Source organism: Azospirillum sp. UENF 111221 (assembly GCF_058780625.1).
In genome coordinates this window covers 1-57,671 of record NZ_JBSNCH010000002.1, presented here as the reverse complement: position 1 = coordinate 57,671, position 57,671 = coordinate 1, and the positions used below count along the sequence as shown (strand labels likewise).

Annotated in this window: 33 protein-coding genes and 1 pseudogene (1 of these 34 running past the window's edge); 20 read left to right on the top strand and 14 right to left on the bottom strand. The window is 67.7% G+C overall.

Going from position 1 to position 57,671, the window contains the following annotated elements; translation table 11 throughout:
- The 9 genes and pseudogenes from ACWPN3_RS04740 to ACWPN3_RS04700 form a co-directional block, all read left to right on the top strand.
- Positions 1-133: the 3' end of a phage tail protein gene (locus ACWPN3_RS04740; protein WP_492243516.1), read on the top strand. 257 nt of this gene lie to the left of the window's left edge; only the last 133 of its 390 coding nucleotides appear in the window; its start codon lies beyond the left edge, outside the window; it ends in the stop codon at positions 131-133.
- 60 nt (positions 134-193) lie between these two features.
- A complete protein-coding gene (locus tag ACWPN3_RS04735) occupies positions 194-937 on the top strand; it encodes a phage minor tail protein L (protein WP_492261146.1) in 744 nt (247 codons plus the stop codon).
- 42 nt (positions 938-979) lie between these two features.
- Positions 980-1,687, top strand: coding sequence for a C40 family peptidase (locus tag ACWPN3_RS04730; protein WP_492243518.1), 708 nt, complete (start codon positions 980-982; stop codon positions 1,685-1,687).
- The gene (gene gpJ, locus ACWPN3_RS04725; protein WP_492261145.1) at positions 1,680-6,194 is read left to right on the top strand and encodes a TipJ family phage tail tip protein; all 4,515 of its coding nucleotides are present in this window, start codon (positions 1,680-1,682) and stop codon (positions 6,192-6,194) included. The genes ACWPN3_RS04730 and gpJ overlap by 8 nt, the downstream gene beginning before the upstream one ends.
- A gap of 60 nt (positions 6,195-6,254) precedes the next feature.
- Entirely contained in the window at positions 6,255-6,716 is a 462-nt protein-coding gene (locus ACWPN3_RS04720) for a carboxypeptidase-like regulatory domain-containing protein (protein WP_146207964.1), read from the top strand.
- Complete coding sequence (locus ACWPN3_RS04715) at positions 6,713-6,922, top strand: hypothetical protein (protein ID WP_109095265.1); 210 nt, start codon at positions 6,713-6,715, stop codon at positions 6,920-6,922. The genes ACWPN3_RS04720 and ACWPN3_RS04715 overlap by 4 nt, the downstream gene beginning before the upstream one ends.
- 1 nt (position 6,923) lies before the next feature.
- Positions 6,924-11,207: pseudogene (locus tag ACWPN3_RS04710) on the top strand (LamG-like jellyroll fold domain-containing protein); the annotation flags it as partial.
- A 358-nt stretch (positions 11,208-11,565) separates the two neighbouring features.
- A complete protein-coding gene (locus ACWPN3_RS04705; protein WP_492261144.1) occupies positions 11,566-13,875 on the top strand; it encodes a LamG domain-containing protein in 2,310 nt (769 codons plus the stop codon).
- A 148-nt stretch (positions 13,876-14,023) separates the two neighbouring features.
- Positions 14,024-14,530 carry a lysozyme gene (locus ACWPN3_RS04700; protein WP_492243521.1) on the top strand — a complete coding sequence of 169 codons (507 nt, stop codon included), beginning with the start codon at positions 14,024-14,026 and terminating at the stop codon, positions 14,528-14,530.
- 65 nt (positions 14,531-14,595) lie between these two features.
- On the opposite strand, the gene ACWPN3_RS04695 is transcribed toward ACWPN3_RS04700, so the two are convergent.
- Positions 14,596-15,507: a recombinase family protein gene (locus tag ACWPN3_RS04695; RefSeq protein WP_492243522.1), complete on the bottom strand. Its 912-nt coding sequence runs from the start codon at positions 15,505-15,507 to the stop codon at positions 14,596-14,598.
- Positions 15,508-15,742: 235 nt separating this feature from the next.
- Between ACWPN3_RS04695 and ACWPN3_RS04690 the strand changes: the two genes are divergently transcribed.
- Both ACWPN3_RS04690 and ACWPN3_RS04685 read left to right on the top strand, forming a co-directional pair.
- The gene (locus ACWPN3_RS04690; protein WP_492261143.1) at positions 15,743-16,912 is read left to right on the top strand and encodes a hypothetical protein; all 1,170 of its coding nucleotides are present in this window, start codon (positions 15,743-15,745) and stop codon (positions 16,910-16,912) included.
- A gap of 242 nt (positions 16,913-17,154) precedes the next feature.
- Positions 17,155-18,831: a tetratricopeptide repeat protein gene (locus ACWPN3_RS04685; RefSeq protein WP_492261142.1), complete on the top strand. Its 1,677-nt coding sequence runs from the start codon at positions 17,155-17,157 to the stop codon at positions 18,829-18,831.
- 98 nt (positions 18,832-18,929) lie between these two features.
- Here ACWPN3_RS04685 and ACWPN3_RS04680 read toward each other — a convergent pair whose 3' ends face one another.
- From ACWPN3_RS04680 to ACWPN3_RS04670, 3 genes are all read right to left on the bottom strand, one after another.
- On the bottom strand, positions 18,930-20,402 hold the full coding sequence (locus tag ACWPN3_RS04680) for a tetratricopeptide repeat protein (RefSeq protein ID WP_492243525.1): 1,473 nt from the start codon (positions 20,400-20,402) through the stop codon (positions 18,930-18,932).
- A gap of 146 nt (positions 20,403-20,548) precedes the next feature.
- Complete coding sequence (locus tag ACWPN3_RS04675) at positions 20,549-20,992, bottom strand: hypothetical protein (RefSeq protein ID WP_109095286.1); 444 nt, start codon at positions 20,990-20,992, stop codon at positions 20,549-20,551.
- A gap of 1,036 nt (positions 20,993-22,028) precedes the next feature.
- Entirely contained in the window at positions 22,029-22,706 is a 678-nt protein-coding gene (locus ACWPN3_RS04670) for an AAA family ATPase (RefSeq protein WP_109046996.1), read from the bottom strand.
- 362 nt (positions 22,707-23,068) lie between these two features.
- On the opposite strand from ACWPN3_RS04670, the gene ACWPN3_RS04665 reads away from it, so the two are divergent.
- A complete protein-coding gene (locus ACWPN3_RS04665; RefSeq protein ID WP_492243526.1) occupies positions 23,069-25,012 on the top strand; it encodes a glycosyltransferase family 17 protein in 1,944 nt (647 codons plus the stop codon).
- Positions 25,013-25,034: 22 nt separating this feature from the next.
- Here the strand turns inward: ACWPN3_RS04665 and ACWPN3_RS04660 are convergent, their stop codons facing one another.
- Positions 25,035-26,444, bottom strand: coding sequence for a tetratricopeptide repeat protein (locus ACWPN3_RS04660; RefSeq protein WP_492243527.1), 1,410 nt, complete (start codon positions 26,442-26,444; stop codon positions 25,035-25,037).
- Between the two features lie 471 nt (positions 26,445-26,915).
- Positions 26,916-28,511: a tetratricopeptide repeat protein gene (locus ACWPN3_RS04655; RefSeq protein ID WP_492261141.1), complete on the bottom strand. Its 1,596-nt coding sequence runs from the start codon at positions 28,509-28,511 to the stop codon at positions 26,916-26,918.
- Between the two features lie 227 nt (positions 28,512-28,738).
- Here ACWPN3_RS04655 and ACWPN3_RS04650 point away from each other — a divergent pair, with 227 nt between their 5' ends.
- The 6 genes from ACWPN3_RS04650 to ACWPN3_RS04625 all read left to right on the top strand — a co-directional run bounded on the left by ACWPN3_RS04650 (position 28,739) and on the right by ACWPN3_RS04625 (position 35,070).
- Entirely contained in the window at positions 28,739-29,953 is a 1,215-nt protein-coding gene (locus tag ACWPN3_RS04650) for a glycosyltransferase family 4 protein (RefSeq protein WP_492243529.1), read from the top strand.
- 253 nt (positions 29,954-30,206) lie between these two features.
- The gene (locus ACWPN3_RS04645) at positions 30,207-31,091 is read left to right on the top strand and encodes a class I SAM-dependent methyltransferase (protein WP_492243530.1); all 885 of its coding nucleotides are present in this window, start codon (positions 30,207-30,209) and stop codon (positions 31,089-31,091) included.
- Complete coding sequence (locus tag ACWPN3_RS04640) at positions 31,088-31,867, top strand: class I SAM-dependent methyltransferase (RefSeq protein WP_109095363.1); 780 nt, start codon at positions 31,088-31,090, stop codon at positions 31,865-31,867. Before ACWPN3_RS04645 ends, ACWPN3_RS04640 begins: the two co-directional genes overlap by 4 nt.
- A 110-nt stretch (positions 31,868-31,977) precedes the next feature.
- A complete protein-coding gene (locus ACWPN3_RS04635; RefSeq protein ID WP_492243531.1) occupies positions 31,978-33,009 on the top strand; it encodes a lysylphosphatidylglycerol synthase transmembrane domain-containing protein in 1,032 nt (343 codons plus the stop codon).
- A 112-nt stretch (positions 33,010-33,121) separates the two neighbouring features.
- Entirely contained in the window at positions 33,122-33,874 is a 753-nt protein-coding gene (locus tag ACWPN3_RS04630) for a glycosyltransferase (protein WP_492243532.1), read from the top strand.
- A 173-nt stretch (positions 33,875-34,047) separates the two neighbouring features.
- Positions 34,048-35,070: a glycosyltransferase family 2 protein gene (locus ACWPN3_RS04625; RefSeq protein ID WP_109095365.1), complete on the top strand. Its 1,023-nt coding sequence runs from the start codon at positions 34,048-34,050 to the stop codon at positions 35,068-35,070.
- Positions 35,071-35,136: 66 nt separating this feature from the next.
- Here ACWPN3_RS04625 and ACWPN3_RS04620 read toward each other — a convergent pair whose 3' ends face one another.
- Both ACWPN3_RS04620 and asnB read right to left on the bottom strand, forming a co-directional pair.
- The gene (locus ACWPN3_RS04620) at positions 35,137-37,026 is read right to left on the bottom strand and encodes a hypothetical protein (protein ID WP_492243533.1); all 1,890 of its coding nucleotides are present in this window, start codon (positions 37,024-37,026) and stop codon (positions 35,137-35,139) included.
- Positions 37,027-37,076: 50 nt separating this feature from the next.
- A complete protein-coding gene (gene asnB / locus ACWPN3_RS04615; protein ID WP_492243534.1) occupies positions 37,077-38,993 on the bottom strand; it encodes an asparagine synthase (glutamine-hydrolyzing) in 1,917 nt (638 codons plus the stop codon).
- 447 nt (positions 38,994-39,440) lie between these two features.
- Here asnB and ACWPN3_RS04610 point away from each other — a divergent pair, with 447 nt between their 5' ends.
- Positions 39,441-40,022, top strand: coding sequence for an FkbM family methyltransferase (locus tag ACWPN3_RS04610; RefSeq protein WP_492261140.1), 582 nt, complete (start codon positions 39,441-39,443; stop codon positions 40,020-40,022).
- A gap of 195 nt (positions 40,023-40,217) precedes the next feature.
- On the opposite strand, the gene ACWPN3_RS04605 is transcribed toward ACWPN3_RS04610, so the two are convergent.
- The 6 genes from ACWPN3_RS04605 to ACWPN3_RS04580 all read right to left on the bottom strand — a co-directional run bounded on the left by ACWPN3_RS04605 (position 40,218) and on the right by ACWPN3_RS04580 (position 49,854).
- Entirely contained in the window at positions 40,218-41,336 is a 1,119-nt protein-coding gene (locus ACWPN3_RS04605) for a DegT/DnrJ/EryC1/StrS family aminotransferase (protein ID WP_492243536.1), read from the bottom strand.
- 79 nt (positions 41,337-41,415) lie between these two features.
- On the bottom strand, positions 41,416-42,072 hold the full coding sequence (locus ACWPN3_RS04600) for an acetyltransferase (RefSeq protein ID WP_492243537.1): 657 nt from the start codon (positions 42,070-42,072) through the stop codon (positions 41,416-41,418).
- Positions 42,073-42,183: 111 nt separating this feature from the next.
- Positions 42,184-43,449 (bottom strand): glycosyltransferase family 4 protein, encoded by a 1,266-nt coding sequence (locus ACWPN3_RS04595; protein WP_492243538.1) that lies wholly within the window; start codon positions 43,447-43,449, stop codon positions 42,184-42,186.
- Between the two features lie 26 nt (positions 43,450-43,475).
- Positions 43,476-44,507, bottom strand: a complete 1,032-nt coding sequence (locus tag ACWPN3_RS04590) for a hypothetical protein (protein WP_492243539.1) — start codon at positions 44,505-44,507, stop codon at positions 43,476-43,478.
- Between the two features lie 84 nt (positions 44,508-44,591).
- Positions 44,592-47,585: a tetratricopeptide repeat protein gene (locus ACWPN3_RS04585; protein WP_492261139.1), complete on the bottom strand. Its 2,994-nt coding sequence runs from the start codon at positions 47,583-47,585 to the stop codon at positions 44,592-44,594.
- A 70-nt stretch (positions 47,586-47,655) separates the two neighbouring features.
- Positions 47,656-49,854, bottom strand: a complete 2,199-nt coding sequence (locus ACWPN3_RS04580) for a tetratricopeptide repeat protein (RefSeq protein ID WP_492243541.1) — start codon at positions 49,852-49,854, stop codon at positions 47,656-47,658.
- A 731-nt stretch (positions 49,855-50,585) separates the two neighbouring features.
- Between ACWPN3_RS04580 and ACWPN3_RS04575 the strand changes: the two genes are divergently transcribed.
- On the top strand, positions 50,586-57,578 hold the full coding sequence (locus tag ACWPN3_RS04575) for a beta strand repeat-containing protein (RefSeq protein ID WP_492243542.1): 6,993 nt from the start codon (positions 50,586-50,588) through the stop codon (positions 57,576-57,578).
- The last annotated feature ends 93 nt before the right edge of the window (positions 57,579-57,671 follow it).

The window sequence follows — 57,671 nt, the reverse complement described above, 5'->3', positions numbered from 1 at the left end:
TGAAAGCTTCCTGTGGAAGCCGCCCGGCGAACCCGACCGCCGACGCTGGATCTGCAGCAAATGGAAGCGCACCCGCACCCATTACCTGTTCTCCAGCATCTCCGCGACCTTCGTCGAGGTCTTCGACCTCTGACCCCGCGCGGCCGCTTCGCTCCCTTCGACGGCGGGGGCGGCGCCCATCCAAGGAATCCCCATGAGCCAGACCAACATCCCCAAATGGGATGAACGGCCGGCGCTTGCCGCCGCCGTCCAGTCGCCCGATCCCGGTGCCTATGTGACGCTGTTCACGCTGGACCTGACCATGTATCCCGGCGGCACGATCCATCACTTCACCCCCTCGGGCAGTGGCGGCGAGCCGGTCCTGTTCGGCGGCATCGCCTATGTCCCGGTCGAGATGGAGACCGAAGGGTTCGAATGGACGGCGACCGGGGCGCTGCCGACGCCGCGCCTGCGCATCGCCAACATCAACCGCCAGATCTCGGCGCTGATCTACCAGTTCTCCGACCTGCTCGGCGCCAAGGTCAGGCGGCTGCGCACCTTCGACCGCTATCTCGACGGCCGGGCGGAGGCCGACCCGCTCGCCTTCTTCCCGCCCGACCTCTACCGGGTCGAGCGCAAGAGCGCCCACACCGCCACCCATGTCGAGTTCGAGCTGTCGGCGGCCATCGACCAGGAGGGCGCCATGCTCCCTGGCCGGCAGGTGCTGCGCGACGGCTGCACCCGCCGCTACCGCCATTGGACCGGATCGGGATGGTCGGCCGAAGAGGTCGATTGCCCCTATTCCGGCAGCCTCTGCTTCACCGCGACCGGCGAGCGCACCGATCCCGCCAGGGATGCCTGTGGCAAGCGGCTGGCCGACTGCCGCCTGCGCTACCCCAACACGACCGATCTCCTGCCCTTCGGCGGCTTTCCCGGCGTCTCCCGGGTCCGGGTCTGATCCGGGTGCCGCTCCCCTCACAGCCAGAGGAGCAAGCAGCGCATGTTCACCGCTGACGCCATCCTCGCGATGAAGCGCCATGCCCTGGCCGACTATCCGCGCGAGAGCTGCGGTCTGGTGGTGGCCGGCACCTACCGGCCCCTGTCCAACTGCGCCGCCGACCCGGCGGCCCATTTCCGCATCGACGATGCCGACTACCTCGCCCATGCCGGCGCCATCGACGCCATCGTCCACAGCCATCCGGACGGGCCGCTCCACCCGTCGGCCGCCGACATGCGCGGCCAGATCGACAGCGCGGTCCCCTGGGCGATCCTGGCCACCGACGGGGAACGCTGCTCCGATCCGATCCTGTGGGGCGACGGCGTGCCGGTGCCCGATCTGCTCGGCCGCGAGTTCCGCCACGGCGTGACCGACTGCTACGCCCTGGTGCGCGACTGGTTCCAGCTGGAGCGGGGCATCCGGCTGCCGGATTTCCCGCGCGACGACGAATGGTGGCACGCCGGCAAGAACCTCTATCTCGACCATTTCGCCGATGCCGGCTTCTCGGTGGTCCGTTCCGGCGAGGCGGCGGCCGGCGACGTCGCGCTGATGACCGTCCTGTCGCCGGTGCCCAACCATGCCGGCGTCGTCCTCGACGGCGGCCTGCTGCTGCATCACCTGCCGCGCCGCCTGTCGCGCCGCGAACCCTTCGGTCCCTGGCACCGGCAGATCGTCCACATCCTGCGTCATAAGGATCTCGCTCATGGCTAGGATCCATCTGCACGGCGCGCTCGGCCGCCAATTCGGGCGCCTTGCCGACTATCAGGTCCGCGACGCCGCCGAGGCGATCCGGGCGCTCGCCGCCAACCATCCCGATTTCGAGAAGATCTTCCGCGAAGGCTCCTACCGGCTGGTCCGCGGCCCGCGCTCGCGCGGCGGCATCGACCTGACCCTCGACACCCTGACGCTCGGGCTGGGCAACGCCGACCTGCACATCATCCCGGTTCCGGCCGGCGCCAAGAACGGCGGCGCCGGCAAGGCGATCATGGGCGCGCTGGTGATGGTCGTGGCGGTGGCTGCGTCTATCCCCTCGGGTGGGACCTCTTTGGCGTTGGGCGCTGAGGTCACGATTGGAGGGGTCGGCCTCAGCGTTACCTATGGCTCAGTTGCACTGTTCGGCGCGTCGATGATGCTGTCCGGCATCAGCCAGATGCTGTCGCCGACCCCCAAGGCCAACCTGCCGGACAGCAAGCAGAGTTATTTGTTCTCCGGCCCGGTCAACGTGACCGAACAGGGCGGGTCGGTTCCCCTGGTCTATGGCCGCTGCTGGGTCGGTTCGACCGTCATCTCCTCCGGCATGGATACGGAGCAGGTCGGAACCGTCCAGCCCCAGCCGGCGGCATCCGCCGTCACCGCCGTTTCGGCTGGAGGTCCGGCAGGAGGCATCCAGGGGGCCAAGGGCGGCGGCAAGTCCGGCCGCGGCGGTTCCGGCGCCACCGAGGATCCCAACAGCCTGCAATCCGCCGCGACCGCCCGGGTGATCGATCTGCTGAGCGAAGGCGAGATCGCCGGGCTGGTCAATGAGGGGAGGAGCATCTACTTCGACGGCACGCCGCTGATCGCCTCCGACGGGACGGAGAATTTCAAAGGCGTGACCTGGAAAGAGCGCCGGGGCATTCCCTCGCAGGAGCCGATCAGCGGTTTCACCGCCAGCGAGACCACCGTCGCCGTCGGGAGCGAGGTGAAGAAGGCGGCCCCGGTCGTCCGCACCATCCATGGCGACGAGGTCGACGCCGCCCGCATCGTGCTGCGCTGGAATGCGCTGACCGAGCAGGACACCTCCAACGGCAACCTGCACGGATCGGCGGTGCAGTTGACCATCGAGGGGCGGGCGGCCGACGGCCGTTGGAAGGTTCTGGTCAACGATACGGTGACCGGCAAGACGACCAGCGCCTATGAGCGGTCCTACAAGGTCGGGCTGCGCGAGCTGGGCAGGAGCCCATATGACATCCGCGTCACCCGCGTTACCGACGATCCGCCCCGCACCGCGATCCAGAACAGCTTTTCCTGGTCGCACTATGCCGAGATCGTCGAGTCCAAGTTCGGCTACGACAATTCGGCGCTGGTCGCGCTGACGGTCAAGGCCGAGCAGTTCGGCAACTCGATCCCCGAGCGGGCCTATGACGTCAAGGGCCTGAAGATCCGGGTCCCCTCCAACTACGACCCGGAGACGCGGAGCTATACCGGCCAGTGGGACGGCAGCCTCAAGACCGCCTGGAGCGACAACCCGGCCTGGGTGCTCTACGACCTGCTGACCAACAGGCGCTACGGCCTGGGCCAGTCGATCTCCGCCGAGGCGGTCGACCGCTGGTCGCTCTACACCATCGGCGTCTATTGCGACCAGCCGGTCAAGTCGGGCCGGACCGACACCGGCGGCCGCGATATCATGGAGCCGCGCTTCACCTTCAACGGGGTGATCTCCGGCCGGACCGAGGCCTACCGCGTTCTCCAGTCCATCGCCTCGACCTTCCGCGGCCTGATCTTCTGGTCGGCCGGCGGCGTGCTGGCCCGCGCCGACATGCCGGCCGACCCGATCAAGCTGGTCACCCCTGCCAACGTCATCGGCGGCAGCTTCACCTATTCCGGCACGGCGCTGAAGGCCCGCCACACCGCGGCGCTGATCACCTTCAACGACCCCGACGACGGCTACCGCCCGACGGTCGAGGTCGTCGAGAATGCCGGGATGATCCAGCGCTACGGCTGGCGGCCGATCGAGGCGACGGCCTATGGCTGCACCCGGCGCAGCCAGGCCCGCCGCCTCGGCCTGTGGATGCTCGACAGCGAGCAGCACGAGACCGAGACCGTCACCTACCGCTGCTCCTTCGACCATCTCGACGTCATGCCGGGCGACGTGGTCAAGCTGGCCGACCCGAACTGGGCGCTGGTGCGCACCGGCGGGCGGCTGGTCGCCTACGATCCGGAGCGGCAGGTCGTCACCCTCGACGACACGGTGACGCTGGAAGCCAACCAAAGCCACGTGCTGGCACTCACCCTGCCGGACGGCCGGCTGGTCGACTGTCCGGTCCGCCGCCCGGTGCTTGAGGACCACACCACCGGCCAGCTCGTCATCGACGCGGCTCCGCTCGGCGGCGCGGTGCCGCAGCCGCATGCGGTGTGGATCCTGACCGCCACCAACCTCGCCCCGCGCCTGTTCCGGGTGCGCGCCGTCACCGAGAAATCGCCCGGCGTCTACGAGGTCACCGCCCTTCTGCACGAGCCCGGCAAATATGCCCGGGTCGAGGAGGGCGTGCAGATCGAGCCTGTGGCGACCCAGAGCGCCGCCAACGCCATCCCCTCCCCCGCCAACCTCGCGGCGGTGGAAAGCGCCTACTGGGTCAACGGCCTGCCGCAGGCCCGGCTGACCGTCAGCTGGACGCCCAGCGACGATGCCCGCATCGCCGGCTACCGCGCCGACGTGATGACGCCGGGCGGCCAGTGGCAGGAATGGAAGGTCACCCGCGCCGGCAGCTTCGACATCGAGCCGGCGGCGGAGGGCGTCTACACCCTCCGCATCACGGCATTGGCCTACGACAAGCGCCGTTCGGTGCCGGCGGAAATCCGGGCCACGGTGCACGGCAAGGGCACGCCGCCCGGCCAGCCCGCCGGGCTGGTCGCCAAAGGCGGGCTGCGCCAGATCGCCCTGTCCTGGGTCAATCCGCCCGACACCGACCTCTCCCACATCGAGGTGCTGGAGGGGGCGGCGAACGACCTGTCGGCCGCCGCCGTCATCGGCACGGTCAAGGGCAACGCCTTCGTGCGCGCCGGGTTGGGCGGGCTGGTCACGCGCTACTACTGGGTGCGCGCCGTCGATCTCGGCGGCAATGTCGGCGACGTCAATTCCAAAATCGGCACCGGCGCCACCACCGAGCAGATCTCCCACGACGACCTCGCCGACAAGCTGGTCTCGGAATCGAAGCTCGCTCCCTTCATGGCCGAGCGCATTGCCGGGATCGAGAAGATCGCCGAGACGGTCACGTCGGGTCTGGTGCGCGTCAACGACAGCTACGGCCGCATCCGCAGCGAGATCGGCAAGCGCGAGGCCGACGTCGCGGAGGTGAAGGCGGATGTCAGGCAGGTCCAGGACGACACGCAGTCACTGGCGAGCCGGGTCACCACCGTCGCCGCCCAGTTCGACGGGCAGATCGCCACCGTCAAGGAGGAGCTGACCGCCCTGGTGACGGCGGACGAGGCGACGGCGACGCGCATCGACACGGTGATCGCGGCCTGGGACGGCAATTTGGCCGGTGTGCAGGCGAAGCTGACTGCGACGGCGAACGACAGCCGGACCAATGCCGAGCGGATCGACAGCGTCGTCGCCGGCTATGACAAGAGCCTGGCCGGCTATGACAGCCGCATCACCGCCAACGCGACGGCGACCGACGCGTTGACCACGCGCCTCGATACGATCGGTGCATCGGTCGATGGCGTGAAGGCGGGGCTGACCAGCGAGCAGACCGCCCGTGCCGACGCCGTCGGTGCCCTTGCCAGCCGGATCGACAACGCGTTCGTGGCGATAAAAGATGCTTCAGGGTCTTTTCAGGAAAGCGTCAACCTGGCGGTTACGGAGGCTAAATCCGCTGTCAGCAAGGTAAACATTCTCAGCGGCACGGTCGGCAATCACACCTCGTCCATCGAGCAGGTCTCGAAAGTAACGAACGGCCTGTCGGGGCAGTGGACGGTCAAGATCGACAACAATGGCGCCATCAGCGGGTTCGGTCTTTCCTCGGACCCGGCCGATGAGAGCGGGGTGCGATCCGAGTTCTATGTGCGGGCCGACCGTTTCCTGATCGGCATTACCGGCCCCGGGGGCAGCATCGACCATCCCTTCGTCATCGGTCGGGTGGATGGGGTGCCCCGCATCTCCATGTCCGCCGCCTTCATCCAGGACGCCTCGATCGACAGCGCGAAGATCAGGGATGCAACGATCTCCAGTGCGCACATTCAGGATTCTGACAATCCGGGGCCAGAAGATCGAAGACTTCGCCACATCCAATATGAATGCGGCGCAGGGGGTGTGGGACGCGACCGTCGGTCTTCAGACAATCGGGAAACGTGTGCTGATCACCGCAGTGCGTGGTTGGCAGATCGACATCGTTACTGGCTACGGTGGCGGCGAGAGCAGTTCAGAGATCTGGTCTCCATCTTGGGTTTCCGTTGCCTATGCGTGGATAGAGCATCCAGGACCAGGTTATTACACCTGGAAAACAGCAACATCTGACGCCTATGGGCGAAATCCACGCAATTTCTACTGCGCAATCTCAGCAGTGGAGTTGAGGAAATGACTGTATCATTTAAAAAGACCAAGAGAGAAGCTCCGCCGATCATCCAGAATGGTTCTGGCGCAGCTTCAGAGCAAAATGAAAACGTAAGCTCTTCCTACGTTTTCTATAAGCCGGAAACTGGTGAAATTCGGCAAACCGCCTGCATCGGGCCGCTGGAAGTGCCGCATATGCATCTTCCGGGCTGCGAGCGGTTGCAGGCGAAGGGTTCGGTCTTCGAAGACTACGTCGATCTTTCAGGCTCCGAACCCGCGGTACTCTCGCGTCCCGAAATCGAGAGTCTGGACGCTCTGCCCATTCCGGCGACCGTGACCGTCACCTGCCGCGCCTCCGGTGCGGTCGGCACCTACAGGGTCGAGGATGGCAGCTTCGATTACGACGATCTGCCCGGCACCTACGACGTACGCGTCAGCGCCTGGCCTCATCATGACGCCCATTTCGTTCTGGAGATCACGCCATGAAGGTGATCCCAGTCCGCACCCGCGACGAGATCGCGAAGCTGCGCCAGCAGGCCTACCTCGCCGCATGGCCGGCGGCCCGGCAGCTGGAAGCCCAGCAGGACATGCTGAACGGCGACCCCGCCAAATGGGAGCGCATGCGCGCCGACTTCTCGGCGATCCGCGCGCTCTACCCCTATTCCGACACGACCCCCAGCGAGGAGAACTGACATGGCCGGCTGGTATCGCCAAGGCACCGTCGCCCTGACCCCCGGATCGGCCGCCGTCGCCGGCGCCGGCACCATGTGGATGGGCGTCGTGCGTCCCGGCTCCGCCTTCACCACCGACGGCAGGACGCTCTACGAGATCCGTGAGGTTGCCAACGACCACACGCTGACCCTCGACCGCCCCTGGGAGGGCGAGACGGCGGCCTCCTCCCCCTATGCCGTCATCGCCGCGTCGGCGACCCTGTCCAATGCCGAACTGGCCGGCGAGATCGCGGCGATGGTCGCGAAATGGGCGGTGCGCGAGGACCAGTATGACGACTGGCTCGGCGGCTCCCCGAACGGCGGCCCGAATGCCGACGGCAAATATCCGCTGACCGACAGCAAGGGCATCACCCGTCTGGTCGAAAGCCCGGCCCGCCTGCTCCAGCTCCTCGACGACGGGGTGGTGGAGCATGCGGCACAGATCATCGCCGCCATCGAGGACGATGTGGCGACGGCGCGGCAGGCTGCCGCCGACGCCAAGGCGGCGATAACGGTCGTCGGTGCCGACCGGCAGGCCGTGGCGCAAGCCGCCGCGACCGTCGCCGCGCAGGCCGGCGAAAGCACCGCTGCCGCCGCGACCGCGACCGCCAAGGCGGCCATCGCCGTCCAGCGTGCCGATGAGGCCGCCGGCAGTGCCGCCGCCGCCGCCGGGCTGGAGGCATCCGCCACCGCGGCGCTTGCCGCCGTGGAGACGGCGCGCGACATCGTGCTGGAGGCGCGGGTCGAAGCCGGCACGGCGGCAACTGGCGCCCTGTCCGCCAGAACGGCGGCCGAGGCGGCCCGCGACACCGCGACCGCTGCGCGGGATGCCACCCAGCAGGCGCGTGACGCGGCGGTGGCGGCACGGACGCAGGCACAGGACTGGGCGGTGAAGACCGACGCCCCGGTCTCCGGCAGCCTGAAGTCGGCGCTGTCCTACGCCCTGGACGCGGCTTCCCAGGCAACCGTCGCCACCGGCAAGGCGACGGAGGCCGCCGGCAGCGCCGCCGCCGCCGCCGAGAGTGCCGCCGGTCTCGACAGTGCGGCAACCGCTGCGCAGGCCGCTGCCGCCGCTGCCGCGACCGGCGCCCAGACCGCGAGCGCCAAGGCCGCCGCCGCCGCCATCTCCGCCGACATCGCCCGTTCCGCCGCGCAGCAGGCGGAGGCCGCCGGGACCGCCAGCACCACGGCCAGGACCGCGGCGGAGGCGGCCCGCGACAGCGCAGTCTCCTCCATGACGGCGGCGCAGGTCGCGGCCTCCCAGGCCGGTCAGTCGCAGACCAACGCCGCCAACAGCGCGCAGACGTCGGCGACGGCGGCGGCGGACGCGATCTCGGCCAAGTCCGATGCCACCGCCGCCCGCGATCTGGCTGTCGCCGCCCGCACGGAGGCGCAGGGCGCCCGCGATCTGTCCCAGGCCTTCGCCCAGGGCGCCGTCGGCTATCAGCCCAGCCCGGGCGTCTATTCCGCCTTCCATTGGTCGGAGCAGGCCAAGGGCCATGCCCAGACCGCCGCGACCATCGTCGGCGGCTCCAACTTCGGCATCGTCGGCGACGGCGCCTCGCAGCGCTTCGCCGCCGACAACCCCGGCTCCCTGCTGAACCTCGTGCAGGCCCCGGGCGGCAAGCTCACCTTCAGCCCGGGCAACCACGCGGTCTCCTTCGGCTTCGATGCCGCGACCGCGCCGGTGGCGGCATCCGGCAACATCACCGCCGGCACCGTGCAGGGGGCACTGGAGGAGATCGACCACCGGCTGTCCACCCTGTCGCAGGACAGCATCGCCAACGGCGGCGGCTCGGTTCATGTGACGGAGGACGGAGCGGTCGAGATCGTCCCGGCCACCGGCCGGACGGCGAGCTACAAGGGCGGCGAGCTGCACAGCACCGCAACCGCTTACGGCAAGGCGCAGACGGATGCCGCCATCGCCGCCATGATCGCTGCCGGGCAGGCGGCCGGTGCTGCCAGGCTGACGACGCCCCGCACCATCGCCCTGTCGGGCGGGGCGACCGGCACGGCGACCTCGTTCGACGGCACCCAGAACATCGCCATCCCGGTGACGGCGGTGGCGGCGTCTGCGCTGACCGGCACCATCGACATCGCCCGTCTGCCGGCAGGCGCGCTGGAACGCCTCTATCCGGTCGCCAACGACACCGAGCGTTTCGCCTTGACCACCGCCCAGGTGCAGAAGGGTGACACGGTGCAGGTCGGCGGCACCGGCGGCCTGATGTATCTGGTCGTCGACGACAGCAATCTTGGCAACGCGGCGGGCTACCGGGCCTACACTGCGGCACGCGCTTCGGCGGTGGACTGGTCCGGGGTGGAGAGCAAGCCGGCTCTGCTGACCTCCCTCGCCTCGCTCGACAGCACCGCCGGCGTGCTGGTGCAGACCGGGGCGGGCACCGGCGCCAAGCGCACCATCGGCGTCGCCAACGGCACGGACATTCCGGATCGCGCCGCGGCGGATGGGCGCTATGCGCAGCTTGCCGCCAACAACGTTTTCAGTGGCACGCTTAACATTCAGAACTCGGGTTCGATGGAGGCGCTTCACATCGCCAACACGGCGGGGACGAAGTACACCTTTCTCGGCTGGAACGACACCGGGAGCTACGGTAGGCTCGGGGCTTACGGTTCAAGCGCTTGGCAGAACCTCGTCATTTCCGAAGGCGGCTCGTTGACCGCCATCGGCACGACCGCGCTACCGACCGGCGGGTCGAAGCTGAACGTGGCTGGCGGTATCCAGATCGACGGTATCCCGGTGTTCAAGGCGACGGATGCTTCCACCAACTCCACCGCTTACAGCCTTGTGCAGCGCGGCGCCAACGGGGAAACCTACAGCGGCAACGTCTATTCTAAAGCCGCCTATGAGTGGCCGCTGACCGGACAGTTCTCCGGTAACACTGCCGGATCGCGTGCCCATGTGCTGTCGGCCCGCTCTCGCGGCACGGTCGCTTCCCCGACCGCTGTACAGTCCGGCGACAGCCTGGGCGGCGTCGGCGTCGGCGGGTACGACGGCAGCGGTTGGACTTATGGGTGGAATGGCGGCGGTGAGTTTACCTTGGCCGCTGTCGAGAATTGGACGACCACCGCCAAGGGGGCGAAATGGGTGTTGTCGGCAACTCCGGCAGGGTCAGTCACTCCAACCACCATCGTGGAGATGTCGCCTAACGCCGCCGACTTCAAGGTTAACCCGACCGTCAACGGCACCGCACTGCTGAAATCGACCGATGCCGATGCCAATGCTACCGCCAGCAAGATCGCCATGCGCGATAGTGGGGGCGGTGTGGGTGCGTCTGTTTTCAACATGGTTGGCACGGCACCTGCGGTCAACGCCTACAACTCCGCCGCCGCCGTCGACAATCGTCTTTGGCAGACTGTCGTCAGCGGTAACACGCTCCATCAGCGGGTCAACTCCGATGATTGGTCCAGCTATGCGGACTACTTGACGGTAACACGCAGCGGCGTTTCGGTAACTTCCATCGACTTCAAGGCTCAGCCGACCGTCAACGGCGCTCCGCTCGTCACCAACAGCGCCACCAACACCGTTACCAAGTCGGCTGTCACGCTTCTTCCCGCCACCGGCACCCTCGACGTTCCCGCCAAGTCCATCCTGGGGGTGTACAGACAGTTCGTCGGCCAGACCTTCAACGTCGATTACAACACCGAGGCGCAATACACGCAGGAGAACGCCGCCACTGGCACCGATCAGGTCGGCGGCCAGTTCCAGCTTTACAACACAGCCGGCGCTCAGATCGATAGCGCCACCAAGCTGCTGATTCACGCCGATGGTGCCAACGGCTCGACCGAGATCATCGACGAGCGCGGCATCACGCCGTTCGGCACCCATTGCGGCTGGCTCGACGGGGTATCCTCGTGGAAGATTCCGCAAAGTCACAAGACAATTTTCGGCACTGGTGACTTTACCTACGAGTTTTGGTGGAGAACCTCTGTCGCGTCCTCGGGAATGCTGCTCGACACGCGAACCGCATCGGCGACGAGCAATCTATTTCTCTACTATGATGCTTCGTCGAGCAAGCTCCAGTTCAACTTTGGCACCAACGTCAACAGTGCCACCAGCATCGCGCTTGACACATGGTATCACATCGCCGCGGTTCGCCGCGGTGGCGTGTTGACTCTCTACATCAACGGTTTGGTGGACACCACGCGCCCGGACAGCACCTCTCAGGGCCTCGGTCCGATCCTGCTCGGAGCGCAATACCAGAACGGCCTTGCCAACCCCTATGGCTGGCTGGACCAAGTCCGCGTTTCCAAGATCGCCCGCTACACCGCCAACTTCACGCCCCCGGTCGCTGCCTTCACCACCGACGCCGACACCGTCCATCTGTTCAGCTTCGACGACGGTCATGGCGGGCAGGTGCTGAAGGACCGCGCCAACAGCGGACGCTCTGTCCTCTGCCGTTCGGGGCTCTCCACGGCGCAGGCCAGGTTCGGCACGTCGAGCGCCTACTGCAACCAGAGTGATGGTGGTGGCGGCGTCTTCGTCGGCGAGTACGACAACAAGTTTCATGCCGATCTCGCGTTCGGATCGGACGACTTCACCATAGATTTTCGAGATCTACCCGATCAGTTGGACGAGCAACACCGGCAGTGTTTTCGGATATTCGGTGATGGGCACCGGGTTGTCGTCCTTCGGCATTCGGGCGACGACGACGACCGATCAATACAAGCTGGTCTACAGCACCAACGGCACCACTCAGATCGACAGCCCCGGTTTCACCATCGCCACCGGCGCATGGTCGCATGTCGCCGTTACCCGCAGCGGCCCCAATCTGTACATCTTCGTCAACGGTGTGCTCCAGGGCTCGGCGATCACTGTCGGCGCCGCCAGCCTGTTCCACGGCACCAACCCGTTCTGGCGCTTCGGCGAGTTCTACAATGCCGGTTATCTCAACGGCTATATGGACGAAATCCGTCTGAAGCGCGGTGAGGCGGTGTGGACATCCAACTTCACGCCGCCGACCGTTCCGCACGTTGCTGACGCCCGCACCGTCCTGCTGTTGCACTTCGACGGGGCCAATGGCGACAAGGTCACTTTGGACAGCAGCGGGTCCAGCTACGGCGCCAACGCCTTCGGCGACGCCATCACTCCCGCCCTGGCCTTTGCCAACGTCTCCCTCAGCGCCGCCCAGACCCGTGGCGGCCACAGCACCTCCCTGGCGATGGCGGGAGGATCGGGTAATGCCCTCTCGATTTCCTTTGCCGCCCCGAGCGCCGGCCATCCGCTGTATTTTGGCGCCAACACCAAGTTTTGCATCGAGACCTGGATGTATTTTGCCAGTTTCTCGACCTCGCCGCAAATTCTCAACATCTCGGACGCTGGCGGCACGGTGGGCAATTCCATGCAGCTATGGGCGGTCACGGACGGCACCCTGCGCTTCAACGGATGGGGCAGCGGCGCAATGGTGCTGTCCAACGCCGCGATGGCCACCGGCTGGCACCATATCGCCTTGGTTCGCGATGGTCTCGGCTGGTACGTCTACGTCGATGGAACCAGGTCCAACCTGCTGGCGGGACCGCAACTCAACCCAAGCTATCTGAACGCGGTCTATCGCCTCTGCATCGGCTCCTATTGGGACGGTGCGCAGGCCATCCTCAACGGCGCCATCGACGCCATCCGCGTCACCAACGGCCAGCCGCGCTATACCGCCAACTTCACCCCGGCAACGTTGGTCGCCGACGACATGACCACGCTGATGTGGGAGTTCAACGGCGCGGTCGGCCAGAAGTGGGTCAAGGAGCTGTCCGGCAACAGCGCGATGATCGCCGCAAACGGCAATGCCCGCACGGTGAAGGACGGCGTCTATCTGATGCCTGCCCTGAGTGCCAATGGCGGCCCGAAGAATGGCACTGCCCGCGCCAGGTTCGGCACCGGTGGCGTCGAGTTCGCCTACACCGGTGCTGGCGGGGCGCACCGCTATGACATGCGCGGCGCGCGATGGATGACCTGGATCGGCGGTGTCGACAGTACCTTCACCATCGACGCCTGGGTTTATGTCACCGCGTCTTCGACCAACGTCATCGCGCAGAAATACGACAGCGGCAACGGCAACGGCGTCGAAACGTGGCAGCTGTGGATCAACGCAGGCGGAAACCTTCCGCAGTTCCGTTGGCGCGATGCCGGCGGCAGCACCCGTACTTTGACGGCCAGCACCGCCATTCCGCTGAACACTTGGAAACATGTGGCGCTGACATACACCCTGCTGGCGAACGCTGGAGCCGCGACCGCAGTGTTCTACATCGACGGCGTCAGGGACGCCTCGCTGTCCGACACCATGTGCCGCAACGATGGCGATGGAGGTTTCCTGAGCCTGTTCAACGATTGCAACGGAACGGCCCCCTTCTGCGGCACGCTCGACGAGATCCGCATGAGCAACACCATGCGCTGGACTTCCAACTTCACTCCGCCAACCATCTCCTACGGCCAGCAGTACGTCACCGGCCCGTTCTATGTGGCGACGCTCGACAGCAGCCGCATCGACGTGTCGGACTGGAGCACGATCCATTCGGCGACGATCACGCAGACCACCCCGCCCGGCACCAGCATCAAGTGGTTGGTCAGCTTCGACGGCCGGGCGACGTGGCGGAAGTGGGACGGGGCGGCCTGGGTTGTCGTGCCCCTCAACAGCGGGGCCAGCATCGACACCAACGGCAACGATTATCTGACCCTGCAGAATGCCCTCAAAAACCTGAATGTGGAGAGCTACGGCACCATCGACTTCGCCTTCTCGCTGAAAACGGCCAACGCGAACGTCTCGCCCAGCGTCGATGCGGTGACGTTGGCCCGCGACGAGTACGAACTCGGGGCCGCCAAGATCGACTACACGATCAAGCGCAACGGTGCGGCCGGGGCCGAAATCCACCGGATCACCAACCTGAAGCCCTACCCGGTCAACGTCGTCTACGACTACGTCGCCTGACGCGGGGCCTGACGCGGGTGGTCCCGGGGCCATCCCCGGGACCCTGGCCCCGATCCGGTGAAGCGCTGTCGCCCTGACGGTCCCGGCAGCGCTCCGCCGGATCCGCTCCCACCCTGTCTCCTCACCTATCGCCCGGGAGTCCCGATCCATGCCCGATCCGATCTGCAAGGCCGCCATCGACCTTGTGAAGCATTTCGAAGGCCTGTCCCTCGATGCCTATCTCTGCCCGGCCGGCATTCCGACCATCGGTTACGGCCACACCGCCGGCGTGACGCTCGGGCAGAGCATCACCGCCGAAAGGGCCGAAACGCTGCTGTCCCGCGACCTCGCCGCCGCGGCGGCCGTGGTCGACGGGCTGGTGGCGGTGTTGTTGACCGGCGGGCAGCGCGGTGCGCTCGCCAGCTTCGTCTTCAATCTGGGACGGGGCAATTTCCAGTCCTCGACCCTGCTGAAGCGGCTCAACATGGGGGACCATGAGGGGGCTGCCGGCGAGTTCGGGCGCTGGGTCTACGCCACCGTCAATGGCAGGAAAACGCAGCTTCCAGGGCTGGTGAAGCGCCGGGAGGCCGAGGCCCTGCTGTTTCGTCACACTCTCTTCCTGACCAGGATCGCCGCGGCCGATCCGATGCCGCAGGCCCTCGACGATCCCGCATGATCCCGTGCTTTCCCCCTCGTCGCCGGTCCCGCCGCCAAGCCGGGGCGCAGAAGGCTTGCCGCCCGCTACGCCCCTTCCGATCCTCGCACCAACCCCTGATCCCTGGCGCGATCCAACAGGTGTTTCACCGACGACCGGCTCCAGCGCAGGCCGCCGCGCGGCGTGCGCTGTCCCATGCTTTGCAGCCGCCGCGCGATGCCATCGAGCGTGATGCCGGGCTCGGCCCGCGCCAGTCCCGCCACCATCAGCATTAGGTCGTTGCTGTCGACCCGCTTGGGTGCCGCATCGAGAAGGTTCTGACGAACCAGCCCCCCTGTGGCCAGCCGGCGGATGGCGCGGATCAGGCTGTTTGGTGTCCATGGCTTGCGGTCCCACGGCCGGGTCCGCCCCTGCGCCTTCAATGCCCGCACGACCTGATCCCATGGTGCCGCCGGGCGCAGAGCCTCGACGGTCGGCAGAAACTCCTGGGCGTGCGCGACGACCAGCTCGTCGCGAGCGGCCTCGCGGCCCTGCCGTGCCTTTTCCAGCGCCGCCGGGTCCCGTCGGCGCAGGCCGGGATTGCCGGGCTCCTTCCCCCTGGCCACCGCGGCCCTGAGCCCGGCGATCGAGCGCTCGCGGATCAATGCCCGTTCCAACTCGGCCGCAGCACCGAGAACCTGCAGGGCAAAGCGTCCCTGCGGGCTGGTGGTGTCGATCGGGTCGCCCAGCGATTTGAAGGCCACGCCGCGCTGCCCCAGCCCGTCGATCACCTCCAGCAGATGGAACAGCGACCGTGCCAGCCGGTCGATGCGCGCCACCACCAGCGTGTCGCCTTTCTTCAGGCTGGCGAGCGCCTTGGCCAGCACCGGCCGGTCACGGTCGCCACCCGAGGCATGCTCCTCGAAGATGTGCGTGCAGCCGGCCTGCTGCAGGGCGAGCAGTTGGGAGTCGGTGGACTGGTCTTCGGTGGAGACGCGGGCGTAGGCGACGAGGGCCATCGGGATGTCCTGGGCATTCTGGGCGGAAACGCGCCTCTCGGGCTCTTTGTACAGAATATCAGTCGATTTCATCCATCCGGATGAACATGGAGGCAGGATGCGAGGTGGGAACTGCCCCGGATTGCGGCGCCGGCTTTCCGGTCCCTGGTTCCGGCATCCGCTGCGCGACAAAAGGCCAGGATCACCGGCGGGGTGGGGGCAGTGTGATCGTGAGCACCAACACCCCGGACGTTGAGTGCGCCAAGCGGAAGCCTCTGAAATCGTTTTTTTCAGCATATTATGTATTGGACAGGTTCCAGATTTTTCAATGCCAAAAATTCATAACTGTCTGTTATATAAAGATATGCAGGATTTGCGTCTTTCCGATCCCCTCCTCCTTCTCGGTCCCTTGGAGCGAGCCGCCAAGGCTGTCGGGCGGCTGGCCCAGGCAACCACCGGCAGTCCGATCCTGGCGGCTTGGCTGCATCGGTCGCGGGTCGAGGCCGTTGCCGACATCGCCGACTGTCAGGGCCGCCGCGTCGATCCCAACCGACTGCGCACTCTGCTGGCTCAGGTGCCGACGCGTGCTCTACGCGACTGGGGGGCCACCATGCTGGCCCTGGACCTGATGCGGCAGATGCTCTCCGACCACAGCCCGCTGGCGTTCGTTCCGACCGGCATGGACGGGGCGCTCGCCCGGATGGAGGAGGCCCATGCCAGGGCTGGAGCAGCGGTGCTGGTCGCGTGCGGAATTGGCTTCTTCGCCCATCTGGAAGCCGGCGGCGACCGCAGCGGAGCCTGTCTGGCTGTTTCCCGTTATCTCACCGCCCAAGGGATGACGCCGCTGCCGCTGCCCTGCCTGAACGGGGTCGAGGCGATCCGCCGCGCTGAACCGGACGGGATGTGGCTGGTCGCTTTCCTCGACGGCATCGCCCGGCAAGCGGAACAGGGGGAGGATGGCCTCACCGCTTTGCTGCATCGCTGGCGCGGTTGGCGCCGGCGCGTTGGCGACCGGCGCAGCGACGCTCGTATCCGCCGGGCCGTCGATGCGGTGGCGGCGGAAGGGGTGATAGGCCCGGCCCGGCTGGCTGCCCGGCTGCGTTGCGCCACCAGTGCCGCCACCGACCTGCTGGAGGAATTGCAGCGGCTGGAAATCGCCGTGGAGATCACACGCCGGCGCACCCACCGCGTCTTCGTGGCGGAGGATTCTGGCGGCGATGCTGGGGGAGGTGGCGCCGCGGGCCGCGGCCGTCGCCGCCGGGCCCGTTCCTGGGCTCGCACCTATGGTTTCCGCCGAACTGGACCGGTGGGTGGAACCGGCCGAAGGCGTCGACGATGCGCTTGCGAACCTGGAGCGCATTCTGAAGCGGCAGGACCCATTGCTGGCGCATTATGGCCGGATCGCGGGGGTGTAGGCGAGGAGTAGGGGGGACGGCACGGTATTCAAACCGGCAAAATTCTCACCTCCCCTCTCCCGTTCCCTGTTGCGGGGGAGCCAGATTGCGCCTGACGGCTTGCATGAACCGTTGGCAATCGACCGATGCAGTCAACAGCTGTGGTTAAGGGAGATGGCTGTGTGGATGGTGAATTGTTCTGGTCAGCCTCTCTCCAGCGCATTAAGGAACGCAAAGAGCTGTGCAGCGGCATTGAAGCAGGAACACCGAAGTCATGGCGACGACTGGCGACGTTCTGCGTCTGGCGGCGGATCACCACACCGCCGGGCGTCTGGAAGAGGCGATGGCTCTGTATCGCCTTGTCCTGCGCGCCGATCCTGTGAATGCCGATGGCTGGCGCCTGCTGGGCAAGGCCGCCAGGGCGACCGGCGATTATGGAGCAGGGCTGGGCTGCCTGCAGCGCCTTATCGCCCTATCCCCTGCCGACGCCACGATGTTTGCCGAACTTGCGACTCTGCTGGCGGAGCAGGGTGACGAGGCTGGCGCACTTGCTGCCTATGGGGTTGCTCTGCGCTGCGATCCGCTGATGGAGCAAGCGGCATTCCAGCGCGGGATACTCCTGTTCCGGCGTGGTGCTTTGAAGCAAGCAGAGGCCGCGTTCCGGGGAGTGGGCCTGCTTGTGCCTGCTCTGGCGATGGCGCACGTCAATCGCGGCGCTGTCTTGCATGCCCTGGGATGTCAGGAAATGGCCGAGTTGGCTTTGGCGCGGGGGCGCCGCCTGGCTCCGGAGGCAGTGGAGGCCGTGCTTAACAGTGCTCTGGTGGCGATAGCCCAAGGACGGTTGCCTGATGTGGAACGATACGGCAGGCGGGTTATCGTCCTGGCACCCGACTCTGTGCAGGGCTATGCCCTTCTTGCCAATGCGCGGGTGCATCTGGGCAGGCCACAGGATGGGATTGCCGCCTATAATCGGGCCCTGGATATTGAATCAGACAACTCGGAGCTGAAAGTAAACCGCGGTATCGCCCGGCTTCTGCTGGGAGAGATGGCCGGCGGATGGGATGATCTGGCTGCTCGCTGGGAGACCACGGCGTTGCCAGGAATGGGCGATGATCTGCCACGCTGGTCGGGTTCCGCCATACCGGCTGGACGGTTGCTGGTGGTGGGGCAACCCGGGGTGGGAGATGAGATCCTGTTTGCCAGTCTGATCCCGGACTTGGTCGAAAGCGGCATTGCTTGCCGTTTCGTATGCGATACCCGCCTCGTTTCCTTGCTGCAGCGCTCTCTGAAGGGAACGGAGGTCGTGGGGCGAACTGCCGATCCCTCTGTCGTGACGACATCCGCTCTGGTGGATGACAGTGTGGCACGGGTTCCAGCCAGCGACCTGCCGCGGTATCTGCGGCGCCGACCGGAGGATTTTGCCGGCCAACGCCCCTATCTGGTCGCTGATCCACAGCGGATTGCCGCCTTGCGGGCCCGTCACTGCGATGTCCGGCTGTGTATCGGCCTCTCCTGGCGCTCGGTTGCCAGTGCGGAACGTTCACTCGGTCTGGAGCAACTCGTGGCGGCCCTCGCTCCAGGGGTGGCGGCAGCCGGAGGGCGGCTCATCAGCTTGCAATACGGTGTCGACGACCAGGAGCGGCGCATCGCCGGCCTTTTTCATGAAACAAGCGTTGACCCATCGGGCGATCTCGATGGCTTCGCCTCCCTGGTGGCGGCAATGAATTTGGTCATCACCATCGACAACACCACGGCGCACATGGCCGGTGGGCTTGGTATTCCAGGATGGGTGCTGCTGCCGTTCATGCCGGCGTGGTTCTGGGGGGTGTCTGCGGCCACATCCCCCTGGTACCCGAGTTTGCGGCTCTTCCGCCAGACGACGCCCGGGGATTGGAGGGGCGTGCTGGGCGAGGTGGGCCAGGCGTTACGGTCCGTGGGAGGAGCGCAATGAGGACGGGGCGTCAGGCATGAGCGGGAAATTGCCTGACGCCGTGAGCACAGGGGAACCACCCCGCTCCGTCCCGACGCCCGATGGCCGCGTCCGACCCCTCAGGTCCTGAGCGCCGCCAGTTGACGCAGGGCCTGTTCGGCAGCGGCGAACACGCTGTCCCAGTCGCCCGGGGTGGTCTGGCGGAACAGGCGCATCGACGGGTACCAGGGGGTGGTGTCGGCCCACTCGCCCTTGCCGTCGCCATAGACCCAGTAGGGCATGAACTGCAGCAGGTTCCACACCGGGCGGCCCAGCGAGCCGGCCAGATGCGCCACCGAACTGTCGGTCATGATCACCAGATCGAGCCGTTCCAGCACCGCCGCGGTATCGGCGAAATCGTTGAAATGCTGCCCCAGCGGCGTGATCAGGGTAGAGGTGCCGAGCGTCTCCAGCTCCGCCTCCGGCGGGCCCTTCTGGATGCTGTAGAGCCGCACATTCGGCACGTTGAGGAAGCGCAGGAAACGGCTGAGCGTGGTGGCGCGGCGCGCGTTGTCCTTGAAGGTGACGCGGCCGGACCAGATGATGCCGACCTTGATCGTGCCGTCCGGGCCGGGAACCAGCCGGGCGGCCTTCTCTCGCGCTTCGGCCGGAACGGTCAGGCGGGTGGGCGGCGGCACCGTGTCGATGGTCGTGCCCAGCCGGTGCGGCAGGCTCATCAGCGGGCAATGGACGTCATAGGGCGGATAGGGAGTGCCGGCGCGCACGAAGCCGTCGATGCCCTCCAGCCCGGACAGCAGGCGGTGCAGCTCCGGATGGCATTCCAGCAGGACCCGGCCGCCGCGCGCCTTGACCATCGGCGCATAGCGCGCGGTCAGCAGCACGTCGCCGAACCCCTGTTCGGTGGTCAGCAGGATGGTCTTGCCGTCGAGCGGCCCGCCGTCCCACATCGTGCCGTCGGCGATGCGGTTCTGGTAGCTGGGCAGCGACAGGCGGGAATCGTAATCGCGGAAGCCTTCGGCATAGCGGCCGACCTGCAGCAGCGTCAGGGCGCGGTCCCACAGCAGCCCCGGGTCGTTGGGCCGGGCGCGCAGGGCGACGTCCAGGATCTCCAGCGCGCGGTTGAACCGGCAGCCGTGCCGCAGCGCCACCACCAAGTTGGACAGCAGGTTGGCGTTGCCGCCAGACAGCACCACCGCATGCTCCTGCGCGGCGATGGCATCGGCATATTGCTCCACGTCGCCCAGCACGTTGCCGAGATTGGTCCAGGCGCCGATATGGCGCTGGTCGATCTCCAGCGCGCGCCGCTGGCAGGCGATCGCCGCCTCCGGCTTGCCGGCCTGCCGCAGCAGGGCGCCCAGCGCGCTCCATACGTTGGGATCACGCGGCTTCTGCTCCAGCATCCCTTCCAGCATCTCGATGCTGAGCCCGTGGGAGCCCTGGCCGGCTGCCGGAGTTGGGGCCGGAGCCGGTGCCGGTGCCGGTGCGGGAGCCGATGATACCGGAACCGAGGATATCGGATGCGGCGAGGCCTGAAGGGGCAAGGCTGCCTGGGGGGACGGCGCCGGGGCGGCCTGGGTGATGTTTGCCTTCATCTCTCGTCGTCGCTGGTGGTCTGCAGTCGGTTTGGAGCAGGAGCAGAGCGCGGGTAGGGCATAGACGGCTAGTCATGGAGAGTCAAACCGTCCCTTCGGCTGCACTTGTGTGCTTCTTGTGGCCGCCCGGCGCTCATGCGGGAGGCTTAGCGCCGCCGCAGATCCTGAAGGTCGATGTCGTCGATCCGGAAGCCGGCCTGCCGAAGCGCCTTCAGCACGATCACCTTCTGGGCGGTGCCTTCGCGCGCGGCGGCCTGGCGCAGCTCCTCAACCAGATAATCGGGCAGCATCGCCTGCCACGGCCGGGTCGGCGCCGGACGGACGATGGTGGGTGCCGGAGCCGGCTGGGGTTGCGGCGCGGGCTGAACGGCGGGCTGGACAGCGGCCTGGGAGATGGCCTGGGAAACAGTGGCCGGCGATGCCGCGGGCGGCTCCGTCTCGGTCGGCAGGAAGCCCTTGCTCAATCCGTACTGGCGGATCGGATCGATGTCGTTCGTGCCCAGCCCGCCGATCCCGATCCCGCCCAATGGAGGACGGGCCGGCTTGGCGGCAGGCTTAACGGTCGGCTTGGCGGGGCTGTCGGTCGACATGGGCACTCCGGTCAGGGCGATGCCGGCTTGAAGAGGGCCGGCCAAATAAGCCATGAAGCATTATCATGACTTGGTGTCCTGTCTTCACGACATGTGGCGGGTGGGCCGTGTGCCATGGCGGAAAGCCGACCGGCGTGGCGCGGGAAGCACAGGGGGGATAGCAGGGCATCATGCCATCACAAAAAATCATGACATAAAAACATGATGACAAGTGCGGGCTGGGAGGCTCCAGGAGGGGGGCGGGCCGGCCATCGGTCGAGGAGGGATGGTATCGCCGTCCAGAGCGGAGGCATCGTCGGCGATACCATCGGGGCAGCAAAGTGTCTGTATGAACAGTAATGATGAAAACTAACCATGAAATGATGTGATGTGATCTTTGCAATGTGGGGGCCGGGCTGTGCCGGTTGTCCGGCATATCCGTGGCAGCGGGACCGCGGGAAAGGAAGATGCCGTTGTCCCGCATTGGCAGGGGGATCCGGTAAGACGCGATTGCCCTGCCCCGCCCGGCCGTTCCTCGGTCGGAATTGAACCTTCGCAGGGCTGGGCGGTCATGATTTGGCGGATGCCGCCTTTCCGGATACCAGCGTTATCGGGAATCCATGAAATGATGAAAAGGCATGTTTTGGGCGGCTGAGTTGCTGTGCTTCTCCGGTCGTGTCGACGCAGCCTTGCTCCAGCCTCATGCCTTCATCACCTTTCACCGTAACAGGAAGCCATGCCTAAAAATCATGACATGATAAATGGTGATGAAATGCCGATCCTGGCCGTCCCACTGCCGGGGTGATGGTGCCCCTTCATCTGCCGGAGGGGAAGGCAAGCCACTCTCTCAGCTAATCCGCACCGGACCGCCCACCGGTTTGGGGGGCCGGTCCCGATGCGCCCAATCCGCGGAAACGTAGCCCCGCCTCACCCTCAGGTCGCCAGCTATGCGATGAAAATCATTTCATGAAATATACAAGTAAGGACATGACCGTATCTCATGCCCTGAAGCCGCGACGGCGTTTCTCCACGGCTTCCGGAGGCCGCCCGGTCCGCCTCACCCCCGCGGGATCAGCGGATTGGCCGGTGAGCTTTCCAGGAAGGCAACGAACTCGTCGGTCAGGGCGCGGACGTTCAGGTCGGCATTGCTGTCGGGATTGACCTCGCCCGGACCGTGGCCGGTATAGGTCATCTCCTTCAGGAGAGAACGCTCGATCAGTTCGGTGCGGAAGGCCGGGACGCCATGTTCGTCCAGCAGGCCGCGGGCATGGCGGTCGACGCGGGATTCGATGGCCGCCTGGGTGCGGACGATCACCACGCTGGAGGCTGGGGTGTGTTTCAGCACGCCGACGGAATCCGCCACCACCTTGAAGGTGCGCACCGTCTCCTTCACGTCCATGAAGGACTGCTGGGTCGGGATCAGCACCCCGTCGCTGACCGAGAAGGCGTAGAGCATGGTCAGGTTGCCGAAGCCGGCAAGGTCGATCAGCGTGTAGTCGAAGCTCGGCGCGTTCTCCTGCACCGTCTGGCGGACGTTCGATTCCGTGATCTCGTCCAGCACCCGCACCCCGGCATCGTTCCGCCGCCGCGCCCATTCGGCCAGATGCCGGTTGGGGTCGCAGTCGAGCAGAAGCACGCTTGCCTCGCGCCGGCGCAGTTCGGAGGTGAGCGCCATGACCAGACTGGTCTTGCCGACGCCGCCCTTGGTGGAGGCGAAACTGATGATCCGAGCCATGCGGTGGTTCCCGGTTGCAGAGGGGGAAAGCGGGGGGACCCGAGCGGGAGCTTTGCGGATTTACACGCAAGAACAGGAAAGATGGAAGTGGTTTCACGTCATGAAGAAGAAGCATGAAATCATGATATTTAAATATAAAATGGCTTTTTGGGGAGGGGGAGAGACGCCGGGACGGCGGTGCGTCCCTGCCCCGGCGCTTGTCAGCCCCGGCATCGCCATGGCATAGCCACCCGGCCCAGCCGTTGCGGCTCCCAGCCGGCGGTATGCTGTGCCGTACCCGGATCGACCGCCGCCTGCCTGCGGATCCGTGTTCAGCCGCTCAATCCATCCGCCTCAGCCATCCCGCCGCCAGGATCCGCCGCATGACAGACGCCAGCTTCCTCCAGGTCCGGACCGATACCGAAGCGGGGCGTCCTTGGCACGCCATGGAAGGGCTGCGGCGCATCCTGCAGCGGGAGCCCGGGAATGCGGACGCCGTCGAGCTGTCGAAAACGGTCCTGACCGACATCTTTGCAAAGGGGAGCGACGCCTACCGGCATGGCCGGCTCGAGGCGGCGGTCTGGTGTTTCGTCCTTCTCGCGGAGTATGGCGCGCCGCGCGATACCTTTCGCACCAACTGCGAAGCCGTGGTTTCCATGATCCTCCAGCGCGCCATGGAGGATGCGAATGCCGGGCGGACCGGCGACGCCAGGCGTGCCTGCCGGCTGCTGCTGGTCCTCGATCCGGCGATCGCCCAGGCGCATCTGCTCATCGGGCAATTCGAGCGCGGCGCCGACGGCGACGGGGCGGTGGCGGCCATGTCGATCGCCCGGGGCCTGCTGCTTGCCCCGGAGACGGCCCATGGCGACCAGTTGCGCGACATCGCCATGCCGGCCGGCATCCGCGCCCTTGCCGAGTGGCTTGGCCGTGACCGGCCGGCGGCTCCGCTCCTGGGGGCGCTCGGCCGGCTGTGCCCGCCCGGCCACGCGGAGGCCCTGACCCGTTGCCGCGGGATGACGGTTCAGGCGGAGGCGTGGCAGGGCGCCGGCCGGACGGAGGCGCGCCGGCAGGCGGCCGCGGCCGCGATGCATTGGCTAGGAGATCTGCAGCAGGAGCGGCAGGGCTATCGTGACGCCCTGGAGGCCCACAAGCAGGGTTTCGACCTGTGGAACAGTCCGGCCGGACTGGAGCGCAAGGCGCAGGCCCAGCAGTATCTCGTCATCGAGGAGTTGCTGGAGAGCCTGAAGGGCTTCGCCTATGCCTATGTCTACGACATGGACCGGCAGGCCGCGGCCCGTGCCTCCTTCGACAGCCTGTCGGCAACGATGGAACGCCTGCTGGAGGCGCCCGGCATCGACAGCTGGACCCGCACGCAGCGCTGGACGACCCTGCTCGGCATGCGGTCGCTCGTCGGCTATGCGGCGGCGCTCGGACGCAATCCCATTCTTCCGCTGTCCGGCAATCCCTTCGCCGAAGACGCGGCCACCGCAGACATGGCGGAGGGACCGGCCGTCCCGGCGGAACCGGCATCCCGGCGGGTCTTCGACTGCTGCACCTTCTTCAACGAGGCCGAGATCCTGGAGGTCCGGCTGGCCGAACTCTACGACGTGGTCGAGCGCTTCGTCGTGGTGGAGGCGTCCCACACCCATTCCGGCGAGCCCAAGGCGCTGACCTTCGGCGACCATCGCGAGCGGTTCCAACCCTACATGGACAAGATCCGCTACGTGGTGGTGGACGAGCTTGTCGGCACCTTCTCCTGGCAGCGGGAAGCCTACCAGCGCGACGCCATCCTGCGTGGGCTGGACGGCTGCCGCGACGACGACATGGTCATCGTCTCCGACGTCGACGAGATCCTGCGGCGCGAGGTGGTGGAGCGGCTGCGCGGCGGCGGGCCGGCCTTCGACACCGTCTTCACCACCGAACTCGACCTGTTCTTCTACCGGCTGAACTACCGCTTCTCCCGTGACTGGCGTGCCGCCGGGGCCGCGCCCTTCCGCTTCATCCGGCAGACCGGCCCCAATGCCGTGCGCTACCTCGCCAAGCAGAACATCGGCCACTTCATCCGCGACGCCGGCTGGCATTTCAGCTGGATGGGCGATGTGTCGCGCTTCGCCGCCAAGCTGAACGCCTACGCCCACCAGGAGCATGCCCAGTCCTTCGGCGAAGGCAACATGGCGGACGTCGCCAGCTTCCTCGACGGCGGCGGCACCCTGCCCGAAGGTGCCCCCGGTGCCCGTGGAGGGTACGAGGTCGTGCCGCTCGACCGTCATCCCCGGCTGGTGCGCGACAACCTCGACCGCTTCCGGGAGATGGGCTGGATCCGCTGAGGCGGGCCGGCGCCGCCCGGCCTTATCCGGGCTTGACGTCGGCGGTGGTCCCGGCCCGGCGCTTCAGCCGGTGCATCGCGTGCTGGCCGCCGCCGGTGGCGCGGACCGAATAGAAATAGGCGCTGTCGTCGGTCCAATAGCGGCCCTCGCCATCGACCATCACCGTGCTGCTGTGGATGTCGGCCGGATAGACGGTCAGGCGCGGAGCCGCCTCCGCCGTGAAGCCGGCCAGATGCACGGCGGCGAGCGCCGCCTGGTCGAGGAACCAGACCGGCAGGCCGCGATCCAGGAAATGGCGGATATAGCGCCGGGTCAGGTCGAGGAAACGCAGCGCCCCCGCGGTCGGCCGGATGTGCAGCACGTCGGCGTAGAGCAGGCTCCAGATGTCCAGCCGCTTCAGCGCATGGCTCATCATCCCCAGGTCCGAGTGGGCGGAGGCCGCCAGCAGCGGGTTCAGGTCACGGATCGCCATCAGGTCGACGTCCAGCATCAGCACCGGCCGCCTCCAGCGGGACAGCAGGTCGGGCAGCACCAGGAAACGGCTGCAGGCGTAATAGGTCTTGGCATTGTCGCCCAGCGGCGTCAGGTCGATGGTCTCGCGCAGGACGATGAAGCGCCCGGCGCCATGGGCGGCGGCCAGGGACGCCACCGTCGCCTCCGCCTCCGCGTCGGGATTGATCAGGTGCAGGGCGATGGCGCAGTCCAGGCCGCTGTCCTCGACGATGGACCGCACCATGGTCGGCAGGAACTTGCGCGCATAGACCGCGTCGCAGGATGCGTAGACCACCAGCGGCCGGTCGGCGCTTCCCGCCCCTTCGGCAAGCGTGGCGCGGATGCCGGCCGGCGGCGGTCCGTCGCGCAGGGATGCCAGGAAGGCCGGGGCGGTGCGGGTGACGGCATCGCGTCCGCCATGGCGCTCCGCCGCCTGGAGGAACAGGGCGTCGGCCTCCTCCAGCCGGTGCTGTTCGGCGCACAGGCAGGCCAGCCGGCTCAGCGTGAAGGAGACCTCCGGATACAGCTCCAGCGCCCGGCGGTAGGCACGCTCGGCGCGCAGCCCCTGCCCGTCGCGGCGCAGTGCGTTGCCCAGCGCCACCAGCCCGACGCAGTCGTCGTGGCCCTGGAAGCGGGCGACGTCTTCGGCTTTGCCCAAATGGGTCAGAAGCTGCCACAGGTTGGAGCGCCGGGTCCGATCGGCGGGCGTCAGCCGCCAGGAGGCGAGCGCATGGCCGGCCGCCTCCGCCATGTCCTGTCCGACCAGCAGCCGGGCGAGCGCGTCATGGGCCACCGCCACTCCGGCTCCGCCCTCTTCCACGTCACGTTCCAGCACCCGGCGATAGAGTGCCATGGCGGTTTCGGGTCCGCCCGTCCGCTCGGCGTCGCGTGCGGCGTCCAAATCGCTCTGGAGATCGGCAGGCGGCGGGACGGAGGGCATGGCGGTCGGTCTTTCAGGCTGGGGCGGCTTTCATCCCATGACACCCGTCCGGCTGACAAGCGGCCAGCATGACCGCCATCATGCCTTCCGTCCGACCGGATCGCTTCCCCCGAGTCGCGGTTCACCGGCCCTGAACGGTCCATGCCGGGAGGGTGGCCGGTACCACAAATGCGGGTCCACCACCGCCCTGCGGAAATATAGAGGCGATACCAAGCCAAAACGATGCCGTTCAGGAGAAGGCGCTTGAACAGTTCGCCAAATATCATCAAATGTCTGTATGGACCCGGGAAAGGGTTCCAGCCGAAACTGTGCCACGCCGGTTACTCCGGCGTGGCACTTTTATATCCGCGTTTCCGGATGCGCCGCCCGCCCGCACAGGCCGCCCGGACAGGCAGGCCGGGGGGATGACGGACGCAGCGGGCGGGGCATGGCCCCCGATCCCGTTTGGGAACCCGATTTTGCCGGTGCCCCTTATCCGGCGGCGCGTTCGCGGAGTGCGCGCTCCAGCCTGTCGATGGTGTCGTCCCAGTGCTGCGGCCTTGCCTGCCGGAACAGGCGCATGGTCGGATACCAGGGGCTGTCCTCGCGGTCGAGCATCCAGCGCCAATCCGGGGCGAAGGGCACCAGGACCCAGACCGGGACGCCAAGCGCTCCGGCGAGATGGGCGACGGAGGTGTCGACGCAGACCACGAGATCGAGGTTCGCCATGATTGCGGCGGTGTCTGCGAAGTCCTTGATGTCGGGCGACAGGTTCAAAAGCGGGAAGCCGCCAGGCGGGTTTGCCGCCTGCCCTTCGGTGGGCCCCTTCTGGATGGAGACCAGGCTGACGCCGGGGATCGCGGCCAGCCGGGCGAAGGGGGCCAGCCCGATGGAGCGGTTCCTGTCGTTGCCGTGGGTGGGCGATCCGGCCCAGACGATGCCCACCTTCAGGCCGCCCCCGTCCCTTGCCAACCCCTTCAGCCGCTCGCCCCAGCGCGCAACCAGATCGGGCTCCGCCGACAGGTAGGGAACGCGGGACGGGACGGTCTCCAGCCGGGTGCCGAACAGGGCCGGCAGGCTCATCACCGGGAGCTGGACATCGAAATCGGGCAGCGGCGCCCCGGTCAGCACCACGGTGACGCCGGGCAGGCTGCGCAGCACCGGCAGCAGCGCATGCTGGCATTCCAGGAGGATGGGCCGTTCGCCGTCCTCCCCCCCCTTCTCCGCCCCGACCATTTGCGCCAGCAGCGGCAGGTAGCGCACGCATTGCAGCACGTCGCCGAAGCCCTGTTCCCAATAGACCAGCAGCCGTCGGCCCCGCAGCGGCGATCCGTCCCAGCGCGGCTTGGAGAAGCTGCGCTGCGGCGAGGGCAGCTGGCCATGCTTCCAGCGCCATTCATAACCCCGCCAGCCCTGGACGAAATCGCCCAGCAGAAGCCGGACCAGGGATTCGTTCCAATGGGCGCCGGCGAAATCCGGCTCCAGCGTCGTGGCCCGGCGGAAAGCCAGCAGCGCCGCCCAGAAGCTGCCCCGGTCCTTCACCGTGGACCCCAGGTTGCTGTAGGCGCCGCTGTGCTGCGGGTTCAGCGCGATCGTCCGGCGGAAGCAGCCTGTGGCCTCCTCCAGCCGATGGTCGGTGCGCAGCATGGCGCCGAGGTTGTTGGCATATTCCGCCTCCATCGGGTCCAGCGCCGCCGCGCGGGCGAAGGCCTCGCGTGCCTCGTCCGGGCGTTTCGACCGCTCCAGCAGAAGGCCCAGTTCGTTCAGCACCGCCGGCTGGGCGGGATCGAGCCTTGCGGAGATCCGGTAGGTCCGGACCGCCTCCTCCCGCCGGTCGAGCTGGGTCAGCAGCGATGCCAGATTGTTCCAGCTGTTCAACGATCCCGGAACCAGCGCCAAGGCCCGTCGCAGCAGGGCGACCGCCGTTTCCTTCCGGCCGGCCAAGGCATGCAGCAGCCCCATGTTGTTGACGGCAGGGGCGAAATGCGGATCGCTGGCCGCGATCTGGGCATAGAGCCTCCCGGCCTCGTCGGCACGGCCGGCTTTCTGGAGGCCGACCGCCATCGTGAAGGCTTGCTCGATGTTCATGGGGGCCGCGGCGCTTCGGTTGGGGAACGGCGGGATCAGTAGCATGAAGATGCCGGGGCATGAAGATGCCGGCTTCTGCGAAGGGCGGCCCCCGCCATCCTGTCGGGTCCGGTGGTCCCCAGGCTTCCATCCGTCGCGAACCGCTGTCCTCCGCGTGATGGCTGTTGCATCGCACTCCCCGCCCCCGCATCAATGGCGCTCGTCGAACGGGGAGTGTGGCGGACGGCATGGCGCGGCTTCTGCTGATCAATTACGAGTTTCCGCCGCTCGGCGGCGGGGCGGCCAACGCCACCGACAACACCGCCCGCGAACTGGCGGCATTGGGCGAAGAGGTGCTGGTGCTGACCTCCGCCTTCGGCGACCTGCCGCGGCTGGAACGCCGGGCCGACGGCGTCGAGATCCGCCGCATCCCCACCCTGCGCCGCCGCCGTGACCGCAGTTCGGTGGTGGAGATGCTGGCCTTCCTCGCCAGCTCGCTGGTGATGGCGCCATTGATCGCCGCCCGCTGGCGTGCGGACGCCACCATCGCCTATTTCGGCCTGCCCTGCGGCCCTGCCGCCTGGATGGTGAAGGCGCTGTCCGGCGTGCCCTATGTCGTCAGCCTGCGCGGCGGTGACGTGCCGGGCTTCCAGTATGACGGCATTTCGCTCTACCACCGGCTGGCCGGGCCGGTGATTGGCTGGCTGTGGCGCCGGTCCTCCGCCGTCGTGGCCAACAGCGATGGGCTGGCCGGGCTTGCCCGCCGCTTCGCCCCGGACCAGCCCATCGCCATCATCCCCAACGGTGTCGACGCCACCCGCTTCTCGCCGGCCGATGCCGGGCCGGCCGATCCAAAGACAGTCGATGGCGGAAATGCCGGTGACCGCCTGTCGCTGCTGTTCGTCGGCCGGGTGGTGCGGCAGAAGGGGCTGGACGTGCTGTTCGAGGCGCTCGCATCCCTGCCCGCCGGGACGCGCAGCCGCATCGGCCTGACCATTGTCGGCGATGGCCCGGCGCGGTCGGAGCTGGAGGCGCAGGCCGCCCGGCTCGCCTTGTCGGAGCGTATCGCCTTCCGCGGCTGGCTCGGGCGCGACGAGCTTCCCGCCGCGTATCGCGCCGCCGACGCCTTCGTCTTTCCGTCGCGCGACGAGGGCATGCCCAACGTGGTGCTGGAGGCGATGGCTGCCGGCCTGCCCGTGGTGGCGACCCGCATCGCCGGCAGCCGCGATCTGGTGGTGGAGGATGAGACCGGCCTGATGCTGGACGCCGACGACACGCCGGCGCTTGCCGCGGCACTGGCACGCCTGGCTGAGGATCCGGCCCTGCGCCGCCGCCTGGGCGAGGGCGGCCGCCGCCGGGTGGTCGAGCATTTTTCCTGGCGGGCCGTTGCCGCCGCCTACCGCGACCTGATGCTTGCCGGCCGCGCCTCGACGGGACGGGTTCCGTCGGCGCAGGCGGAGTGAGGCGTTCGGGATTCCGTGCGACATACGAGGGTGTCTGGCAACATCTCCACGGATTTCACGGATTTTTCTGATCTTGGCGGCGCTCCTGCCGTCCCGAGGAGCGGCTGCCCCGCAACGCCACATTCGTGACATCCGTGTCCAAATCCGTGAAATCCGTGTCCATCTTGCCCTCCACTCTCCGCCCCTCCAAGGATAGGTGCCGCTACGCCCCCCGCTTGACGTGCTGTTGACATCCGATGGCTTTCGGGAGCGTATGGCGGCGCGGCAGAGCGGATCGGACAGCAAGGGATCGGACAGCGTGGTGGAACCGGTGAAGACGGCGGATGGCAGGGGCGGCACCCCGGCCGGACCATCCGCCCTGGCCTTCGATTTCGGCGAGAACTGGGACCATTACTCGCGCACGGTGCTGGACGAGCCGCGGCTGGTGGCGGCCATCGACAGCCTGAAGGGGCTGGTCGGGACCGACCGGCTGAAGGACGCCAGCTTCTGCGACGTCGGCTCCGGCTCCGGCCTGTTCACCATCGCCGCCGGCAAGCTGGGCGTTTCCCGTGCGCTGGGCTTCGACGTCAACCCCACCGGGGTCGAGGTCGCCCGCCGCAACCTGGGCCGCTTCGCACCGGATCTGGCCGACCGCATCGAGTTCCGCCGCGGGTCTGCGCTGGACAGCAGCTTCGCCGGCTCGCTCGGCCTCTTCGACGTGGTCTATGCCTGGGGCTCGCTGCACCACACCGGCTCCATGTGGCCGGCGATCGAGACGGTGGCGCCGCTGGTGGCGCCGGGCGGTACCTTCGTGCTGGCGCTCTACAACCGCCACTGGACCTCGCCGATCTGGACCCTGATCAAGATCGTCTACAACCTGTCGCCGAGCTTCCTGCGGAAAGTCTGGGATTGGACGCTGGGCTCGCTGATGTTCCTGGCGACCTGGGCGATCACCGGGGCCAACCCGCTGCGCAAGGAGCGCGGCATGGAGTTCTGGGTGGACGTGACCGACTGGCTCGGTGGTTACCCCTATGAATATGCCAGTGCCGACGAGGTGCGGGCGCGGATGGACGCGCTCGGCTTCGACATGCTGGAGGTCCGTCCGCCGCGCGTGCCGACGGGCTGCAACGAATTCATCCTGCGCCGGAGGCCCGCATGAGCGACGACGCATTCAAGTCCGCCACTCCCCTCTCCACTCCGTTGCCGGCGGCGGCGGCTGACCATCCCGGCGGCGTCGATTACGACGACAGCTGGGAGCGTCGCTGGAACGACATGCGCAAATACGGCCCGACCGGCCGGCATCTGCGCCGCATCGTCACCGAGATGGTGCGCCCGCTGAATTACGACAGCTTGGCTGACGTCGGCTGCGGCCAGGGCTCGCTGCTCGCCACGCTGATGCCGCTGAAGCCGCAGGCCAGCTACACCGGCCTCGACTTCGCCGCCAAGGCCATCGACGTCGCCCGCCGCAGGGCGCCCAATGCCGAGTTCGGCTTGCTCGACGTCGCCGCCGGCCATCTCGACCGCCGCTTCGACTTGGTGGTCTGCACCGACGTGGTCGAGCATATCGAGGACGATGTCGCGGCACTCCGCAACCTCGCCGCCATGACCGGCCGCTACCTGCTGGTCTCCACCCTGCAGGGCCGGATGCGCGACTTCGAGCGCACGGTCGGCCACCACCGCAACTATGCCCGCGGCGAGCTGCAGGCCAAGATCAAGTCGGTCGGGCTGGAGATCGAACGGGTGGTGGAATGGGGCTTCCCCTTCTTCTCGCCGCTCTACCGCAACGTGCTGGGGGCCGCCAGCGGCCAGGGCACCGAGGGTGATTACGGTCCCGGCCGCCGCTTCCTTGCCGAGGCGCTGTACCATATCTTCCGCCTGAACTCCTGGTCGCACGGCGACTACATCTACGTGCTGGCCCGCCGGCCGGGGTCGTGAGTTTCCTGTCTCCCTTCATGCGCCCGGCGGGTCTTCGCTCCGCCGGGCGCATGAAGGGAGGGTATGGTTTTATTTCATCACATCATGATTTCATGAAAAGGTGTCTTTAGATGCGACCCCGCCTGAAGGCCCTGGTCAGCGTGCTGCTGGTCGCCCTGTTGCTGTGGCGGGTCGACGTGGCGGAGGTCGTGCGGGTGCTGGCGGTGGCCTCGCCGGGGCTGATGGCGCTCGCCGGCCTGCTGTTCTTCCTGATGCATGTGCTGAACGCGCTGAAGCTGCGGGTGCTGCTGCCGGAACTGCGGGCGGGGCGGCTGCTTGCCTACACGCTGGTGGCGCAGCTCTATGCGCTGGTGCTGCCGGGCCAGCTGGCGGGGGAGGCGGTGAAGGCCTACCGCCTCAGCCGCGACGAAGGGCGGGGCGAAGGGCAGGGAGAGATCGACGGCGGCCGCATCGTCTCGGCGGTGGCCTTCGACAAGGTGACGGGGATCGCCGGGCTGCTGCTGTTGACCGGCAGCGGGCTGGCGGTGCAGTCGGCACGCTTCGGCGACGGGCTGCTTGTGGCGGTGGTGCTTGTGCTGGCCGGGCTGGTCGCGGCGACCGCCTTGCTGGCCTGGGCGCCGGCACGCACGCTGCTTCTGGGTCTGCTGGGCTGGCGTGCCGGGCCGAAGCGCGAAGCCTGGCTCCTCGGCCCGCTGCGCCGCTTTCTGGAAGCCTGGCGCGACCAGGCACGCCGGCCGGGGCGGGCATTGCTGTCGGTCGCCGTCGGGATCGCGGTGCAGGTGGCGGCGGTCGCCGGCAGCCAGTCGCTCGGCCTGGCGGTGGGCATCGACCAGCCCTTTTCGGTGTGGAGCGCGGTGATCGGGTTGATGTCGGTGATCGTGCTGATGCCGGTCACCGTCGCCGGCATCGGCCTGCGCGAGGCGTCGCTGGTCGGGCTGCTCGATCTGGTCGGGGTGCCGCATGCCCAGTCGCTGGCGCTGGGCTTCGGCATCCTCGCCTTCCAGGCGATGGTCGCGTTGCTGGGCGCCGTCATCGACCTGACGGTCCTGCGCAGCCGGCCTGGGGCCGGGCCGCGCGAGGGCGTCGGAGGGATCGACTGGAACGCACAGCCTCCCACAAGGATTCCGGCGGACGATCGATGATCATCCTGAATGCCATGATCGCGGAAGTGGACATGGCCGCTGTCTTGAGCCATGACGAATCCAGTCAATCAGCGGGGCCAATCGGGAAGGCCCGATCAATAGGGTAGGCAGGATGAAAGTTTCATTGGTTATCCCATGCACGCACAGGGACGTTGCCTGCGTTCCCCGCTTGCTCCAAACCTATGCGTCGGCACCTGTGAAACCCGATCAGGTGATCGTCTCGCTGAGCTTGGCGCCTCTCGCCTCAAAAGCTGCCGTGTCCGAGGTTGGCGCAATCGGGACCGCTTTCGACGATTTCACCCTGATCAAGCATGACGGTCGCATGCGGCATGGGCCAAATCGGCAAGCCGGCTCGATGAGGGCAATTCATGAAATAATTTCCTACCAGGATGCCGACGATGAGGTGCATCCGCAGCGCATCGCCATAATAAGGGCAATGTTCGAAGCGCAGGACATCGTTCACCTGAACCATACCATGATCATGGATGGAGAAGAATTTCCGCAATATAATCAAGACAGACCAACAAATTTCAATGTTCGTTGGAATCATGATATATTCAACGAGAATTTTTCTGGAGGATGGTTTCTGTCATGTAAGGAAAAACAAAGCACATATGGTCATTTTACGGGATGGAAAGTGGCATCCGGTCTTCCATCCATTAGAAAGTCCGTGCTGGAACGGGTGAGATGGAAGGATTGGAATGAGCTTTATTTAGGCGTTGCCGAAGATTATGAGTTCAACACAGAAACATGTTTCGTGTTCAGGAAGTCGATGATAATCGATGCGGCGTTGATCAAATACACGCCCTTCCAGCGTCGCGAAACAACCGATGAGCTTCTGGGGGTGGTGCCTCCAACTCCGTGATTGAGGCGGCATCCAAATCTGTAGGGGATGCGGCATCGTCGCATGGCATTGTCCTTGATCGGGGAGCCGTGCCAAGTCCGCGCCCCAATTAGCCGTTGCGCTCGCCGGATCCTGCGGCCATACCATGGCCCGGCATCGCACCCACAGATGACAGCAGCCTCCGGACCCGTTCGATGACCCTCCTGCTTGCCCCCGGATCCGCCACCACGGACACCGGCACGGTTTCCGTCTCGGTCCTGATCCCGGTCTATAACGAGGAGGACAACATCGCCCCTCTGTGCGGCCGGCTGATCCCGGCGCTCGACGGGCTGGGGCGCAGCTTCGAGGTCATCTTCGTCAATGACGGCTCCATCGACGGGACGGAGGCGGAGTTGCAGCGGGTGGCGTCCGACAGCCGCATCCGCGTCATCAATTTCCGCCGCAACGTCGGCCAGACCGCGGCGATGATGGCCGGCATCGACCATGCCCGTGGCGACGTCATCGTGCCGATGGACGGCGATCTCCAGAACGACCCGCAGGACATCGCCGGCCTGCTGTCGAAGCTGGACGAGGGCTACGACGTGGTGTCGGGCTGGCGCGCCGACCGGCAGGACGGTTTCCTGTTGCGCACGCTGCCGAGCCGGATGGCCAACAAGCTGATCTCCACCATCTCCGGCGTGAAGCTGAACGATTATGGCTGCACGCTGAAGGCCTACCGGCGCCAGATGCTCCAGGGCTACCGGCTCTATGGCGAGATGCACCGCTTCGTGCCGATCTACGCCCGCTGGCAGGGCGCCAAGCTGACCGAGATGCCGGTGCGCCATCACCCGCGCCGCCACGGCCAGTCGAAATACGGGCTGGAGCGCGTGCTGAAGGTCGTGCTCGACCTCGTCGTCGTGAAGTTCCTGACCCAGTACGAGACCAAGCCAATCTACATCTTCGGCTTCGCCGGCCTGATGTTCATGGGGCTGTCGGTGCTGGCCGGCATCTATGCCATCTACCTGAAGCTGGTCGACGGCATCTCCTTCATCCTGACGCCGCTGCCGCTCCTGGTGACGATGGGGCTGGTCACCGGCGTGATGTGCATCCTGATGGGGCTGCTGGCCGAGCTGCTGGTCCGTATCTATTTTGAAAGCCAGGGCAAGAGCCACTATTCGATCAAGACCATGCTGAACTTCGACGAACAGCCTCCGCCGGACCGCAGCCTCCGCGATTGATCGGTCCCGATAAAGAAAAGGCCCCGTACCGTTCCCGGTGCGGGGCCTTTTCGCATCAGGGCATCGTCAGGGCGTCGCCGCCACCCCGCCGGGCGGCGTCAGTTCCTTCAGCCCGCCGTCATGGCCCAGCACGAACAGCCGCACCCGCTGGCCGGCCAGGTCTGGCGGAATGGGCAGGGCGAAGCCGCTGTCGGTCATCCGCCCGTCCTTGAGGACCGTTGCGACGTCGGGCCGCGCACCGCCGGTCGGGGCGGTCGCGACGATGCGGTCGCCCACCCCCAGCAGGACGAAGGCCGCCGGCGCCGGCACCGCCGCATCGACCGCCCAGCCGAGTGCCGCCAGTGAGCCAGAGGGAAGCTGCGTGAAGCGGTCGAGCGAGCCGAGCAGTCCGCCCCCCTGGCCGCCGTCGCGCGGCACTATGTCCAGCCGCAGCTGTGCCGAGGCTTCATCCAGCTTGCCCGCCTGCAACAGGGTGGCCAGCGTTCCCCGCTCCGGCCGGCTCGCGGCATCGGCGAGGATCGTCTGCACGAAATCGGCCTTCAGATCGTAGGCGGCCTGGAGGAACGGCGCGATGTTGCGCGGCGAGGCGGACGGGCAGACCAGCGGCTGGCTCCAGTCCATCCCGGCCGGCTTGCGGATGGCTTGCAGATAGGTGGCGACGCAGCGCTCCGCCGCCCCGTCGCGCTCCGCCACCATGCGGTTGAGGCCGGCGACGCTCCAGTGCCGCCAGAAGGCGTCCGTCCCGGCGCCATGGCCGACGGCGAGCGCCGCCGCCAGCACCAGCCCGGCAAACGCTCCCGCCCCGGCTCCCACCCTCGTGCGGCGGCCGAACAGCAGGGTCCAGCCGGCGACCGCGGCGGGGAAGGCCAGCAGCACCGGATAGGCGTAGCGCGGGATGGTGCCGCAGCGCATGGCGTTGGCGATGCCCTCGCCGCACAGCCCGGCCCGGCCCAGCGCGGTGGTCATAGTGACGATCACCGTCCCGGCGATCAGCCCGGAAATGGCGAGCGCGGCATTGGGCTTCTCCCGCCCGGCGCGGCCCAGCAGCAGGCCCGCCGCCGGGATGAGGCAAAGCGCCAGGGCCGCCGCTCCCGCCGCCAGCGACAGCGGGGCTCCCACCGCCTCCACCGGCAGGCCGGCGGCGGTGGCGAAGGCGCCCAGCAGGAAGGCCCAGAAGCCGCTATGCCAGGGCAGCACCAGCGGCTGGCCGGTGTGGTTGGCGTAGGAGCCGTGGAAGGTCATCCACAGCATCGCCGCGGTCAGCAGCAGACCGCCGCCGACCGCCACCAGCGTCCGGCCATCACGCTCCCCGTCCCGGCGCAGGGCCAGCACCGCCCCCGCTCCGGCCGCCCCCAGGGCATAGCTGGCGCCGAACACCCCGGTGGAACCGAAGGCCAGCAGGAACAGCGTCGCCAGCACCAGCCGCCCGCGGGCCAGCGTGTGAAGGAACAGGAACAGGCAGGTGAAGAAGATCGGCTGGGCCAGCCCCATGTGCTGGTAATAGAAATACTCGTTGTTCAGCGTGCCGGTCAGGAACAGCCCGGCCGCCGCCACCGGCACCCCATCCCAGGCCGAGCGCACGCAGTCCCGCAGCAGCACCAGGGCGTAAGCGGCGAGCATGGCGGCGAAGGCCAGCCAGCCGACCAGCCGGAAGGTGAGGAAATCGACGCCGATGGCCTGCCACAGCCCGTGGGTCAGCAGCTTGAAGAAGGGTGCGACATGGTCGCTGTCCTTGGCGAAGATCGACTGGAAGGTCAGCGGCTGCTGCACGCCCTGGGCGGTGCCGAAGAAATAGCCCCAATCGTCCCAATAGGGCAGGCCGGTGCTGGCATGCATGTTCATGCCGAACTGATAGGCGACGATCAGCGCCCCCACCCCCAGCAGCAGCCCGACCAGGGTGCGGGCGGACGACGACGCGCGGCCGGCGGGGACCTCGGAACGGGCAGCATCGTGCATGTCCGCGCCCCCGCGCGTCCGGGGGAACGGACGATCCAGACTGTCTAGGCTCATGCGGCGTTTTCCATCGGGGTCGGTGCCGGGGTCTGGGCCGGGCGGTCCAGCGCGGTGGCGAGCGCCGTCCAGGCCCACAGCAGGCCGCGGTGGTCGGCCTGTCCGCTGCGGTGCTCGTCCCAGCGCGCCGCCAGCCACTTGCCGTCCACCCCGATGCGCGCCGCAGTTTCCAGCGGCGGCTGGGGCAGGTGGCGCAGCCAGCGGCTCAAGGGGATGCCGAAGCCCTTCTTGGGCCGAGACAGGATCGCCGGCGGCAGCAGTGGAGCCATCGCCTTCTTCAGGATCCATTTTCGCGTGCCGCCCCGAATGCCGTTCGGCTGGAGCTTCACGCCGGCCGGCAGGCGGCTGACGAAGGCGACGAGGTCGCGGTCGAGGAAGGGCGAGCGCGTCTCCAGCGAGCAGAACATGCTGGCGCGGTCGGCCTTGATCAGCAAATTCTCGCCCAGATAGAAGCGGCCGTAGAACTCGATGGAGCGGTCGACGTCGTGCCGGCTGGCGCCCGAGCGCCACAGCGCGTCGGCCTCGTCATACAGCTCGTCGGCGGTCAGCTCGACGCCGAACAGCCGCGAGACCTCCTCCACCGACGCCGGCCCCAGCCAGGCCGGCATCCAGTGCGCCGGCCGGTGGCCCAGCCCGCGCAGCGCCCGGCGCAGCTTGAAGTCGAAGCTCATGTTGCGGTCCGACCGCGGCAGCCGGTGGGCCACCGCCTCCGCCAGCCGGTGCAGCGGGCGGGGGACGGCATGGTGGTAGAGCCGCGCCGTGCGCAGCGCGTCGAAGGTGTCGTACCCCGCGAACAGCTCGTCGCCGCCGTCGCCGGTCAGCGCCACCGTCACCCGTTCGCGGGCGAAGCGCGACAGCAGATGCGTCGGCAGGATGGAGGGATCGGCGATCGGATCGTCCAGCCGGCCCAGCAGCTCCGGCAGCATTCCCGCCGCGGTGTCGAGGTTCAGCGTGCGGCAGGCATGGTCGGTGCCGTAATGGCGCGCGGCGTCGGCCGCATAGCCGCTCTCGTCGAAGCTCGGCTCGTCGAAGCCGATGGTGAAGGTCTTCATGGTGGCCGGGTCGCGGTGCTTTGCCGCGAGCGCCACGATGGCGGCGCTGTCGATGCCGCCGGACAGGAAGAAGCCGACCGGCACGTCGCTCAGCATGCGGCGTTCCACCGCGCGGTCCAGCAGCTCGCGCAGTTCCTCGGCCCACTCATCGGGGCCGCCCGGCGGCTGGTCGTCCACCACCATCCGGTATTCCCAATACCGGCTGACCGACAGCCGGCGGCTGGCCAGGTCGTAGACCATGCTGCAGCCGCCCGGCAGCTTGCGCACCGCGGCATGGGCGGTCAGCGGCGCCGGGATGAAGCCGTAGGCGAAATATTTGACCAGGGCCTTGCGGTCCAGCGTGTCCGGCACCGACGGGTGCGACAGCACCCCGGTGGCTTCCGACGCGAAGACCAGCCCGTCCGCCGTCTCGGCATAAAACAGCGGCTTCTTGCCGAAACGGTCGCGGCCGAAGACCAGCCGGCCCCGGCGGCGGTCGTACAGGCAGAAGGCGAACATGCCGTTCAGCCGCTCCAGCATGTCCAGGCCCCATTCCCGGTAGCCGTGCAGCAGCACCTCGGTGTCGGAATGGTCGGTGACGAAGCGGTGGCCGGCCTGCTCCAGCGCGCGGCGCAGCTCCGGCGCATTGTAGATCTCGCCGTTGTAGACGATGACCAGATCGCCTTCCGCCGTGGCCATCGGCTGATGGCCGCCCTCGATGTCGATGATGGCGAGGCGGCGGAATCCCAGATGCACGGCCAAGGCGCCGCCGGTGTCGATATGGACGCCGTCGTCGTCAGGACCGCGGTGACGGATGATTCTGGTCATGACGGCGAGGTCGCGCTCGCCGCCGGGTCCGGCGAAGCCGGCGAAACCGCACATGGGGCTGCTCTCCCGAAGGGACTGCCGAGGGTGGCGACGGGGGCTAGGTGTAGCGCCTCCCCCGGCCGGGTGCCATGGCGAAATGCCGGACCCTGGGTGCCGGCGAGGCGGGGACAGCGGGCGCGTGGGCGGAAAGTCGTGGCTTCCGGGTCCTGCTTTGGCTACAGCAGGGGGCGTGGTATGCGGCCAGCTTGGCCAGGTCGGATGGGAGCGGGTGGATGATCGGTGGGCCGGTGGATCTGGAAGGCGGCTTCAACCGCATGCGCCCGTGCCGTCACGGCTTGATGGTCTACAACCGCAATGACCGCTATGTCGGCCGCTCCCTCGATCTCTACGGCGAATATGCCGAGTATGAGGTGGCCCTGTTCCGCTCGGTCGTGCGTCCGGGGGACGTCGTGGTCGAGGTCGGGGCCAACATCGGCGCCCAGAACCCTGCCGCTGGCCCGCATGGTCGGGCCGTCGGGCACCGTCATCGCCTTCGAGCCGCAGGAGATGCTGTTCAACCTGCTTTCCGCCAATCTGGTCCTGAACGGCGTGACCAGCGTGCGGGCCCGGCGCATGGCGGTGGGAAGCGAGGCCGGCACCATCCGGGTGCCGACGCTCGACCCGAACTGCTCCAACAATTTCGGCGCCCTCGGCCTCGGCGGGTGGGACCATGGCGAACTGGTTCCGCTGGTGACGCTGGACAGCCTGAACCTGCCGTCCTGCCGCCTGCTGAAGGCCGACGTGGAGGGCATGGAGGAGGCGGTGCTGCGCGGGGCCGGCGGGCTGATCGCGCGCCACCGGCCGGTGCTGTATGTCGAGAACGACCGGCGCGACCGCTCGCCCGCCCTGATCGGGCTGATCCGGTCGATGGGCTACCGGGTCTGGTGGCACACGGCCCGCCTGTTCCATCCCGGCAACTTCGCCGGCAACTCCACCGACCTGTTCGGCGGGGTCGGTGCCGTCAACCTCGTCGCCCTGCCGCCGGGCAGCGACATCCACATCCCCGAACCCGAGATCACCGACGATCACGCCTGGTGGCAGTGAGGCAACGGCCACGTTGCCATTCGCGACACCGAGCGCCTCGCCGAAGCCGGGGGCGGGCCCTCCGCCGGCAGCGTTGGCGATTCCCACGACAACGACTTGGCCGAGACGGTCGGCGCCCCCTGCAAGACCGAGGCGATCCGGCGCTGCGGGCCATGGCGAAATGGCAGGCCCTCCCAGATCCCGTTTGCGGGGTGGTCAGCGGCGGAAGCTGCGGATGATCTCCGTGATGCGGTCGATGTCGCCCAGGCCCAGCCCGCTGTGGCAGGGCAAATTCATGCCCCGTGCCGCCAGACCGTCGGTCAGGGGCAGATGCTCCTCCCGCTTGCGCGACGCCTCGCGGAAGGGAGGCAGGCGGTGCAGGGGATGGAAGAAGGGCCGGGTCTCGATCCGTTCCTCGGCAAGGCGGGCCATCAGGGCATCGCGGGAGCGGCCATAAGCGTCGTCCACCGTGATGCAGAACAGCCAGGGTGCGGGCTCCGCCCAGGGGGCGACCGGTTGCAACCCGATGCCGGGGATGTTGCGCAGCCGCTCGGCATAGGCGTCGAAGATGCTGCGGCGGTTGGCCAGGATTTCGTCCCGCCGCTCCAGCTGGGCGCACAGCAGGGCGCAGGCCAGATTGGTCAGGCGGAAATTGTAGCCGGTGACCGGGAAGTAATACCGCTCCGTCGGCGACATACCCTGGCCGCGCAGGGTGCGCATGCGCAACTCCAGGTGCGGATCGCTCAGGGTCAGCGCCCCGCCTTCGCCGCTGGTCATGATCTTGTTGCCGTAGAAGGAGAAGGTGGCGACCCGTGCCAGGCTGCCGCAGGGGCGCCCCTTGTACCGCGCGGTGTGCGCCTCGGCCGCGTCCTCCACCACCCACAGCCCGTGGACGGCGGCGAAGCGGTTGATGGCGTCCATGTCGGCGGGATGGCCGTAGAGATGGACAGCGATGATCCCCTTGGTGCGGGGGGTGACGTGCTGTTCCAGCCGGGCCGGGTCGATGCACCAGGTCTCCGGGTCGATGTCGACGAACACCGGCTCGGCCCCGACATAGCGCACCGCGTTGGCGGTGGCGATGTAGGTCAGCGAGGGGACCAGAACCTCGTCGCCCGGCCGCACGTCCAGCCCGAGCAGGGCGAGATGCAGGGCGATGGTGCCGTTGCAGACGGTGATCGCCGAACTGGTGCCGCACAGGTCGGCGAAATCCCGCTCGAACCGGTCGATGAACGCGCCGGTGGAGGAGATCCAGCTGCTGCGCAAGGCTTCGACGACGTAAGCCTCCTCGTTGCCGCGCAGGTCGGGGGCGGCGATCTGGATGAAGGGCTTGTCCATTACGACGGTGTTCTCGCAGAGAATGTGGCGGAATTGCCCTGCCCGCGAATAAGGCGTTCACGAGCGGGACGTTGGCGGCTTACCGTTCAAGAGGCCTTGCGGGATTGCCTACCACGGTTGCCCCGGGAGGAACATCGCGCGTGACGACGGCTCCCATTCCGATTACAGCCCCTTTGCCGATCACAAGAGGGCGATTGGGCTTTCCATCCCGAATGATGGCGCCTGTTCCGATGTAGACGTCGTCTTCAACAATGACGCGGCCGTTGATGCAGACCCGAGGAGCCAAGGTGACGAAATCGCCAACAACACATTCATGAGCGACATAAGAGTATAGATTGCAGTGAAAATGCTTGCCGATTACCACGTCTGACGTGATGATCGAGTAATCGCATATTATAGACCCTTCGGCTATTTTTACATTGTCGTAGATGCGCCGGAATGGAGAATGCACGCTGCCGATTTTAAGGCCGACGTCCTGGCAGCGCTCTGCAATTTCCCTTCGGGCTTTTGCATCGGCCAATGCGATGACAACAGAATAGTCTTTGAATTCCGGTGATGTCAGATCCGTGGGCGGCACGACCCGGATGCCGTTGATGGAGGTGTTGTGAAGCTCCTCCCGATCCGACACGAAAACGACATCGTCCTGCGCCTGCCCGGCTTCCCGCAACATCTCGCGAGCGATCGGCACAACTTCCCGACCGAAACCGCCTGCACCGTAAATGGCGATACCCATCATGAACCCTCAGAAGATTAGAGAAGCCGTTGCCGCGTCGCCCTTAGGATGATCCAGGATTCCTCAAAGGATTATGGCATGGCCCCTCAGATTATGGGAGGGGGCACGGTGTGCCTAGAATACGGGTAGAGACGCCATAAAGGCTTGATCGCCTTCGGAAACCGGGCGACCGAGCGCTTGTTTGTATAGAACTCCGAAGCCGCGTGCCGTCATGTCCCAGCGATAGGGTTTGACGGCCTCCGTTCCAATGGCCGCCAGGCGTTGGCGCAGATCGGCGTCCAGCCACATGACCCGGATCGCCTCCGCGATCTGCCCGATGTCGTCCGGATCGAAAAGATGCGCTCCGCCCTGGGATTGGGAAGGCAGGGACGTGGTGGTGGCGCAGGTCACCGGACAGCCCAGCGTGAAGGCATCCCACAAAGGCGCGCTTCCCGCCTCGAACTTGGTCGGGATCAGGGTGAAGCGGGCGAACTGGTAGAGCGTCGACAGATCGTCGCGGTCGACGTAGCCGAGGAAGCGGACCTGGTCGCCCAGCCCCAGCCGGGCGATCTCCTGATACAGAACCTGGGCATGGGCATTGAGGCTGCCGGTGCAGATCAACAGGGGCCGCAGCCCGTGCGTCCTCCTCAGACTGTCCAGCGCCCGGATGGCGCCCAGATGGTTCTTGTGAGGCCAGGTCTGGGCCGGCAGCAGCATATAGCCGTCGGGCATGAGGCCGTGGCGGGAGAGCACGCGCTTGATGCGGTCGATGTCGGGCTCCGGCACCTTGCCGGTGGTGGTTGCCCACGGCACGATGCGGACCCGCTCGGGGGCCAGATCGTACTGGGTCAGCAGATCCTGGGCGATCCAGCGCGACGTGCAGGCGACATAGGTCGCCTTGTGGCAGAAATACTGGTAGGTGGCCTCCCGCCCGATCAGGTCGTCGCGGGAGAAATAGTCCGGCAGATGGATGTGCTGCAGGTCGTGCGGGTGGTAGATGGTCGGCAGGTCGCTGTCGATGGCGAACTGGAAGGGCAGATGCACCAGGTCGACCCCCTCCCGGCGCCAGATGGCGGAAGCGTCCTGCATCGGCATGCCGAACTGCTGCACCGGGACGGTGAGGCCGAACAGCGTCTCGCTCAGCCGGTTGCGCCGGATCGGCACCACCACCTTGCGCGTCTCGAAATCGCTGTCCGAGACCGACAGGATCCGGGCATGCTCCGGGATCACGGCACTGAGCCAGCCTGTGTCGAACTTGCGGTCGCACAGCAGGGTGAAGCGGAAGTCGGCCGGATCGAGATGGGCGAGGGAGCGGGCATAGAGGCCCAACACCTCTGCCACGCCGCCGAAGGCGCCCGGCGCCACGCGGGCGTCGATGCCGATATGGATTGGGGGCGCCATCTTGGCCTCTCGTCTTTCGGTTCCGCTCAACGGCCTTGCAGGTCGGCCTGGATGCGCTCCCAGATGCCGCCATAGACCGTTTCCCAGGAATGGCGGGTCCGCACGAACTCGACCACGCCGGCGCTGCGCGCCTCATACTCGTCCCGGCCCATCGAGATGGCGCGCTCGATGATGGCGCGGTTCTGCCCGGCGTCCTGCGTCAGGTAGATCGCGTGCGGGCAGCGGAAGCCGCTTTCCGGCGTGACGATGGGCACCAGGCCGCGGGCGCAGTTTTCCAGGATGGCGGTGGCCTGGGCGTCCAGCGAACTGGTGTGGATGTAGAAGGCGCAGTTGTCCTTGATGAACTGGTTCTGCTGGGCGCTGCCATTGTCGATCCAGCCCAGCGAGATGACCTCGCGCCCCTGGATGCGGACACGCTGGTTGGTGTAGGCGCCTAGCGACGCGCTGCCCAGATGCACCCGCATCCGCTCCGGATCGATGCTGTTCAGCAGCAGGTCGAACCCCTTGTGCGGCCGCAGGTCGCTCATGTGCAGCAGGCCGTTCATGCTTTCCGGCGTGTAGCGGCGGGGCTCGCCGAACATGCGGGCCTCGCATCCCATGTCGACCCGCACAACCTTGTGCTTGATCCGGGCGATCAGGCTGTCGTCGTCCAGCGCCTGGATGCGTTCGTACCAATGTTCGCCGCAGATGCCGAAGATCAGCCGCGCCGCGTCCAGCTGGGTTTCCTGGAACGGAGTCCAGGGCCGGTATTCCTCGATGATGACAGGGAGGATCGGGGCAAGGATGTAGGTGTTGGGATGGGCCGGCCGGCCGGGTTCCAGCGCATTGTCGCGCACCCAGTCGTCGACCAGCCCGCCGCCGGCGTCGAAGGTGACGTGGCCCAGCAGGATGTCGCCGGGATTGGTGGTCACCCGTGATGCGGTGAAGGTGCTGTTGTGCACCGGCGTGTATTTGCTGAGAACGCGGCGGGCGTGTTTGCTGATTTCCGCGTTGTTGGTCTCGTATTTGTCATAGGAGTCACGGCGGAAAATATAAGGAGACCAGAAGAAATGCAGCAAAGCCGCTCTCCAACAAAATAGAGGCCATATGACGGGGGTTCTACACCCGCCGGCGGACTGGTGCAAGAATGGTCGGCCGCGCTTTTACCGCGCCCGCACCCAGGCCTGATACAGCCCGCCGAAGATCATCGGATGCTCCGCCTCCAGCCGGTCCCAGCGGGCCAGAGAGGTCATCGCCGGATCCTCGGGGAAGCGCTTGCGGTAGAGTGCCGCCACCGCCGGATCGGCCAGCCGGAAGCCCAGGAACTCCAGCTTCAGCGCGGCAAGCGCGTCGGCCAGCCAGGGCAGGGTGACGTGCAGTTCATGCACGTGCATCAGCAGGTCGCGGCAGGCGCTGGTGCCGTAGAAATCCGGGGAATGGACGACGCTGCGCGCCGGATGACCCTCCGGCAGGGCCAGGATGTCGCGGCGGACATGGCGGATGCCGTCCAGGGTCGGCGGATGGCCGCGCTCGGCGATGAACTGGCGGGCGGCCAGGATGGAGCGGCGGGCGGCGGCGCTGTAGAAGCCGATCTCCATCACGCCATGCGGGCTCATCATCCCGCGCAGCACGCGCAGGCCCGCCATCGGGTCTTCCATGTGGTGCAGGACGCCGACGCTGTGGATCACGTCGAAGCGGCGGCCCAGCGCTCCCAGCTCCAGCAGGTCGGCCTGGGCGAACTCGATGGTCTTCAGGCCCAGGCGCCGGCTCTGGCGGGTGGCGTAGGCAAGGCTGCGGCGGCTGAGGTCGACCGCCAGCACCCGTGCATTCTTCAGGGTGGAGGCCGCCCACACCGCCTCCCGTCCGGTGCCGCAGCCGGCGACCAGCACCTCCGGCGCCTCCCAGCCCGGCGCGTTCCAGGCAGGGGCGGCTGGCAGGGCGGCATGCGGGAACAGGGCATGCAGGAAGCGGGACAGCGGCATCGGCTCCGGCAGCAGCCCGGTGGTCATCCAGCGCGGATAGGGATTCTCCTCGTACTGGGCGCGCACGCCGACCGACACCGGGTGGCTGATCGGGGTCAGTTCCGGCAGCTCCGCCTGGATCGCCGCCTCGGCCAGCGGTTCGGCGACCTGCCGGTTCAGCAGCCGGGCGATCTCCTCGGGCCAGGACAGCGCCTGCAGGGCCTCCGCCCGCTCCCAGCGGTAGAGCGGCCGGTAGGCGCCGAGCAGGGCGACCAGGACCGCCGGCGGCTGCTCGCCGCTCGCCAAAGCCGCCTCCGCCGCGCGGAGCAGCACCGCCAGCACCTGGAACTCGCCGTCGGTCTCGGCGAAGACATATTCGTTGAGGAAGCACTGCTCGGCGATGGCGGCGCACAGGGTGCGCCAGGACGGCCGGTCGGGCAGGCCGGGGCCGGTCAGCGCCAGCGTCAGCACCCGGCGCAGCCGGGTCAGCGCCCGTTCCAGCCGGGGATCGCAGACCGGGGCGGCGCGCAGGTGAGCCAGCAGCAGCGCATCCTCCGCCAGCCCGGCGAGCGAGCCGTCGGCCAGCAGCGCCAGGCTTTTCCCGTCCAGCGTCCGCCCGTCGTCCTCGGGGCCCGCCTCCGGAGCGGCGAGGGCCTTGAGGACGGGCGATGCCATCAGGACGCCGGCGATGGCCCGGGACAGGCCGGCGCTTTCCACCTCCGGCCGCCCGAGCGCCGCCAGCAGGTCGGTGCGCAGGCCTTCATCCGGCCCCTCGCCGGATGCGGGCGGCCCGGCGTCCCGCAATGCTTCGACGAAGGCGATCCAGTTGCGCGGCATCTCGGGGGCGAGGCGGATCGCCTTGCGCACATAGGGCAGGGCCTGGTCGCGCCAGCCGCCTTGCAGGAACAGCGCGGCGATGCCGAAGCACAGCTCCGCATCGTCCGGAGCCGTGCGGGCGATGCCGAACGCCTCCGTCTCCGCCTCGGCCGTGCGGCCGGCGGCGATCAGCAGCGACAGCAGCGTTCGGCGCAGCGGCAGGGGAAGCGGCCGGCCGGCGGCGGCACGGCGCAGGTCCTCGATGGCGGCGTCGGGGTTGCCGGTCTCCTGGTGCAGGCGGGCGAGGTTGTTGTGGACCTCCGGCAGGTCGGGGGTGAGGCGCAGCGCGGCGCCATAGGCCTCCAGTGCGCCTGCGGCGTCGCCGCCGCTCTGCAGGGCGGTGCCGAGGTTGGCCAGCAGCGCCGTCCTGGTCCTGTCGTCCGGATCGGCGATGAGCGCCAGACCGTCGCGGCAGACGGTGACGGCTTCCGTCCAGTGGCCGGCGACGCGCAGGCTGTCGGCCAGCAGCAGCCGGGCATCGAGATGGCCGGGATCGACCGCCAGCACGCGGTGGAAGGCGGCGATCGCCGATTCAAGCTGGCCGCTGCGGTGGTGCAGGGTGCCGATCAGATGCAGCGTTCCCGCCAGCCGCGGGCGCAGCGCCACCGCCTGCTCGGCCTGCTCCAGCGCCTCCTCGTTGCGGCCGAGCCGGGCCAGCAGCGAGGCATGGTTGCCCAGGATTTCCGGCAAGACGGGGCGATGGGAGAGCGCGCGGCGGAACAGCGCCTCGGCCTCATCGACGCGGCCTTCCAGCATGCGGACCAGCGCCAGGGTGCCGAGCGCCTCGGCCTGCGCCTGCCGCAACGGCTGGGCCGGCTGCGCCGCACCGCCGGCAAGGCGCAGGGCCGTGTCGCAGGCTGCCGCCGCTTCGGCCAGCTGGCCGCGGCGCAGCCGGGCGAGCGCCTGCGCCCGGTGGGCCTGGACCGCGGCCGCTCCACCCGCCTCCTCATGCCCTGTCCGGCGCAGCGCTTCGGCTGCCGCGGCATAGCCGTCGTCGACACGGCCGGCGGCGATGAAGGCCAGGGCAAGCACGCTCCAGCCCTCCGCCCTGTCCGGCTGCCTGCGCACCGCCGCTTCGGCCCAGGCGACGCTGTCGGCCGGCCGGCCCAGGATGCGGGCGGCGTCGGCCAGCGACAGCAGTGCGGCCGGATCCTGCGGCGGGGTGCCGCACAGCGCGCGGTACGGCCCCTCCGCCTCCTCCGGCCGGCCGGACCGGCACGAATCCAGCACCTGCGCCAGACGTTGGCCGGCGGCCTGATGGTCCGGACCGCTTTGGCCGGTCGGAAGGCCGGCGGTCCCGGTTGCGCTGTCGGTGGTCATGGAACTGGACCTTTGGGCTGGAAGGAGGCCAGGGGTGACAGGGGCCGGAGAAGACGGGATCCGCCGGGCCTCAATAGGCCTGGTACGATTTTTCCTCGACCAGCTCGGAGCCGAGCAGACGGTTCAGGTCGCGCTTCAGCGCGGCGCGGCGGTCGTTGGTGTGGTAGACCTGCCGGGCCAGCTCGACGAAGCGCGGGCCGAAATCCTTGGCACGCTCGCAGTCGCGGATCTCGTCCTCGACCTCCCACAGGGTGGTGTTGACCGCGCGCAGCCCGTCGATCAGCACGGCGACCTCCGGACGCGCGGTGTCGGCCTGCACCGCCACGGCGAGCAGCGCCTCGCGCTCGCGCCGGACGTTGGCCAGCTTGTCGGCGTCGGCGATGCGCTCCGTCTTGATGTCGAGGATGGTGATCTTGTCCAGCAGTTCGCCCCAGGAGACGGGCGCCAGGATCGGCATGTCGGAAGCTCCATTCTGACGGAGGGGGAGGGAAGCGGCGCGTTCGCGGAGTGCGCGCTCCAGCCTGTCGATGGTGTCGTCCCAGTGCTGCGGCCTTGCCTGCCGGAACAGGCGCATGGTCGGATACCAGGGGCTGTCCTCGCGGTCGAGCATCCAGCGCCAATCCGGGGCGAAGGGCACCAGGACCCAGATCGGGACGCCGAGCGCTCCGGCGAGATGGGCGACGGAGGTGTCGACGCAGACCACGAGATCGAGGTTCGCCATGATTGCGGCGGTGTCGGCGAAGTCCTTGATGTCGGGCGACAGGTTCAAAAGCGGGAAGCCGCCCGGCGGGTTTGCCGCCTGTCCTTCGGTGGGTCCCTTCTGGATGGAGACCAGGCTGACGCCGGGGATCGCGGCCAGCCGGGCGAAGGGGGCCAGCCCGATGGAGCGGTTCCTGTCGTTGCCGTGGGTGGGCGATCCGGCCCAGACGATGCCCACCTTCAGGCCGCCCCCGTCCCTTGCCAACCCCTTCAGCCGCTCGCCCCAGCGCGCAACCAGATCGGGCTCCGCCGACAGGTAGGGAACGCGGTGCGGGATGGTGTCCATCTGGGTGCCGAACACCTCGCCCAGGCTCAGCATCGGCAGGTGCAGGTCGAAGTCGTCGGTGCCGAGCTGGCCGCTGACGACCCGTTCCACGCCGGGCAGCCCGGCCAGCACCCGCTTCAGCGGCGCCGGCACTCCCAGGATCACCCGGCCGCCGCGCGCCGCCACAAGGGGAACGTAGCGGCAGAATTGCAGGCTGTCGCCCAGCCCCTGCTCGCCGTGCAGCAGGATGCGGCGGCCATCCGGCGGTTCCCCCGTCCAGCGCGGCTTGGGCATGGCGGCCTGGGCGGGCGCATCCTTGCAGCGCAGCCGCCATTCATACTCGCGCCAGCCCTCCTCGAAACGGCCGCCCACCAGCAGGGCCATGCCCAGGTTGCGGCGGGCATCCGGACCGGCGGGGTCGATGGCGACGGCGCGGCGGAAGCCGGTGACCGCCTCAATCAGCCGGTTCTGGTTCAGCCGGGCGTTGCCGTGGTTGGCATAGCCGCCGGCGAAGCCCGGATCGACGGCGACGGCGCGGGCATGGGCGTGCGCCGCATCCTCCAACCGTCCCAATTCCTGCAAGGCCAGGCCGAGGCTGCTGTAGCCTGCGGCGAAATAGGGATTGAGCGCCACGGCGCGGCGATGCCACGCCGTGGCCGCCTCCGCCCCGGCCCCCGTCTTGTCCAGGGAGCGCAGCGCGATGCCCAGGTTGTTGCAGACGGCCATATTGGTGGGGTCGATGGCGATGGCGCGGGCATAGGAGGCGACGGCATCCTGCAGGTCGTCGCCCTCCTGCAGGACATTGCCCAGCCCCGCATGGCCCTCCGACCCGGCGGGGGAGAGGCGGATCGCCCGGCGATAGGCGTCCCGGGCATCGGCAGGGCGCGACAGCCCGCGCAGCAGGCCGCCCACATTCTCATAGGCGGCGGCGAAGTCGGGGCGCAGTGCGACGGCGTTGCGGTAAGCCGCTTCCGCCCCGGCTGCATGGCCCTGGTCGCGCAGCAGGTTGCCCAGATTCAGACGCGCTTCCGCTATGGCGGGATCGATCCGCAGGGCACGGATCATCAGGCGGAGTGCGGCTCCCCCCTGTCCGGCGCGGCGGGCGACCAGCCCCAGCAGATGCAGCGCGTCGGACTGCTCGGGCGTGATCTCCAGGATACGGCGGTAGAGCCGCGCTGCCGCGGCCAGATTGCCGCTCTGATGATGCCGCACTGCTGCGGCGAGCGCGTCCTGAATGGTCGCCATGCTCGATCGGTCGTCCCTGGCCCTTGGGTGTCTTCGTGTGGCGGCTGTCCGGCGGCGCCTGTTGCCGCAAGGGAATAACGGGTGTTCCCGAATTCTCCAAGCGCATCCTCGCTGCTGCGGCAAACGAAATACAGGCCGTGTTATCAACTTGTAACAACGTGGCCGTCATCGTCGAAGCCAGAGCTTGGCGGCAGATCGGCGGCGAAGTTGTGAAAGTCACGCAAGTCTTCGTCGCTCTACACTCGATTCGAGAACGGCTTCCTCCTGCCCGGGGTCACGTTCCCGCCTGGAAGCCCTTGGGACTGTGGGTACCACCAACTTCGTGCGTGCTGTGGCGATTTCGCCATACCGGGCATTTCGCAAGGCATTGCAAAGACTTGGGGGAACAGCACTCCGCCGTTCAGGATAACGGCTTCACAGAGTGTCACAAGACCGGCCAGTTCGGTCTACCCACTTCGGTAGAAACGGATTGCCATAGGCGCAGTCCTTCGGATAACAAGGGCACGGTGTGTTAGGTCGCGCTAGGACTGAGTCTGTCTGCCTGCATCCAGTGTGGCGCACACCTTAGAATGGTTCATCCGCCGGCGAGCCAAACCTGAAGGGGATTACTAATGGCTGGAACCTACACCGTAGGAGTAACTACGGGTTCAACCCTAACATTGGGGCAGTTCTCTACGATTATCGGTAACGTTGGCACCGATGTCATCACGCTCGGAACCGCCGGTAACACGGTGTCGATTTCGACGCTTGAGACCCTGATCGGCAGCACCGGCACCGATTTCATCACCTTGACTTCCGGTTCCACCCTCCAGGTTTCGCTGTTGGAAACCCTGGTCGGTAGCACCACCACCGACGTGGTCACGATTGGCACGTCCGGCTCCACCATGCTGGTGAACCTGCTTGAGACGATCACCGGTGGTGTTGGGACCGACGTCGTTACGCTGGGCACGTCCGGCAGCACCATCCTGGTCTCCGCGGTGGAGACCCTGACCGGCGGCACGGCTTCTGACATCGTCACGCTGGGCACGTCGGGCAACACGGTCCTCGTCAGCCTGATCGAGACGGTTACCGGCGGCACCGCCACCGACGTCGTCACGCTGGGCACCGGCGGCAGCACCATCACGGTCGGCGCGATCGAGACGCTGACCGGTAGCGCGACCACCGACGTCGTGACTCTGGGCACGGCCGGCAACACCCTGCTGGTCAATGCCGTCGAGACCCTGACCGGCAGCACCGCCATCGACGTTATCACGCTGGGCACCGGCGGCAGCACCGTCACGGTCGGCGCGATCGAGACCCTGAGCGGTACGGCGGCTTCCGACGTCGTGACGCTGGGCACGACCGGCACCACCCTGCTGGTCAACGCCATCGAGACCCTGACCGGCAGCACCGTCATCGACGTCGTGACGCTGGGCACGGCCGGCAGCACCATCCTGGTCAATGTCCTCGAGACGCTGACCGGCGGTGTCGGCACCGACATCATCACGCTCGGCTCGGGCGGCAGCACCATCCTGGTTTCGGGTCTGGAGACCCTGACCGGCGGCACCACCACCGACGTCGTGACTCTGGGCACGGCCGGCAATACCCTGCTGGTCAGCGGCATTGAGGCGATCACCGGCGGCACCGCCACCGACGTCATCACTCTGGCGTCGGGCGGCAGCACCATCACGGTCGGCGCGATCGAGACGCTGACTGGTACGGCGGCTTCCGACGTCGTGACGCTGGGCACGACCGGCACCACCCTGCTGGTCAACGGCATTGAGGTCATCACCGGCAGCACCGCCATCGACGTGGTCACGCTGGGCACCGGCGGCAGCACTGTCACGGTCGGCGCGATCGAGACCCTGACCGGCACGGCGGCTTCCGACGTCGTGACGCTGGGCACGACCGGCACCACCCTGCTGGTCAATGCCATCGAGACCCTGACCGGCAGCACCGTCATCGACGTCGTGACGCTGGGCACGGCCGGCAGCACCATCCTGGCCAATGTCCTCGAGACGCTGACCGGCGGTGTGGGCACCGACATCGTCACGCTCGGCTCGGCCGGCAGCACGGTCCTGGTTTCCGGCCTCGAGATCCTGGTCGGCGGCACTGCTTCCGACATCGTCACGCTGGGTACGGCCGGCAACACGGTCCTGCTGCGCGGCATCGAAGTGCTGACCGGCGGTATCGGCACCGACGTCGTCACCCTGGGCGATACGGCGAACACGCTGACCGTCGGCGGCATCGAGACCCTGACGGGCGGCTCGTCCACCGACGTGGTCACGCTGGGCACCGCCGGCAACACCCTGCTGGTCACCCTGGTCGAGACGCTGACCGGTAGCACCGTCATCGACGTCGTTACCCTGGGTTCGGCCGGCAACACCGTCCTGACCAACCTGCTGGAGACGATCACCGGCGGCGCCGGTAGCGACCTCGTCTACCTCGGCACCACGGGCAACACCGTCCTGGTTTCGGGCGTTGAGGTTCTGGTCGGCGACACGGCTTCCGATATCGTCACGCTGGGCACGGCCGGCAACACGGTCCTGCTGCGCGGCATCGACGTTCTGACCGGCGGTGTCGGCACCGACGTCATCACGCTGGGCAACACGGCCAACACGCTGACCGTCGGCGGCATCGAGACGCTGATCGGTGGCACGGCCTCCGACGTGGTCACGCTGGGCACGGCGGGCAACACCCTGCTGGTTTCGGGTCTGGAGACCCTGACCGGTAGCTCGGGCACCGATGTCGTTACCCTCGGCTCGGCTGGCGGCACCATCCTCACCAGCTTGCTGGAGACGATCACCGGCAGCAGCACCTCCGACCTCGTCTACCTCGGCACCACGGGCAACACCGTCCTGGTTTCGGGCGTCGAAATCCTGGTCGGCGGCACGGCCTCCGACATCGTCACGCTGGGCACGGCCGGCAACACGGTGCTGATGCGCGGCATCGACGTGCTGACCGGCGGTGTCGGCACCGACGTCGTCACCCTGGGCGATACGGCGAACACGCTGACCGTCAATGGCATCGAGACGCTGATCGGTGGCACGGCCTCCGACGTCGTGACGCTGAGCACGGCCGGCAACAGCCTGCTGGTTTCGGGTCTGGAGACCCTGACCGGTGGCGTGGGCACCGACGTCGTCACCCTGGGTTCGGCCGGGAACACGATCCTCGCCAGCCTGCTGGAGACGATCACCGGCGGTGCGGCGACCGACGCTATCACCATCGGCACCGCGGGCGGCACCCTGCTGGTTTCGGGTCTGGAGACCCTGACCGGCAGCACGGCGACCGATGCCGTCATCCTGGGCACCTCCGGCAACACCTTGCTGACCTCGGGCATCGAGTTCCTGCAGGGCGGCGCGGGCAGCGACCTGGTCTTCATCGGCTCGACTGGCAGCACCTTCCAAACGGTCGCGCTGGAGTTCCTGATCGGCGGTGCGGGCACCGACGTCATCACGCTGGGCTCGGCTGGCAGCACCACCACGGTCCGCGGTCTGGAAATCCTGACCGGCGGCTTGGGCACCGACGTCATCACCATCGGCGACACCGGCACCACCATGGTGGTTTCGGGCATCGAGACGCTGGCTGGCGGTGCGGCGACGGACGCCATCACCATCGGCACCGCGGGCGGCACCCTGCTGGTTTCGGGTCTGGAGACCCTGACCGGTGGCTTGGGCACCGACGTCATCACCATCGGTTCGGCCGGCGGCACGCTGCTTGCCAACGGTCTTGAGACGATCACCGGTGGCACGGGTTCGGAACTGGTGTTCCTGGGCTCGGGCGGTTCGACGGTCTCGGTGTCGGGCATCGACATCCTGATCGGCGGCGTCGGCACCGACGTGGTCACGCTGGGCACGGCCGGCAACACGGTTCTGCTGCGCGGCATCGAGACGCTGACCGGCAACGTCGGCACCGACATCCTGACGCTGGGCGACACGGGCAACACCGCGACGGTTTCGCTGTTCGAGACGATCATCGGCGGCACCGCCACCGACGTCATCGCCTTGGGCACGGCCGGCAACACCGTCTTCGTCTCGGCCGTCGAGACGCTGACCGGCAATGTCGGCACCGATGTCATCACCCTCGCCTCGGTCCTCGGCAACACCACGCTGGTGTCCGGCATCGAGACGCTGACCGGTCAGGCCGGTAACGACGTCGTCACCCTGGGCACCGCCGGCAACACCGTCCTGGTGTCGCTGCTGGAGACCCTGACCGGTGGCGTCGGCACCGATGTCGTCACCCTCGGTACCGTGGGCGGCACCCTGCTGGCCTCGGGCATCGAGACGATCACCGGCGCTTCGGGTACGGACCTCGTCTTCCTGGGCTCGGCCGGCAACACGGTCCTGGCTTCCGGTCTGGAGTTCCTGATCGGCGGTGCGGGCAGCGATACGGTCAACCTGGGCACTTCGGGCAACACGGTCATCGTCCGTGGCATCGAGAGCCTGACCGGCGGCTTGGGCACCGACGTCATCACCATCGGCGACACCGGCACCACCATGGTGGTTTCGGGCATCGAGACGCTGGCTGGCGGTGCGGCGACCGACGCCATCACCCTGGGCACCGCGGGCAACACCCTGCTGGTTTCGGGCCTGGAGACCATTACCGGCGGCACGGCCACCGACGTCGTGACCATCGGTTCGACGGGCGGCACGCTGCTTGCCAATGCGCTGGAAACCATCGTTGGCGGCACGGGTTCGGAACTGGTGTTCCTGGGCTCGGGCGGTTCGACGGTCTCGGTGTCGGGCATCGACATCCTGATCGGCGGCGTCGGCACCGACGTTGTCACGCTGGGCACGGCCGGCAACACGGTCCTGCTGCGCGGCATCGAGACGCTGACCGGCGGCGTGGGCACCGACGTCCTGACGCTGGGCAACACGGCCAACACCGCGACAGTTTCGCTGTTCGAGACGATCATCGGCGGCACCGCCTCCGATGCCATCACGATCGGCACCACGGGCGGCACCCTGCTGGTTTCGGGTCTTGAGACCCTGACCGGTAGCTCGCTCTCCGACGTCGTCACCCTCGGCTCGGCCGGCAACACCCTCGCGGTGACGCTGATCGAGACGCTGAACGGCGGCTCGGGCGTCGACGTCGTGTCGCTGGGCACGGCGGGCAACACCCTGCTGGTCTCGGCTCTGGAAACCATCACCGGTTCCACCGCCACCGACCTGATCACCATCGGCACGGCCGGCAGCACGCTGCTCGCCAACCTGCTGGAGACGGTCACCGGCGGTCTTGGCACCGACGTGATCTTCCTGGGCTCGTCCGGCAACACGATGCTGGCTTCGGGCATCGAGATCCTGGTCGGCGGCACCAACACCGACGTCGTCACGCTGGGCACCACGGGCAACACCCTGCTCCTGCGTGGCCTGGAGACCCTGACCGGCTCCGTCGGCACCGACGTCGTCACCATCGGCGACACCGGCACCACCATGCTGGTTTCGGGCATCGAGACCCTGGCCGGCGGCGCAGGCCTCGACCTGATCCAGCTGAGCACGGCGGGCAACACCTTGCTGGTTTCGGGTCTGGAGACCCTGACCGGTAGCGTGGGCACCGACATCATCACGCTGGGCACCGTGGGTAACACCCTGGTGGTCAACGCGATCGACACGCTGACCGGCGGCACGGGTTCCGACCTCGTGTTCCTGGGTTCGGGCGGTTCGACGCTGCTGGCGGCTGGCCTGGAAATCCTGGTCGGCGGCACGGGCGTCGACGTGGTCACGCTGGGCACGGCTGGCAACACGGTGCTGCTACGCGGCATCGAGACGCTGACCGGCGGTCTGGGTACCGACGTCATCACGCTCGGCAACACCGCCAACTCGCTGATCGTCGGCGGCATCGAGACGCTGATCGGTGGCCTCGCCTCCGACATCGTCACGCTGGGCACGGCGGGCAACACCCTGCTGGTTTCGGGTCTGGAGACCCTGACCGGTGGCGTGGGCACCGACATCGTAACCATCGGCTCGGCCGGCGGCACGCTGCTGGTGAGCGGCATCGAAACGGTGATCGGCGGCACGGGCCTGGAGGTGATCTTCACCAGCACGGCTGGTTCGACCCTCACCGTCTCGGGTGCGGACTTCGTGATCGGCAGCGCCGGCACCGACGTCCTGACCCTGGGCACGGCCGGCAACACCACCACCATCCGCGGCATCGAGACGCTGATCGGCGGTGCGGGCAGCGACCTGGTGATCCTGGGCGACACCGGCAACACGCTGAACCTGGGCTTGGGCATCGAGATCCTGGTCGGCGGCACTGGCACCGACGTGCTGACCATCGGCACCTCGGGCACGACCCTGCTGACCCGCGGCATCGAGACGCTGATCGGCGGCGTGGGCACCGACGTCATCACGCTCGGTGACACGGTGAACACCATCACCGTGACGGGCATCGAGACCCTGACCGGCGGTGCGAACACCGACGTCGTCTTCACCGGTTCGGCCGGCGTGACGATGACGGTCTCGGGCGTCGAGTTCCTGGTCGGCGGCACCGGTTCGGATGTCGTGACCCTGGGCTCCTCGGGCAACACGGTCATCACCCGCGGCATCGACACCCTGTCGGGCGGTGCGGGCAGCGACCTGGTGTTCCTGGGCGACACCGGCGTCACCATGACGCTGGGTTCGGGCATCGAGATCCTGGTCGGCGGCGCTGCCACCGACGTCATCACTCTGGGCACCTCGGGCAGCACCCTGCTGACCCGTGCGGTCGAGACGCTGATCGGCGGCGTGGGCACCGACGTCATCACCCTGGGCGACACCCCGAACACGGTCACCGTGACGGGCGTTGAGACCCTGGTCGGTGGCGCCAACACCGACATCGTCTTCACCGGTTCGGCCGGCGTGACGATGACGGCCTCGGGCGTCGAGTTCCTGGTCGGCGGCGCCGGTTCGGATGTCGTGACCCTGGGTGCGGCGGGCAACACCGTCATCACCCGCGGCATCGACACCATGATCGGCGGTGCGGGCAGCGACCTGGTGATCCTGGGCGACACGGGCGTCACCATGCGGGCCGAGAGCGGGATCGAGATCCTGGTCGGCGGCGCCGGTTCCGACATCGTCAGCCTCGGCGATGGCGGCAACACGGTCCTGCTGCGCGGCATCGAGACCCTGACCGGTGGCACCGGCAACGACGTGATCACGCTGGGCAACACCGGTGTGACGATGTCGGTCTCGGGCATCGAGACGCTGATCGGCGGCACGGGCACCGACGCCATCACGGTGACCGGCGGTGCGGGCATCCGCTTCCAGGCCGGCACGGGCGACAGCCTGAGCCTGGCTTCGGGCAGCGGCACCGACACGGTGGTGTACTCGTCCTTCACCGACATCTCGGCGCTGGGCGCGAACACCGGCTTCGTCTCGGTCTCGAACTTCCAGTCGGGCACCGACAAGGTGCAGCTGACCGGTACGGCCCGGACCGCTGCGGATAAGAACGGCGATGCCTCGCTCTCGACGGCCTCTGCTGCGACCAACGGCGTGAACATCGGCTCCAACGAGCTGGTGAGCCTGACCTCGGTCGTCAGCGGCAGCCTGACGGACGCTTCGCTGGCCAGCTTCCGCTCGGCCCTGGGGACGCTGACGAACTCGTCGGCTGGTGCAAGCACGCTGGTTCTGGCCAACAACGGCACCAGCTCCGGCCTGTACCAGGTGGTCGACACCAACGGCGACGGCCAGGTGGCCGCCACCGAGGTCCGGCTGCTCGGCGTCTACAACGGCACCGTCCTCTCGCTCTCCGACATCAACCTCGGTTGATGATGGGGCTCGGTTGATGATGGGGGCGTGAGCCCAAGCCTGCTAAAAGGAGGGGGCGCCCGCAGGGGCGCCCCCTTTCTCTTTGTGCGGACC

Excerpts from the sequence above, each read along its gene's own strand:
- ACWPN3_RS04735 (WP_492261146.1), top strand. The coding sequence starts at position 194 with ATGAGCCAGACCAACATCCCCAAATGGGATGAACGGCCGGCGCTTGCC.
- ACWPN3_RS04730 (WP_492243518.1), top strand. The coding sequence starts at position 980 with ATGTTCACCGCTGACGCCATCCTCGCGATGAAGCGCCATGCCCTGGCC.
- gpJ (WP_492261145.1), top strand. The coding sequence starts at position 1,680 with ATGGCTAGGATCCATCTGCACGGCGCGCTCGGCCGCCAATTCGGGCGC.
- ACWPN3_RS04720 (WP_146207964.1), top strand. The coding sequence starts at position 6,255 with ATGACTGTATCATTTAAAAAGACCAAGAGAGAAGCTCCGCCGATCATC.
- ACWPN3_RS04715 (WP_109095265.1), top strand. The coding sequence starts at position 6,713 with ATGAAGGTGATCCCAGTCCGCACCCGCGACGAGATCGCGAAGCTGCGC.
- ACWPN3_RS04705 (WP_492261144.1), top strand. The coding sequence starts at position 11,566 with ATGGGCACCGGGTTGTCGTCCTTCGGCATTCGGGCGACGACGACGACC.
- ACWPN3_RS04700 (WP_492243521.1), top strand. The coding sequence starts at position 14,024 with ATGCCCGATCCGATCTGCAAGGCCGCCATCGACCTTGTGAAGCATTTC.
- ACWPN3_RS04695 (WP_492243522.1), bottom strand. The coding sequence starts at position 15,507 with ATGGCCCTCGTCGCCTACGCCCGCGTCTCCACCGAAGACCAGTCCACC.
- ACWPN3_RS04685 (WP_492261142.1), top strand. The coding sequence starts at position 17,155 with ATGGCGACGACTGGCGACGTTCTGCGTCTGGCGGCGGATCACCACACC.
- ACWPN3_RS04680 (WP_492243525.1), bottom strand. The coding sequence starts at position 20,402 with ATGAAGGCAAACATCACCCAGGCCGCCCCGGCGCCGTCCCCCCAGGCA.
- ACWPN3_RS04675 (WP_109095286.1), bottom strand. The coding sequence starts at position 20,992 with ATGTCGACCGACAGCCCCGCCAAGCCGACCGTTAAGCCTGCCGCCAAG.
- ACWPN3_RS04670 (WP_109046996.1), bottom strand. The coding sequence starts at position 22,706 with ATGGCTCGGATCATCAGTTTCGCCTCCACCAAGGGCGGCGTCGGCAAG.
- ACWPN3_RS04665 (WP_492243526.1), top strand. The coding sequence starts at position 23,069 with ATGACAGACGCCAGCTTCCTCCAGGTCCGGACCGATACCGAAGCGGGG.
- ACWPN3_RS04660 (WP_492243527.1), bottom strand. The coding sequence starts at position 26,444 with ATGCCCTCCGTCCCGCCGCCTGCCGATCTCCAGAGCGATTTGGACGCC.
- ACWPN3_RS04655 (WP_492261141.1), bottom strand. The coding sequence starts at position 28,511 with ATGAACATCGAGCAAGCCTTCACGATGGCGGTCGGCCTCCAGAAAGCC.
- ACWPN3_RS04650 (WP_492243529.1), top strand. The coding sequence starts at position 28,739 with ATGGCGCGGCTTCTGCTGATCAATTACGAGTTTCCGCCGCTCGGCGGC.
- ACWPN3_RS04645 (WP_492243530.1), top strand. The coding sequence starts at position 30,207 with ATGGCGGCGCGGCAGAGCGGATCGGACAGCAAGGGATCGGACAGCGTG.
- ACWPN3_RS04640 (WP_109095363.1), top strand. The coding sequence starts at position 31,088 with ATGAGCGACGACGCATTCAAGTCCGCCACTCCCCTCTCCACTCCGTTG.
- ACWPN3_RS04635 (WP_492243531.1), top strand. The coding sequence starts at position 31,978 with ATGCGACCCCGCCTGAAGGCCCTGGTCAGCGTGCTGCTGGTCGCCCTG.
- ACWPN3_RS04630 (WP_492243532.1), top strand. The coding sequence starts at position 33,122 with ATGAAAGTTTCATTGGTTATCCCATGCACGCACAGGGACGTTGCCTGC.
- ACWPN3_RS04625 (WP_109095365.1), top strand. The coding sequence starts at position 34,048 with ATGACCCTCCTGCTTGCCCCCGGATCCGCCACCACGGACACCGGCACG.
- ACWPN3_RS04620 (WP_492243533.1), bottom strand. The coding sequence starts at position 37,026 with ATGCACGATGCTGCCCGTTCCGAGGTCCCCGCCGGCCGCGCGTCGTCG.
- asnB (WP_492243534.1), bottom strand. The coding sequence starts at position 38,993 with ATGTGCGGTTTCGCCGGCTTCGCCGGACCCGGCGGCGAGCGCGACCTC.
- ACWPN3_RS04610 (WP_492261140.1), top strand. The coding sequence starts at position 39,441 with ATGGTCGGGCCGTCGGGCACCGTCATCGCCTTCGAGCCGCAGGAGATG.
- ACWPN3_RS04605 (WP_492243536.1), bottom strand. The coding sequence starts at position 41,336 with ATGGACAAGCCCTTCATCCAGATCGCCGCCCCCGACCTGCGCGGCAAC.
- ACWPN3_RS04600 (WP_492243537.1), bottom strand. The coding sequence starts at position 42,072 with ATGATGGGTATCGCCATTTACGGTGCAGGCGGTTTCGGTCGGGAAGTT.
- ACWPN3_RS04595 (WP_492243538.1), bottom strand. The coding sequence starts at position 43,449 with ATGGCGCCCCCAATCCATATCGGCATCGACGCCCGCGTGGCGCCGGGC.
- ACWPN3_RS04585 (WP_492261139.1), bottom strand. The coding sequence starts at position 47,585 with ATGACCACCGACAGCGCAACCGGGACCGCCGGCCTTCCGACCGGCCAA.
- ACWPN3_RS04580 (WP_492243541.1), bottom strand. The coding sequence starts at position 49,854 with ATGGCGACCATTCAGGACGCGCTCGCCGCAGCAGTGCGGCATCATCAG.